Origin of the sequence: Pseudomonas sp. Snoq117.2, from assembly GCF_900110545.1 — a bacterium.
GTDB classification, from domain to species: Bacteria; Pseudomonadota; Gammaproteobacteria; order Pseudomonadales; family Pseudomonadaceae; genus Chryseomonas; species Chryseomonas benzopyrenica.
Genome location: NZ_FOED01000003.1, coordinates 446,131 through 498,382, shown reverse-complemented (window position 1 = coordinate 498,382; position 52,252 = coordinate 446,131). Strand labels below are relative to the sequence as shown.

Here is a 52,252-nt window from a genome sequence, read left to right as displayed (position 1 = left end):
CGTGGCGCCAACGCTGCCACGCTGATGATTCGGCTAGCCTTCGCGCCTGGCGTGGGGCCAGAAGGCCGGCAGGAAGACCTCGCCCACCAGGATCGCCAGGGGGCCGCGCCTGAACACCGAGCGCCGGGCCCAGCAGGGCGTTGCTGCCGCCCCTGCGGGCAGCCAGGTCAGCGGATAGCGACAGGCCTCCAGCGGCCCGCGAACGAAGGCCGGCGCCTGGAACAGCCAGTGGCCGAGGGGCCGCTCGCCCAGCGCCGCCAGATCGAAATCCGCCGCTTCCAGGGCCGTGCGCGCCGCCACGCTGCGGGCGAAGACCCAGGCCTCGCCGCCACCGCGCAGCCAGACCTCGCGCACCCAGCCGGGGCTGGCCGCCGGGACCTCAAGCGCCTGGCACTCGTCCAGGCGCAGGGGCTGCCAGCCCTGGGCGATCACCTCGACGGCGAAGCGCCCGCCACTGAGGGCGGTCAGCCGTTCGGTGAGGGAACCACGGTCTGCATAGAGCCAGCCGAGCGGTGCCTCCCGGTAATCCGGCGCCTGGCTGGCCGCCACGTGGGTCAGCCAGCGCGGGGCGCCGTCACAGGCCCCAGACATTACCCAGGGTGCTCAGCAGGGAGGGCTGGGTGCCTTGCTTGCCGAGATAGCCGAGGATCACCTGGGCGAACTGGCTGGTCATGCCGCTGTTCATGCCCAGGGCGTTGAAGGTCTTGTCGACGTCCTGGCGGCTGTCGACATTGCCCAGCAGGCTGCCCAGCGGACTCTGCTTGGCGTCCTGGCCACCACCGCCGAGCAGACTGCCCAGCCCGCCCAGTTGCGCCAGGCCGCCGGTGGCGTTGGCGCCGGCCAGCTGGTCCAGTCCCGGCACGGCCTTGGCCAGTTGGCGATAGTCGTTGCCCACCAGCTGATTCTTGGCCAGGCCGAGCAGGGCGCCGGTGCCGCCCACCGCCTGCTGCGGGGTGACATTGAGCTGGGTGGTCAGCGCCTGCAGCAGGCCCTGGGCCTGGGGCGTGGCGGCCGCCGCAGCGGTGGCCTTGGCGTTGTTGTTGCCATTGGCGCTGTTGTAGGCGTTGACGGCGTCGTTGAGGTTGAAGGCGAAGACCGGGCTGGCGGCGAGCACCAGCGGCAGGGCGAGAACGGACAGACGCATGGTCGGACTCCAGCAGCTTGCGTGAAAGGTCAGAGAATAACCCGACAGCGATGACCACCGCCTGAACGACGTCCCTGCAGGGAGCGGACGCTACGGTTATCATCGCCGTTTTGCCGGGAGAACACCGATGCTCAACGGGTTGTGGCTGAGCTTCTTCATCGTCGCCGGGATCAGCGCCTTCGGCCAGTGGCTGGTGGCTGGCAACGCCGGGGTCTTCGCCGCCATGGTGGAGAGCCTGTTCGCCATGGCCAAGCTGTCGGTGGAGGTCATGGTGCTGCTGTTCGGCACTCTGACCCTCTGGCTCGGCATCCTGCGCATCGCCGAGAAGGCCGGACTGGTGGACGCCCTGGCGCGGTTGCTCGGCCCGCTGTTCGCCCGGCTGATGCCAGAGGTGCCGCGCGGTCATCCGGCACTGGGGCTGATCACCCTCAACTTCGCCGCCAACGGGCTGGGCCTGGACAACGCCGCCACCCCCATCGGCCTCAAGGCCATGCGCGCGCTGCAGGAGCTCAACCCCAGCAGCACCACCGCGAGCAATGCGCAGATCCTCTTCCTGGTGCTCAACGCCTCCTCGCTGACGCTGCTGCCGGTGACGGTGTTCATGTACCGGGCCCAGCAGGGCGCGCCGGACCCGACCCTGGTGTTCTTGCCGATCCTGCTGGCCCACACCTGCGCCAACCTGGTGGGGCTGTTCTCGGTGGCCTTCATGCAGCGGCTGAAACTCTGGGATCCGGTGGTGCTGGCCTGGATCGGCGGGGGCGCCCTGGCCTTTGGCGTCTTCGTCGCCTTTCTCTTCACCCTGACCGCCACGGCGCTGGCCGGACTGTCATCGCTGCTCGGCAACCTGACCCTGTTCGGCATCATCCTGGCGTTCATGATCCTGGGCGCCCTGCGCAAGGTGCCGGTCTACGAAGCCTTCGTCGAAGGCGCCAAGGAAGGTTTCGACGTCGCCAAGTCGCTCTTGCCCTACCTGGTGGCCATGCTCTGCGCGGTGGGGGTACTGCGCGCCTCCGGCGCCCTGGAGGCCATCCTCGAAGGCATCCGCCATGCGGTGACCTTTCTCGGCTGGGACACCCGCTTCGTCGAGGCCCTGCCCACCGCGCTGGTCAAGCCCTTCTCCGGCAGCGCCGCCCGCGCCCTGCTGATCGAGACCATGCAGACCCATGGCGTGGACAGCTTTCCGGCGCTGGTGGCGGCCACCATCCAGGGCAGTACCGAGACCACCTTCTATGTGCTGGCGGTGTACTTCGGTGCGGTGGGCATCCAGCGCGCCCGCCATGCGGTGGGCTGCGCCCTGCTGGCGGAATTCACCGGGGTCACGGCATCGATCCTGATCTGCTACTGGTTCTTTGGCTGAGCCTTGGGCTCCATGTCGACCATCCAGTCGTTTTGCACCATGCGCCGCTGACGGCGCGAGGTCAGCTGCTGGGTCTGCCAGTCCTCGGCGATCAGCGCACAATAATTGCCGTCGTGCTGGCCCAGGCGAAAGCGCCGGCGCACCCCGATGGGATCGTGATCCGAGCCATAGAAGGCCACCGCACGGATCTCCAGGCCCTCGAACACCCAGCCCTCGGGCGGCCGGTGGTTGTCCAGGGTCAGGCCGTTGTGCTCGGCGGCGCGGCGGATCAGGCCCTGGAAGGTGCCGATGTGGGTGAAGTCGCCGGTGTTGAGCGGTCCCTGGTGGGTCGCCTCGCCCAGCACCAGATCGGGATCGAAGTCATCCTGGCCGCTCTCGCGGATATCGGTGACATCGGTGTAGAGCGTCTCGCGGTTGGTCTTGAGGATCACCGTGAGCTGGTTGATGAACACCGGCTCGGCGCTCATGTTCGACAGCAGGCAAAGGGCGCCCACGCCCTTTCCAGCGCCGCGGTTGATGATCAGCCGCGGCTGGCGCTGGCGCTTGTAGTTGTTGAGCAAGAGCTGGGCATAGAGCACCCAGACGCCCAGGGTGCAGCACTGGGCGAAGAGCGTGAGGACTTGAGAGTTGTCTTTCAACCACTGGAACATGGGGGCACTTCACGGCAAGGAATGACCATCGGAAAGACCGTTCGGGTTCCAGGTTCCACCGCTTCGCTGGCCAAAGGATCGCGCTGAGAACATCGCCACAGCTCGGGCGTCCAAGCCTGAGAGGTCATCACGCCAAGGAAAATCGCCATGCTGCGTCTATCGCTACTCTGCTGTACCGCCCTGTTGAGCTCGGCTGCGCTGGCCGAACCCCTGTCCTGCGACCAGCTCAAGGCCGAGATCGAGGTCAAGATCCAGTCGGCCGGGGTGACCGCCTATACCCTCGAAGCGGTTCCCAACGCCGAGGTACGCGATCCCAACATGGTGGTGGGCAGCTGCGCCAACGGTACCCACAAGATCCTCTATCAGCGCAACGACTGATCCTCGGCCCGGAGGACGGACCGTTCATCCGCTGGATGCTTGTACAGTTGCGCTTGGCTTAGTACTGTTTGCGCATACAGTATTTAGCCAAGAGGGTAATGCCATGTCGCCGTTCGCCCGGATTCGCCAAGCTCTGTCCCTTGCCCAGCCCGCGCCGCGCTGGATGGAACGCGAGGATTTCCTGCGCATGAGTCGCCAGCTGCGCGAGCAGAAGGGTCGCCCGGTCGCGCGTCGCAGCCAGGATCGCGATCAGGATGACTGGGTCAGCGTACCCGCCTAGCGGGTCCTGGGCTGACCCGCTCGCCCTCCCTGGCGACGGGGGTCAGAAGGGCGAGCAGATGCCCCGCTGGGAGCTCACCAGTTCGCGCTGGCCGTCGTAGAGGGTGATCTCGCCCTGGCCGAAGGTGTGTTCGGCCGCCAGTCGATAGCGCCGGCCGGCCTGGAAATCCCCGTAGTCCAGTTCCAGATAGCATTGGATCTGCAGAGGTTCGTTCCAGCCGAAACGTGGTCCGAAGCCACCGCCGCCATAGAGTTCGTAGCGATAGCTCACCTTGAGGCTGTGGCTGCCGGGGGCGAGCTGGAAATAGCGGCCGTCGTCGAGACGTCTGCCATCCTGGGACTCGGCCAGCAGCGAGGCGCCTACCGCGGGTTCGCGCAGCTCCAGATCGACCCACGCCTGCTGGGGATCGGCCGGGGGCAGCGGCGTGGTGCAGCCGCCGAGCAGCAGCAGCAGAGGAAGCAGCAGGCGCAGACGCATGGATGGCGACTCGCGGCAGGGAGATCAGCCGAGTCTACACGTCGCCGCAACGACTGGCAGTGCTGCGCGCCACTTCCTGGTTGCGTTCGTCATAGAGGCGCGCCCAGGGTCGCCAACCGGTCTGGCCGGCTTCCAGGCGATAGCGCTCGCCCGCGGCGAAGGCCCTGTAGTTGAGGGTCACCAGGCAGGTGCGCGCCAGCGGATCGGCCACCTGGGCGCCGATGTTGGTGGGCTGCACCTCGAACTGGTAGCGTACCTGCAGATCGTGGTTTCCTGGCCAGACCTGGAAGTAGCGTTTGTCTTCGAGATCCTTGCGATCGGCGCGCAGGGCTTCCAGCTTGGCCTTGCCGTCGCTGTCCAGATCGATCCAGGCCTGCGCCGGATCGGGCTTGGGCAACGGCCACAGGGAACAGCCCCCCAGGAACAGCACAGGCAACAGCAGGCACAGTCTACGCATGACGGCTACAACTCCGGGCAGGGAAGGGTGCGCCACCCAGTCAGGCACCCTGCCTGCGCAACGCGCGAGCCGTTGGCTGGCGCTGCTGTCCCTCTTGATCGGACTGAGCGGTTGTACCTCGGTCGGGTACTACGCTCAGATGGTACAGGGCCAGTGGGCGCTGATCCGTGATCGCGAGCCCATTGCGACGGTCGTCGCAGATCCCGCGCGGCCCGTCGCCCTGCGCGAACGCCTCGCTGCCGCCGCGGGGGCTCGACGCTTCGCCAGTGCCGAATTGGCTCTACCGGACAACGCCAGCTATCGCGGTTTCGTCGAACTCAAGCGACCCTTCGTACTGTGGAATGTCTTCGCCACCGCCGAATTCTCCACCCGACCCACCACCCACTGCTTTCCCATCGCCGGTTGCGTGGCCTATCGCGGCTACTACCGGGAAGCCAAGGCCCGAGCTGAGGCGCAGCGGCTGCAGGCGCAGGGTCAGGACACCTACGTCGGCGGCGTGCCGGCCTATTCGACCCTGGGCTGGTTCAGCGATCCGCTGCTCAGCAGCATGCTGCGCTGGGATGACGACCAGGTGGCGGCGACCATCTTCCACGAGTTGGCGCACCAGCGCTTCTATCTGCCCGGCGATACCGCCTTCAACGAATCCTACGCCACCTTCGTCGAGGGCGAAGGTCTGCGACAATGGCGCGCCAGTCGTGGCCTGCCGCCGCCGGAGGCGGGGCGCGAGGCCCGCTATCAGCAATTTCGCGCTCTGCTGCTGACTACCCGCGACGACTTGGCCAGGCTCTATGCCCAGCCGTTGGCGCTGGTGGCCATGCGTGCGGCCAAGGCCCGGCGTTTCGCTCGATTGCGTGCTGACTATCAGCGCCTGCGCGCCACCCCGGCCTGGCGTGACGAGCGTCGCTTCGATGGCTGGATGAGCCAGCCACTCAACAACGCGCGGCTGGTGCCCTATGGCCTGTACGAACAGTGGGTGCCGGCCTTTGCCGCCCTCTATCGGCAGCACCCGGGCAACTGGCCGGCGTTCTTCCACCGGGTCCGGCTGCTGGGCGAACGCCCGGCGGTCGAACGTGAGCAGGCGCTCAAGGCGCTGCTCGACCAGGCAACACCGCAGCCCTAGCGCGGTGCCCGCCAGTTGGACCAGGCGGCGACCAGACCCAGCGCTGCCGCCAGGGCCAGTCCCAGGCGCGGGGCCAGGCCGCCATCCAGATGCAGCAGCAGCGCCAGGGCCGCGGCGCCCAGGGCCATGCCAGTCTGCCGGGCGGTAGCCTGGACGCCGCCGGTGGCACCGTTGCGACCGAGCGGGGCAGCGGTCAGCATGATCCTGTTGTTGGGCACCTGGAAGAAGCCGAAGCCGATGCCGCCGAGGATCAGGCAGGGGATCAGCAGGGCGGTCGAGCGCTCCAGCGGCATCATCGCCGCCGCCGCCAGCCCCAGGGCGATGCCCAGCCCCCCGAGCATGCACAGCCGCTGCGGCGGATGGCGGTCGGCCAGCCGCCCGGCCACCTGCGCCGAGACGGCCACGGTGAGCGGCCAAGCGAGCATCAGCAGGGCCACCTGCAAGGGCACCAGCCCGAGCTGGTGCTGCAGATAGAAGGGCAGGGCAAGAAAGCAGAGCATCTGCGCGGCAAAGGAGCAGACCGAGGCCAGCACCGAATGGCGCATGGCCGGCAGCCCCAGCAGATCCACCGGAAGCAGGGGCGCCGGCAGGCCGCGCTCGCGGCGCACCAGCAGCACCAGGCTGGCCGCGGCCAGCAACAACAGGGCCACCCCCTGCAGCGGCGCGGCGCCGAGCCGCTCCAGACCGCCGATGCCGGCGCAGAACAGCAGGGCGTTGAGCAGCACGCTGACGGGATCGAGACGGCGTTGCGCGCGGGGGCTGTCGGGCAGGTTGTGCACTAGCAGGCCGATCAGGATGGCCAGGGGTACGTTGATCGCGAACAGCCAGGGCCAGCCGCCCAGCGCCAGGATGGCCGCGCCCAGGCTGGGCGCGGCCGCCGAACCCAGGGCTACGCACAGGGCGTTGATGGCGATGCCGCGACCCAGGCGCGCGTGCGGATAGGACAGCCGCACGATGCCGGCGCTGACGCACATGATGGCGGCGGCGCCGACCCCCTGCAGCGCTCGGGCAGCCACCAGGCTGGCCAGATCCGGCGCCAGGGCACAGCCCAGGGAAGCCAGGCCGAAGATGCCGACCCCGACGGCGAATACCGGACGCAGGCCGTGGCGCTCGGCCACCGCGGCCAGCGGAAACAGCAGGGCGACCAGGCTCAGCTGGTAGGCGCTGACGATCCACACCGCCGCGGCGGCCGAGACCTCCAGGGCCTCGGCGATGCTAGGCAACGCCAGGTTGGCGATGCCGCTGTCCAGCACCGTCATGCTGATGGCCAGCAGCAGGGCGGCGACCGCCCGGTAGCGTCGGGGTCGCGGCAGGCCATCGGCGAGGGGAGCGCTGCTAGTCAATCCTCGACCTTCACATGCTGGTCGCTCTCGCCGAGCTTCCAGTAGCCGGCGGCCTTGACCCAGTCCCGCGGCAGACCCTTGGCCAGCAGCGCCTGACGCGCGGCGCGGGCCTGGGTCGCCTCACCGGCGATCCAGGCATAGCCTTCGCCCGCGGGCAACTTCAGCTGCTCCAGGGCCTGCACCAGGGCATCGGCCTCGGTTTCGCGATAGACCCAGCGGATATCGGCGGCGGCGGCGGTAGGCAGGGCGATTTCCAGGCCGGGGCGGGCCACTTCGGCGACGACCTGAACGCGGACGCTGGCGGCCAGTTGCTCCAGGCGGCGGGCGATGGCGGGCAGGGCGGTCTCGTCGCCGGCCAGCAGGTACCAGTCGAAGTCCTCGGGTGGCACCAGGGCACCCTTGGGGCCACCGATGATCAGCTCGGCACCGGGCTGCGCCTGGCGTGCCCAGGTGGTCAGCACCCCGGCTTCATGCAGATAGAAGTCGATGGCCAACTCGCCGCGCGCGGCGTCGTAGTGGCGCGGCGTGTAGTGCCGACCGACCAGCTGCTCGGGGCTAGCGGCGCGGATCGGGGTGGTGTCGGCGGGGACGAACAGCTTCACGTGCTCGTCGAAGGCCGCGCTCTGGAAATCGGCCAGGTCGCTGCCGCCAAAGGTCAGGCGCAGGAGGTCACCACCGAGCGCTTCGCGGCGAACGACGGTCGCCCAGCGGCGCTTGAAGTCGAAGCGCACGCGCTGGAACAGGTGAGGGGCACTGGCATCGCCCTCGCGGCTGTGAAAAGATGTCGCCATTGCGGAGGTACCATTCATTGAGGTTCCTCACTATATTCGAGGTAAGTAGTTGTCATGTCAACCGCCGCCGCCATTGCCGAAGCCCTGATGGATCTGAAACGGCAGATGCGCCAACAACTGGATGAGACCCTCAAGGCCTCCGGACTTTCCTTTGCCCGCTACAAGGTGCTCAAGGTGCTGGAACGCCTGGGACCCTGCCGCCCGGGCGAGGTCGCCGAACAACTGCGCCATGCGCCGCGCACCCTGACCGATGCCTTCGACGCCCTGGAGCGCGATGGCCTGGTGCGTCGCGAACCCCATCCCCAGGACAGGCGCGCCTTGTTGGTCCACCTAACCGAGCAGGGGCGTCAGGCCCTGGATCAGGCCCAGGCGCCCCGGACCCAGGCGCTGGAAGCGGTCTTCGCGCCTCTGGATGCAACTGAGCAGGCACAACTGCTGGCCTATCTGGAGCGCGTCCGTATTCGTCGTTGAGTGGCGGGCGAACTCCTTGGCGGTCGTTGCGCTCGAAAGAAGGACCCTATCGAGGAGAGCCTGCCATGAGTGACCAGCGTTCCGATGCCCACCTGGGCAAGACCCCACCCAACGAACCCGCGCTCGATGAAGCGGGACGCCCCGTGGATGTGGTGAAGAAAGACATGGAGCAGCCGGAATCGACGCCGACCGATGGCATCGACAAGGTCCTCACGCCTACCGATATCAAGACCAAGGAACAGGAAGCCGAGGCGCTCAAGCGCAAGAACGCCGAGGTCGAGCGCAAGCTGGAGCGCTGATGCTCCACGTGGAACCTCGGCTGGCCGAGGTATCCATGGCGTCCTTGCCTCGAAGCTGGCCATAGCCAAAGCCAAGGCTCCTCATAGTGCCTTTGCACTGGCTGCGAAGAGGTGAGGCGCCTAGCCTGGGCGCTGATCATCCTTCTTGGCGTCAGGAGCACCCATGGACCAGGCCACCTTCATCGAGCAACTTGCCCGCGAGGGTTTCCAGCCACCGGTACTGGTCGAGCGCGATGCCCTGGGCAGGCTGGAACCCCATGCCCACCCCTTCGAAGCCAGGGCGTTGGTAATCCAAGGTGAGCTGCGTATCCGTAGCGCCGCTGGCGAACGCCACTACGGCGTCGGTGACATCTTTCAGCTCGCCGCCCAGGAGCCGCATTCCGAGGTCTTCGGCCCCACGGGCGTGCGTTACCTGGCAGGTCGGCGACCGGCCTAGCCTTCGCTGTCGTTCTTCTCGATGTCCTTGCGTTGGCGGTTGAGGATCACGCAACCGTAGATGCCGCCGCCCAACAGCAACACGGCGAGGATGGAAAAGAGGGTCATGAAGATGGAGTCGTTCATCGTACTCTCCGAAAGCGGGGTCGGAGCAGTCTAGCGACTTGCGGACAGCTCGGCGAACAGGCTCTGGAACAGGGTGTTGCCGATGCCGGAGCGGCATCGGCAGACGCCTCAGACCCTTAGCCTTCGAGCGTGGCGTTCAGGTTGATCTTGGCGCCCTTGAGCACCTTGGACACCGGGCAACCTTCCTTCGCCTGGTTGGCGATGGTGGTGAACTGCTCCTGGGTGGCGCCGGGGATCTTGGCCTTCATGGTCAGATCGATGGTGGTGATCTCGAAGCCGTCGCCGACCTTGTCCAGGGTCACGTCGGCCTTGGTCTCGATCCGCTCGGGAGTCAGGCCGTTCTGGCCCAGCAGCATGGAGAAGGCCATGGAGAAGCAGCCGGCATGGGCCGCGCCGATCAGTTCTTCGGGATTGGTGCCCGGCGTGCCTTCGAAACGGGTGTTGAAGCCGTAGGCATTGTCCTTGAGCGCGCCGCTCTCGGTGGAGATATGGCCCTTGCCATCCTTCAGACCGCCTTGCCAGACCGCGGAAGCATATTTCTTCATGGAGCGTCTCCGGTTGTAGGTTAGGAATCCATCTAGAACCAGGCGGCAGCCGGTAAGTTCGTTGCAGTCGATCCGGGAACTGCGTGGTCAACCTCTTTCGACCATCCCTGGAGGCCCCCATGAACTATCGCACTCTCGGCCGCACCGGTCTGAAGATTTCGCCCCTTTGCCTCGGCTGCATGACCTATGGCGTGCCCGAGCGCGGCAATCATCCCTGGACCCTGCCGGAAGATCAGAGCCAGCCGCTGCTGAAGAAGGCCCTGGATCTGGGCATCAACTTCTTCGACACCGCCAACAGCTACTCCGACGGCACCAGCGAAGAGATCGTCGGCCGCTTCCTCAAGGCCAACGCCGTGCGCGAGGAGATCGTGCTGGCGACCAAGGTGTACTTCCCGTTGCGTGACAGACCCAATGTCGGCGGCCTGTCGCGCAAGGCCATCTTCGCCGCCATCGACGCCAGTCTGCAGCGCCTGGGCACCGACTATGTCGATCTCTACCAGATCCATCGCTGGGACTATCACACGCCCATCGAGGAGACCCTGGAGGCCCTGCACGACGTGGTCAAGGCCGGCAAGGCGCTGCACATCGGCGCCAGCAGCATGTACGCCTGGCAATTCGCCAAGGCGCTGCACACCGCCGAGCGCCATGGCTGGACCAGATTCGCCACCATGCAGAACCACCTCAACCTGCTCAACCGCGAAGAGGAGCGGGAGATGCTGCCGCTGTGCCGCGACGCCGGCGTTGGCGTGATCCCCTGGAGTCCGCTGGCCCGTGGCCGCCTGACCCGCGACTGGGACGCCAGCACGGCGCGTACCGAAAGCGATGCCTTCGGCAAGACCCTCTATACCGCCAGCGAGGAATCCGATCGGCAGATCGTCGCCGCCGTGGCCCGCATCGCCGAGGCCCGCGGCGTACCGCGCGCTCAGGTGGCGCTGGCCTGGCTGCTGCAGAAGCCGGGCATCGACGCGCCCATCGTCGGAGCATCCAAGCCGCAGCATCTGGAAGACGCGGTGGCGGCGCTGGAGCTGCACCTGAGCGACGAAGAGATCGCCGCTCTGGAAGCGCCCTATGTGCCGCATCCGGTGGTGGGGTTCAGCTGAGACGGGGCCTTGCCCTCATCCCAGCCCTGTCCCGGAGGGAGAGGGGGAAGAGCGGGATGGAGTGCCGGCTGAGGTTCCATGCCCGGGGCCCCAAGGATCCTTCCCCTTGGCGCCCCAAGGCTGAGGCCGGGCTAGCGCTAGCAATAAAAGACGCTTCAGGCTTATTCAAACTCACCCTGCAAAGCCGAGGACCGCTCTGCTCCCCTCTCCCTCAGGGAGAGGGGCCGGGGGTGAGGGTGCCCGACCCTAGGCGAACTGGTCGGCGATCTGCCGCTCGGCGCTGGCCAGGGCCGCGCGCTTGGCTTCGTCGCCATAGGCCAGGCCTTCGGCGCGAACGATCTGGATGTCAGTGATGCCCAGGAAGCCCAGCAGCAATTTCAGATAGTCCTCATGGGCGATGCCAGTGGGCTTGCCGGCATGGATGCCGCCCGCCGTAGCGACGATGATCGCCTTCTTGTCGCCACACAGGCCTTCCGGGCCAGCTTCGCTGTAGCGGAAGGTGGTGCCGGCCACGGTGATGCGGTCGATCCAGGCCTTGAGCTGGGTCGGAATGGTGAAGTTGTACATGGGGGCACCCAACACCAGCACGTCGGCGGCGAGGAATTCCTGCAGGGCGCGGGCATTGCGCTCGGCTTCGTCACGCTGTTCGGCGGTGCGCTGCTCGGCCGGGGTGGCGCCAGCGGCCAGACTGGCACCGGAGAAGTGCCCCAGGGAGTCGTGGGCGAGGTCATGGTAGGTGACCTCCAGACCTGGCGTAGCGGCCTTGAGGGCGACGACGACCTTGGCGCTCAGGGCGCGGGAAGCGGAGTGATCGCCGAGGATGCTGGAGTCGATGTGCAGGAGTTTCATGGCGGTGGTCCTGTAGGGTCTTGGAAGATGGGCCCAGACTACCGATAAGACGATCTCCTGATTAGACGGCTAAAATGCGATGCTTCGTCCCATGGATAGGACAATCGCCCATGCAAGACCTCAATGACCTCGCCTACTTCGCCAAGGTGGTGGAGGCCGGTGGCTTCGCCGCGGCCGGCCGCCTGCTGGGCATTCCCAAGTCGCGGCTGTCGCGGCGCATCGCCGAGCTGGAGACGCGTCTAGGCGCCCGCCTGCTGCAGCGCACCACCCGCACCCTGACCCTCACCACCCTGGGTGAGCGCTATCTGGTGCATTGCCAGGCATTGCTGCGCGAAGCGGAGAGCGCCGCCGAGACCGCCGCCAGCCTGTCCAGCGAGCCGCGTGGACCGCTACGAGTGTCCTGCCCGGTGGCCCTGGCGCAGCAGTATCTTCCCGAGGTGGTGACGCGGTTTCTTACCCGCTATCCCCAGGTGCAGCTGGACATGCTGCTGGTCAACCGGCGGGTGGACATCATCAACGAAGGGGTGGACGTCGCCATGCGCGTGCGGGACGTCGACGACGAAGAGCCAGGCTTGGTGGTGCGGCGGCTGCGCCAGGCTTCCGTGGTGTTGGTGGCGGCACCCGAACTGCTCGCCGGGCGACGGCTGGATACCCCGGAGGCCTTGCTAGGCCTGCCCTTGCTGGGCGCCCTGGAGGTGGATCGCAAGGTACACCTGCGTCTCGCAGGACCTCAGGGCGAACGTCGCGAGCTGATATTGGAAGCGCGTCTGGGCATCGATGACTTCGGCGTGCGCAAGGCCGCCGCCCTGGCCGGGCTCGGCTATACCCTGCTGCCATTGCCCTATTGTCAGGCCGAGCTGGCCGAGGGCCGCCTGCATCGCCTGCTGCCGGACTGGTCGATCCCCGGTGGCCATCTCCAGGCCGCCTATGCGCACCGCCGTGGCCAATTGCCGGCGGTGCGCGCCTGGCTGGAGCACTTGGAAGAGAATTTTCGGGATCAGCATGGCGTGCTAGTCTGATCTATAAACCCGTTTAGTCTTTATTTGGTCTGTATTTGGTTCTTCACTGTGCCATTGGTAAGCTAATGGCCACGCCATGACGTCTGTGCCATCCCTCTGGAAGGGAGCTCAGGCTTTCAGCTCAGGAGGACATCCGATGAAAACCGAAACCATCAGTTATCTGAAGCGCCACGCGGCCAATCTCGATCTTGACGAACCCATGGTCGTCACCCAGAACGGGGTACCAGCGTATGTCATCGAGTCCTACGAGGAGCGCAAACGTCGCGACGAGGCCATTGCCCTGGTCAAGCTTCTAGCCATGAGCTCGCGTGAGGACAATGAGGGGCAGTACCAGACTGCTACGCAGGTAAAAGATCGCTTGGCTGGGCGTTTCTCTGGAGATTGAATGAACCTGGCTCTACGTTTTACTGAATGCGCTGTCCTCAGCCTCGAAGATCAGGTCCATCATCTGACCGATCACAGCAACCAGCAGAATGCGCTTGCCAGGATCACCGGGCTGATCGACGCCATCGAGAGTCAGCTACCAGCAGCGCCCCTGGCTTTTCCCGTCAGCCGCCAGGCCAGTGAATTGGGCGTCCTGCATTACCGTGAATTCAATCATGACGGCTTCCGGGTCTTTTACGAGATCAAGACTACAGAGCAGGCGGTGGTGGTACTGCTCGTGCTCAGACAGAAGCAGAGCGTGGAAAAGGCGCTGATCCGCTACTGCCTGTTGCGTTAGACCACCGTCGCCCAGGCCGAGGCGAGCAACAGCGCCGCCATCCCCAGGTTGAAACCACGCCAGGCGCGCTGCGATCTCAGGCCATGCGCCGCGACCTGGCCGAGCAGTGCCCAGAGACCCAGGCAGGGTACGGACACCAGCAGGAACACCAGGGCCAGGACCAGCACCTGCCGCCAGAGGTCGGCGCCGGGCTCGGCATAGACCGTGACCACCGCCAGCGCCATGCTCCAGCTCTTGGGGTTGAGCACTTGCAGGCCGGCGGTGCCGCCGAAGCCCAGGCGGGCGCTGTCATCCTTGACCGCGGGCGCGCCGGCGCGGGCCAGTTGCCAGGCCAGCCAGCTCAGCCAGAGCACCCCGGCCCAGGCCAGGCCGCGCTGCCAGTCGGGATGTCGGGCCAGGGTCTGGCCGAGACCGAAGCCCACCACCAGGACCAGGGCCACCGCGCCCAGGCTACCGCCCAGCACCAGGGGCAGACTGGCCCGGGCGCCGTGGCGGGCACTGTGGCCGAGGATGAGCACATTGGTCGGCCCGGGGGTGATGGAGGCGACCAGGGCGAACAGCAGGAAGGGCAACAGGGACATGGGAAACTCCTGGTTTGGAGGGAGCCCCAGGGTCGCAAGCCTGCCGCTAGCGGTCTGGAAGATTCGAGCAGCGCGCCCGATAGGCCGCCGGGGTCAGGCCATAGGCGCGGCGAAACCAGCGGCCCAGGTGACTCTGGTCGGCGAAGCCCAGGGCGGCGGCGGTCTCCGCCGGCGACAGGCCGTCGGCCAGCAGGCGGCGTGCCCGCGACAACCGCAGCTGTACCAGATAGGCGTGGGGCGCCAGACCAAAGGCCGCCTTGAAGGCGCGAGTCAGGCGAAATCTGTCCACGCCAGCGGCCTGGGCCAGTTCCTCCAGACCGATGTCCTCGTGGTGATGGGCCTGCAGGAAGTCGCGGGCGCGCAAGGCCACCTGGGGCAGCCGTGGATCGCCGGCCTGGGGCGCCCGCCATTGCAGGTGCGGCAAGAGGCGCAGCAGCAGGGCGTCCAAGGCGCTCTGGCGGACGATGCGCAGCTCCGGACGACTCATGACCTCATGGGCCCAGGCCACCGCGCGGTGCAACTCGGCCTGCTCCACCAGGGTCCGGGCGAAGCCCGGTTCGCCCAGGGGCCGAGCATCACCGTGCAGGCCTTGCAGCTCGCGCGCCAGCCACTGGGGATCGAGGTAGAGCATGGAATAGGTGAAGCCCTCGGCTTCCGGCGCCTGGCCGTCGTGCAACTCGCCGGGCTCCAGCAGAAAGACCTGCCCCGGGGTGCTCAGGTGGCGCTGGCCCCGACAGTGGAATTGCTGCAGGCCCTGCTCGGTGTAGCCCACCAGATAGGCGTCGTGCCAGTGCGGATCATAGGCATGGCCCTCGAAATGGGCGCGCAGGGTCTCGATGCCGGTCTCGGCGTCCTGCTGCAGCTGGATCCAGTGATCGTCGGCCATGGCGAGAGAAGGGGCTTTTGGGCCTTTCAGTCTAATTACTGACCTGATGTCGGTCTGGAAGATTCGTGCAGCCTTAGCGCCCCAGCCGCGCGGGCAGCTCCTGTGCCAGATGGCGGATCAGTTCGGAAAGCCGACGCGGCACATGGCGCTGTTGGCGGTGCACCGCATAGATGGCTGCAGCCGGCGCCTCATGATCGGTCAGCACTGGCACCAGGGCGCCACTGGCGATCAGCTCGGCCACGTCCCATTCCGATCTCAGGATCAGTCCGTGGCCCTCCAGCGCCAAGCGCACCACCACCTCGCCATCGTTGCTGCTGAGACTGCCGCGCACCTTCTGGGCGAAATGCTGACCGTCCCGGGTGAAGCGCCAGACGGCGTAGTCGCCCGCGTCCTGGCGCAAGACCAGGCAATTGTGCCGCGCCAGGTCCGCCACGCTTTCCGGCACGCCGGCCCGGGCCAGGTAGGCGGGGGCGGCGCAGAGCAGGCGGCGGTTGTCCAGCAGGCGGTGGGCGATGACCCGAGCGTCCGGTGGCTCGCCGACACGGATATCCAGGTCGAAGGGCCCTTCCAGCAGATTCACCGGATGGCTGGAGAGGTGCAGATTGACTTCCAGCCCGGGATGGCGGTGGGCGAAGTCCGACAGCAGCGGCGCCAGGTGCCGGCGGCCGAAGCCGAAGGTGGCGTTGAGATTGAGCACCCCGCTCAGGGGCGCATCGGGCCTTCCGACGGCAGCCTCCAGGTCTTCCAGCTGGGTCAGCAGCGGTCGGGCGCCTTCCAGATAGCGCAGGCCTTCCGGCGTCAGGTCCAGCCGCCGGGTGGTCCGGCGGATCAATTGCACGCCCAGGCGGCGCTCCAGGGCAGTGAGTCGCTTGCTGACGGCCGCCAGGGACAGCCCCAACTCCCGGGCAGCGGCGGTCAGGCTGGGGTGGCCGGCCAAGCGGACAAAGAAGGCAAGGTCGTCAGCGGACAAGATTCTTGATCCCAGGTTAAGAATGGCTTTCCCTGCGACGGGATTGTACGCCTCCCGCGCGAGACTACACTGGGTCCATCCCACCCAGACTGCCGGAGAAAAGCCATGCAAGCGTCCAGGCCCCATAAGATCGCGGTCATCGCCGGTGACGGCATCGGCAAGGAAGTCATGCCCGAAGGCATCCGCGTGCTGGACGCCGCCGCCCAGCGCTTCGGCATCGCCCTGCAGTGGGATCACTTCGACTTCGCCAGCGCCGAGTACTACCAGGCCCACGGCAAGATGTTGCCGGACGACTGGTTCGAGACGCTCAAGGACTACGATGCCCTCTATTTCGGCGCCGTCGGCTGGCCGGACGTGGTGCCCGACCACATCTCCCTCTGGGGCTCGCTGCTGCAATTCCGCCGCCGCTTCGACCAGTACGTCAACCTGCGGCCCTGCCGGCTGATGCCCGGGGTCAAGGCGCCCCTGGCTAATCGCCAGCCGGGCGACATCGACTTCTATGTGGTGCGCGAGAACACCGAGGGCGAGTACTCCAGTGTCGGCGGCATCATGTTCGAAGGCACCGAACGCGAGGTGGTGATCCAGGAAACGATCATGACCCGCCACGGCACCGACCGCATCCTCAAGTTCGCCTTCGATCTGGCCCAGCAGCGGCCACGCAAGAAGCTGACCTCGGCCACCAAGTCCAATGGCATCGCCATCACCATGCCCTGGTGGGACAAGCGCGTGGAGGAGATGGGCAAGGCCTATCCGGACGTGGCGGTGGACAAGTTCCACATCGACATCCTCACCGCCAACTTCGTCCTGCACCCGGACTGGTTCGACGTGGTGGTGGCCAGCAACCTGTTCGGCGACATCCTCTCCGACCTGGGCCCGGCCTGCACCGGCACCATCGGTATCGCGCCTTCGGCCAACATCAACCCGGAACGCAATTTCCCCAGTCTGTTCGAGCCGGTGCACGGCTCGGCGCCGGACATCGCCGGCCGCGGCATCGCCAATCCCATCGGCCAGATCTGGTGTGGCGCCATGATGCTGGAGCATCTCGGCCATGCCGACGCCGGCGCTGCCGTGGTGGCGGCCATCGAGGCCGTGCTGCGCCAGGGTCCCGAACAGGCGCCCCTGACCCGCGACCTCGGCGGCCAGGGCAACACTGAGAGCCTGGGTCAGGCCATCGCCGCGGCTCTGGCCTGAGATGGACGGCCTCTTTGCGGGCTTCGAACAGCGGCGGCTGAACGTCGGCGGCGTCGAGATCAATTACCGCGTCGGCGGTCAGGGGCCTGCGCTGCTGCTGCTCCACGGCCATCCCCAGACCCATGTGATGTGGCATAAGGTGGCGCCGCGGCTGGCCGAGCGCTTTACCCTGGTGGCCGCCGATCTGCGCGGCTATGGCGACAGCGCCAAGCCCGACGCGGGCACGGAGGCCTACAGCAAGCGCACCCTGGCGGGGGATAACGTCGCGCTGATGCGCCTGCTGGGTCACGACCGCTTCGCCGTACTGGCCCACGACCGCGGCGCCCGGGTCGCCCATCGCCTGGCGCTGGATCATCCCGCGGCGGTGGAGCGGCTGATGCTGCTGGACATCGCGCCGACCCTGGCCATGTATCGGCAGACCGACGAGGCCTTCGCCCGGGCCTATTGGCACTGGTTCTTCCTGATCCGCCCGGCGCCGTTGCCCGAGCGGTTGATCGAAGCCGATCCGGAAGGCTATCTCAAGGGCGTGATGGGTACGCGCAGTGCCGGCCTGGCCCCCTTTCCACCGGAAGTGCTGGCCGAATACCTGCGCTGCCTGAGCCTGCCTGGCACCGCCCGGGGCATCTGCGAGGACTACCGCGCCAGTGCCGGGATCGACCTGGAGCACGACCAGGCCGACCTGGATGCCGGGCGCCGGCTGGAGCTGCCACTCCGCGTGCTCTGGGGCGCCGAAGGCACTGTCGGGCTCTGCTTCGATCCACTGGCCGAATGGCGTCAGGTGGCCACCCAGGTCAGTGGTTGCGCCTTGCCGGGTGGCCATTACCTGGCGGAGGAATTACCGGATCTGGTCGTGGCAGAAGCGCTGGCCTTCTTTGGTTGAGTCGATGATCGCAAAGGAGTGTTGCGTCATCTGGCTGTAACAAAGTGTGACGTCATCGAGGTCGAGTCGGTCTATTCGTGAAATTTTCGTGAAAAGAGACCTCGATGAACGCTCCCCTCTTCACCGCCTCCTGGCAGTGGCGTCGCCTGGCGATGTGCCAGGCTCTGGCCCTGGGCCTGCTGCTGCTCTGGCTCATTCCCACCGTTCGTACCCAGTTGCTGGCGTTCGATGCCGGGCTATTTCACGCCCTCAATGCCCCTCTGGCGCATTCCACCGGCTGGCTCTATCTCTGGACCTTCTTCAGCTTGCGGCCAGTGGATGCCCTGGTCGGCTTGGTACTGCTGGCCTTGCTGGTTCGCGGCGGCTGGGCCTATCCGACCCATCAGGTACGGCCGGCGCTGGCGACCTTCATCGGCCTGCTGGTGATCCTGCTGATCGTGCGGACCTTGCTGACCAAGGGCATCGAAGCCTGGGGCCTGCAGCATTCCAGCCCGTCCGACGTGCTCCCGGGCGCCTATCTGCTCAGCGATCGCTTTCCCGGGCTGGAGCACGGCTGGGAATTGAAGGACAGGTCCGGCGCCAGCTTTCCCGGCGACCACGCCTCGGTGCTGCTGCTCTGGGCGCTGTTCATGGCGCACTTCACCCGCGGCGGACGCCGCCTGGTGGTGGCTGCGCTGGCGGTGCTGTTCATGCTGCCGCGGCTGGTGGCCGGCGCCCACTGGGGCTCGGATGATTACATCGGCGGGCTGGCCCTGGCCTTGGGTGTGATCAGCCTGGGCCTGCACACGCCACTGGCCGCCGCCTTTGCCCGCCAGGGCGAGCGCCTGCTGACACCCCCTTTGCGGGGCCTGGGACGGCTGCCGCTGCTGGGCCGGCTGAGTCTGCTGCGGTCCTAGCGTTCGCTAGGCACGCGTCGGGGCCAGGGCCGGCAGCAATTGCTGGTCGATGGCCTGGCGCACCGCCGGCAGCAGCGCCGCGCTGCCGGACAGCAATTCCTGGATCAGCTGGCGCAGGGCCTGGGCACGCTCCTGGTTGAGCCCGGTCACGGCCTGCCGACAGGCTTCGTCCGCAGTTGCCGCGGGCGTCACGTTGAAACCCAGCGCACGCAGGCGGTCGCGGAAGTCGTCCTGGTCGATCAAGTCGGCGATCATCATGGCACTGCCCTCTCAGGTGGAATGCCTGGATTCTCCCATTGGCGTCGCAGAGGGCAAGCCGGGCTGGCGTCGCCGCATAGCCCGATGTCGTTTTTGGAAAGCGCCTCGCCGGCCAGCCAGGCAATGTAGGTTTATTACGACGCCCTGCCTGGACAATCTGCCGCAGGGTCAAAACCGACGTTCGCCGTTAGAATGCGCCCTATCCACGATATTTTGCGGTTGTTCGCTTCCAGAGCGAGCAATCCACGGTTACACACTGAGGCCCATCAGGGCGTTTGAACCTCTTCCGTCTCCAGCGGTTGAGGTTTTTTTTTGTCTTTTGACAGGTTGGCCGCGGGTACCAAGCCCAGTTCGCCGCCGAGAAAGCGCTCCAGGGCACAGCGCAGGGCTTCGGCGCGCCGGCCCTGGGCGCGCAGTGCACCGTGCAGCAGGCCGGCGCCCTCCCACAGCCGACAGGAGTTACCCGCCGCGCGCAGGGCGGCAGCATAGGCGCGGCCGTGGTCAGCCAGAGGATCGCGCCGCGCCACGGCGACCAGGGCGGGTGCAAGCCCGCTGAAAGCGTCAGCCTGCAGCGGCAAGGCGAGGGGATCCCGGCGATCTTCCGGGCGGGGCAGATAGGCATCCAGACAAGCCCGCCAGTCGGTCGCGCTCAGCAGCGGTGCCTGGGCCTGATGGCGCTCGCTGGGCAGCACCCGATCCGTCAGCGCGGGATAGATCAGTACCTGGGCCCGCGGCTGGGCACGACCTTGTTGGCGCAGCGCCAGGCACAGGGCCGCGGCGAGATTGCCGCCGGCACTGTCACCGGCCACCGCCAGCCGGCGCTCGTCCAACCCCAGTGCCTGAGCCTCACGTTGCAGCCAGTCCCAGGCCCGCCGGGCATCGTCCAGGGCCGCAGGATAGGGATGCTCCGGTGCCAGGCGATAGTCCACCAGCAGTACCGCCAGCCCCAGTTGCCGCACCAGGCGCGCCGCGAGAAAGCCGTGGGAATCCATATCGCCGAGCATCCAGCCTCCGCCGTGCAGATAGAGCAGGGCGGGGTGGTTGGCGCGGGCGTTCAGTGGCGCCACCAGCCGCAGCGGTACCCCATCGGCACGGTGATCGCTGATTGCCAGCCCCTGGTACTCCGCTGGCGCCAGGGCCGCGCAGAGCCGGGCATAGGCCTGGCGCTGGGCGGTGATGTCCGGATCCTGGGTGGCGAAGGCCTGGCTGGCCGCGACGAAGGCGGCCATGTCCGCGGACAGCGGTGGTGTTCTCATCGCCGGGATGGGGGCAGGCCGATGACCCGCCCGACGTGCTCCGGCCAGGGCTCGTCCCGCTGCGCCGCCAGCCGGGTCGCCAGCCAGTCGTGCATCCGCGGCGCGAAGGGCGCGGAACGGGGGCCGTCCAGGTGGACGTGCAGGAGCAGCTGCTCGGAGGCGGCCAGCAGCTCAGCCTGCCCCTGGTGATGGAGGCCGAAATGCAGGTGCAGGCGCTTGGCGTCCAGGGCCAGGAACCTCACCCGCACCTCCAATTGGGCGTCCGCCTTCACCTCGTGGAGGAAATTCAGGTGGCATTCCAGGGTGAACAAGGAGTGCCCGCTGGCCGCACGACCGGCGGCGTCCAGGCCCATGGCGTCCATCAGGGCGTCGGTGGCATGGCTGAAGATCAGCAGGTAGTAGGCGTCGCGCAGGTGGCCGTTGTAGTCGACCCACTCGGAGGCGACCGAAGTACGGTGGATGATCATGACCGCTCCTAATCCAAGATGCCGTGGCGCGCCTTGCATCCGGCAATGGCCGCCTGCACCGCCAGCAGGCAGTCGTCGCGATAGCGCTCCAGCGCCGCCAGTTCCAGGTCGCCCTGCTGGGCCTGGGTGCCCTCGACCACGGCGTCGATCAGGTCGTCGGTCAGCTCCGGAGCGTCCAGATAGGTCCAGGGCAGCTTCAGCGCCGGGCCGAATTGCTGCATGAAGTGGCGCATGCCCGCCGGCCCGCCGGCCAGGGTGTAGGTAAGGAAGGTGCCCATGAACGACCAGCGCAGGCCGGCGCCGTAGCGGATGGCGTCGTCGATCTCGCCGGTGGTGGCGACCCCGTCGTTGACCAGGTGCAGGGCCTCGCGCCACAGGGCTTCGAGCAGGCGGTCGGCAATGAAGCCAGGCACCTCCTTGCGCACCCGCAGCGGCCGCATACCCAGCTCGCGATAGAAGGCCTCGGCGCGCGCCAGGTTGGCCGTCGAGGTCTGGCTGCCGCCCACCACCTCCACCAGCGGCAGCAGATAGACCGGATTGAACGGGTGGCCCACCAGGCAGCGCTCGGGGTGCAGGGCTTCGGCATAGAAATCGCTGGGCAGCAGCCCCGAGGTGCTGGAGCAGATCAGGGCGTCGGGTCGCGCCGCACGACTGACCCGGGCATGCAGTTCGCGCTTGAGCTCCAGGCGTTCGGGGGCGCTTTCCTGGATGACGTCGGCGCTGGCGACCGCGGCGTCCAGATCGGTATGGAACGTCAGGCGGTCCAGGCTGGCACCGGGCGCCAGGCCCTGGGCCTCCAGCGCCGGCCAGGCATTGGCCAGGCGGGTGCGCAGGGCGGCTTCGGCGCCGGGCGCCGGATCCCAGGCGCGCACCTCCAGGCCCCGGGCCAGGGCCCGGGCGATCCAGCCGGCGCCGATCACGCCGGTCCCAAGGGCGGCGAAGACGGCGCTCATCGGGCACCTCCCAGCTGCATCTTCGTCCGGCCCTCGGCGGGGCTCAGGGCGCGCCCGCCCAGGCGTTCGATGATCTGGATGACCCGCTCCACCAGGCTGCCGTTGGTGGCGTGGACGCCCCGGTCCAGCCAGAGATTGTCTTCCAGGCCGACGCGCACGTTGCCGCCCAGCAGCATGGCCTGGGCGGCCATGGGCATCTGCATGCGGCCGATGCCGAAACCTGCCCAGCAGGCGCCCGGCGGCAGGTTGTCGACCATGGCCTTCATGGTGGCGGTGTCGGCCGGGGCGCCCCAGGGAATGCCCAGGCACAGCTGGAACAGCGGGTCCTGCAGCAGGCCTTCCTTGAGCAACTGCTTGGCGAACCAGAGATGGCCGGTGTCGAAGATCTCCAGTTCCGCCTTCACTCCCAGTTCGGTGATGCGCCTGGCCCCCGCGCGCAGTTGCGCGGGGGTGGAGACATAGATGAAGTCGCCGTCGCCGAAGTTGAGGGTGCCGCAATCCAGGGTACAGATGTCCGGGCGCAACTCTTCGATGTGCAGCAGGCGGGTGAGGGGACCGACCAGGTCCGAGCCGGGGCCGAAGTCGGTGGGTGTCTCGCCTGGCCCTATCTCCAGGTCACCGCCCATGCCGGCTGTGAGGTTGACGATGATGTCGACGTCCGCCTCGCGGATGCGCTCGACCACCTCGCGATAGAGGGCCACGTCGCGGCTGGGCTTGCCGGTGGCGGGGTCGCGCACATGGGCGTGCACCACGGTGGCGCCGGCGCGGGCGGCCTCCAGGGCGGCTGCGGCGATCTCTGCCGGGGTGACGGGAACATGGGGATTGCGGCCTACGGTATCACCGGCGCCGGTCAGGGCGCAGGTGACGATGACATCGGTGTTCATGGGGTCTGTCCTTGGGCGATCAGAGCTTGAGAGCAGCGGCGGGCTGGCCAGCGCGGGTGGTCACGCCCTGGAGGAAGGCGTCGAGGCGTTGCGGGTTTTTCTTGAGCCAGGCACGGGCGGCGTCCTTGGGTGCGGTGCGTTCCAGGATTGGGGCCATCACGGCGCTGACCTCGGCACTGTCCATGTGCAGATTGGCGAGCAGGCGCTGGACGTTGGGGCAGCGCTGTGGATAGTCGGCGGTGGTCACCACCGAGACCGTGGCCTGGCCTTCGTTGGGGCCGAAGACGTCTTCGCTGCCGGTCAGGTAGTGCATCTTGATCTGTAGATTCATGGGGTGCGGCTTCCAGCCGAAAAAGACGATCCATTCCTTGCGTTTCTCGGCCCGGCGCACGGCGGTGAGCATGCCCGCCTCACTGGACTCCACCAGCTGGAAGTCCTTGAGGCCGAAGCGGTCGGTCTTGATCATCTCGGCGGTGCCACGGTTGGCGCCGCTGCCCGGCTCGATGCCGTAGATCTTGCCGCCGAGCCTGTCCTTGAAGCGGGCGATGTCGGCAAAGGTCTTCAGGCCCCCCTCGTAGACGTACTCGGGCACCGCGAAGGTGGACTGGGCATCGGCCAGCAGCGGCGGGGTCAGCACCTTGACCTGGCCCTTGTCGACGAAGGGCTGCACCACCGGCTGCATGGTCGGCTGCCAGTAGCCGAGGAACACATCCAGATTCTTGTCGCCCATGGCCGCCATGATGATCTGCTGGGAGGCGGTGGTCGGCTTGACCCCGTAGCCGAGGCCTTCGAGCATGACCTCGGCTAGGGCACTGGTGGCGACCACGTCGGTCCAGCCGACGATGCCCATCCGTACGGTCTGGCAGCTGTCGGGATCGGCGGCGCGGGCGCTGCCGAGGGTGGCGGCCAGCAGGCCGCAGACGAGGAGGGTGGTGCTGAGGGTCTTGTTGGGCATGGCGAACTCCCTGGAGCGGCGGGCGGGGATGACTGCCGGTTGCCTTCTACCCTAGGCGCCTCGCCTGCCAGGCATGCGTAGCCCGACGACCTGAATTTGCACCCTGGCGACCTTCTTGCTTGCACAAGTCAATCGTTACCGGGGACGCCCCACCCATGCCGCAGTCCTTTGCCTTTCTCCTGCTGCCCGGCTTTTCCGCCCTGGGCTTCATCGCCACCCTGGAGCCCTTACGGGTGGCCAATCGATTCCGTCCGGGCAGCTATGACTGGCGCATCCTCGGACGTGACGGGGCGGCGGTGACTGCCAGCAACGGCATGTCGGTCAATGTCGACGGCGGCCTGGACGCCTTGGAAGCGGGCACCACCCTGTTCGTGGTGGCCGGTTTCGAGCCCCTGGCCCATTACGACGACGGCCTCGCCCGCTGGCTGCGCCAGGTCGCCCGCCACGGCCATCCCCTGGGCGGCATCGACACCGGTGCCCTGGTGCTGGCCCGCGCTGGGCTGCTGGAAGGCCACCGGGTCACCCTGCACTGGGAGGCGGTGGCGGCCTTTCGCGAAGCCTGGCCGCAGCTTGAGGTAACCGGCGAGCTGTTCGAGATCGACCGCGGCCGCATCACCTGCGCCGGCGGCACGGCCAGCCTCGATCTGCTGCTGGAGCTGATCGGCCGCAGCCACGGCAGCGAGCTGGCGGTGCAGGTCTCCGAGCAATTCGTGCTCGGGCGCATCCGCCCGCCGCGCGAGCACCAGCGGCTGCAGGTGGCGCAGCGCTACGGCATCGCCAATCGGAAGCTGATCCGGGTGGTGGAGCGGATGGAGCGCCACACCGAGACGCCCCTGGGCACCCTGGAGCTGGCCGCCGGCATCCAGGTGACCCGTCGCCAGCTGGAGCGGCTGTTCCGCCTCCATCTGCAGACGACCCCCTCCACCTTCTATCTGCAACTGCGCCTGGACCAGGCGCGCCAGCTGCTGCAGCAGGGCGAGGCCAGCGTGCTGGACGTGGCCCTGGCCTGCGGTTTCGAATCCGCGTCCTATTTCTCCCGCTGCTACCGCCAGCGCTTCGGCCTGAGTCCGCGGGAGGATCGGCCTCGCCGCGAGGGCCGGCTGTCGGCGGGCGAGCTCGCCGCGGTCGCTGACCGGTAGCGCGACCCTGGCCTGACGCTTCTGGTGATACCCCTGTCGTTTTTGCATCCGGTCGGCCAGGACCCCGGGGCTATGCTGGCCTCGAATCGCCGGCACCCGTTCCGGCGCGAGACCAACGCCGGAGCCTGTCATGAATGCCACCGAACTCCACGCCGACAGCATCGTCATCGACGGGCTGATCATCGCCAAGTGGAACCGCGAACTCTTCGAAGACATGCGCAAGGGTGGCCTGACCGCCGCCAACTGCACCGTCTCGGTATGGGAGGGCTTCCAGGCGACGGTCAACAACATCGCGGCGAGCCAGAAGCTGATCCGCGAGTGCAGCGACCTGGTGGTCCAGGTGCGCACCACCGCCGAGATCCGCCAGGCCAAGGCCCAAGGCAAGACCGGCATCCTGTTCGGCTTCCAGAACGCCCATGCCTTCGAAGACCAGATCGGCTACGTCGAGATCTTCAAGCAGCTCGGCGTGGGCATCGTGCAGATGTGCTACAACACCCAGAACCTGGTGGGCACCGGTTGCTACGAGCGTGACGGCGGCCTGTCCGGCTTCGGTCGCGAGATCGTCGCCGAGATGAACCGCGTCGGCATCATGTGCGACCTCTCCCACGTCGGCTCCAAGACCAGCGAGGAAGTCATCCTCGAATCCAAGAAGCCGGTCTGCTACTCCCACTGCCTGCCGTCCGGCCTCAAGGAGCATCCGCGCAACAAGTCGGACGAAGAGCTCAAGTTCATCGCCGATCACGGCGGCTTCGTCGGCGTGACCATGTTCGCTCCCTTCCTGGCCAAGGGCATCGACTCGACCATCGACGACTACGCCGAAGCCATCAAGTACGTGATGAACCTGGTGGGCGAAGACTCCATCGGCATCGGCACCGACTTCACCCAGGGTCACGGCCATGACTTCTTCGAGTGGCTGACCCACGACAAGGGCTACGCCCGTCGCCTGACCAACTTCGGCAAGATCGTCAACCCGCTGGGCATCCGCACCGTGGGCGAATTCCCCAACCTGACCGAGACCCTGCTCAAGCGCGGCATGCCCGAGCGCACCGTGCGCAAGGTCATGGGCGAGAACTGGATGCGCATCCTCGGCGAAGTCTGGGGCGAGTAGTGAATACCTCTGGAGCCTACTGCGCACACCGCTAGCGGCGTCGCGTCCTCGCGCCAGGTTCGCCGTACCTCGGTACTGCTCTCACCTGGCACAGCGGGGCTCCTTGCCAGCGGCGCGCTCGCTACGGCTCCACAGGCATTCACCCACACCTTTTTTTAGATACGTATTAGCGAATCGGAGCTCCACACATGGCCAGCCACGCCCCCGAAATGCCCATCCAGGTCGACGACGAAACCGGCGTCTGGACCACCGACGCCCTGCCGATGCTGTACGTACCCCGGCACTTCTTCGTCAACAACCACATGGGCATCGAAGAAGTCCTGGGCGCCGACAAGTACGCCGAGATCCTCTACAAGGCCGGCTACAAGTCCGCCTGGCACTGGTGCGAGAAGGAAGCCGAGTGCCATGGCATCCACGGCGCCGCGGTGTTCGAGCACTACATGAAGCGCCTGTCGCAGCGCGGTTGGGGCCTGTTCGAGACCCAGAAGCTCGACCTGGACACCGGCTACGCCGAGGTCAAGCTCAAGCATTCCGCTTTCGTCTACGTCTACGGCAAGGTCAATCGCAAGGTGGACTACATGTTCACCGGCTGGTTCTCCGGCGCCATCGACCAGATCCTGGCCGCCAAGGGCAGTGCCATCCGCACCGTCACCGTCCAGGAATACAGCGGTTCCGAAGAAGGCCACGACGACGGCCTGTTCGTCACCCGGCCGAAATAACGCCCCGCCCCCAGGTGGCCAGCGACCCGCTCGCCGCCACCCCAGCGACACCCCCCAGAGCAAGAGCGCGGCTCAAGACCGCGCACCAGCCGATCGAGGAGAAGGTCATGGCCTTCGAAGCAATGTTCCAGCCGATCCAGATCGGCAAGCTCACCATCCGCAACCGCGTGCTGTCCACGGCTCACGCCGAGGTCTACGCCACCGACGGCGGCATGACCACCGACAGATACGTCAAGTATTACGAAGAGAAGGCCAAGGGCGGCATCGGCCTGGCCATCTGCGGGGGTTCCTCGGTGGTCGCCATCGACAGCCCGCAGCACTGGTGGAGTTCGGTCAATCTCTCCACCGACCGCATCATTCCGCACTTCCAGAATCTGGCCGACGCCATGCACAAGCACGGCGCCAAGATCATGATCCAGATCACCCACATGGGGCGCCGTTCGCGCTGGGACGGCGGCCACTGGCCGACCCTGATGTCGCCGTCGGGCATCCGCGAGCCCGTGCACCGGGCCACGTGCAAGACCATCGAGCCGGAAGAGATCTGGCGGGTGATCGGCAACTTCGCCCAGGCCGCGCGCCGGGCCAAGGCCGGCGGCCTGGACGGCGTCGAGCTGTCCGCCGTGCACCAGCACATGATCGACCAGTTCTGGTCGCCGCGGGTCAACAAGCGCACCGACGAATGGGGTGGCAGCTTCGAGAACCGCATGAGATTCGGCATGGAGGTGCTCAAGGCCGTGCGCGCCGAGGTCGGTGACGACTTCTGCGTCGGCATGCGCATCACCGGCGACGAATTCCACCCGGACGGCCTGTCCCACGACGACATGAAGCAGATCGCCAAGTACTACAGCGACACCGGCATGCTCGACTTCATCGGTGTGGTCGGCTCGGGTTGCGACACCCACAACACCCTGGCCAACGTCATCCCCAACATGACCTATCCGCCGGAGCCCTTCCTGCACCTGGCGGCGGGCATCAAGGAAGTGGTCAACGTGCCGGTGCTGCACGCCCAGAACATCAAGGACCCGAACCAGGCCACCCGCATCCTGGAGGGCGGCTATGTCGACATGGTCGGCATGACCCGTGCGCACATGGCCGACCCGCACCTGATCACCAAGATCAAGATGGGCCAGATCGACCAGATCCGTCAGTGCGTCGGCGCCAACTACTGCATCGACCGCCAGTACAACGGCCTGGACGTGCTGTGCATCCAGAACGCCGCCACCAGCCGCGAATACATGGGCCTGCCGCACATCATCGAGAAGTCCACCGGACCCAAGCGCAAGGTGGTCGTCGTTGGCGGCGGTCCCGCCGGCATGGAGGCCGCCCGCGTCTCGGCCGAGCGCGGCCATGACGTCACCCTGTTCGAGAAGCAGGAGCAGCTCGGTGGCCAGATCACCCTGGCCTCCCGCGCCCCGCAGCGCGACCAGATCGCCGGCATCACCCGCTGGTACCAGCTGGAGCTGACGCGCCTGGGCATCGACCTGCGCCTGGGCACCGCTGCCGATCCGGCGACCATCCTCGACCTGCGGCCGGATATCGTCATCCTGGCCAACGGCGGCCATCCCTTCCTGGAGCAGGTCGATCACTGGCATGCCGCCGAGGGCCTGGTCGTCAGCAGCTGGGACATCCTCTCGGGCAAGGTCGAGCCGGGCAAGAATGTGCTGGTGTACGACACCATCTGCGAATTCACCGGCATGTCCGTGGCCGACTACCTGGCCGACAAGGGCGCCCAGGTGGAAATCGTCACCGACGACATCAAGCCGGGCGTGGCCATTGGCGGGACCACCTTCCCGACCTACTACCGCAGCCTCTATCCCAAGGAAGTGATCATGACCGGCGACCTGATGCTGGAAAAGGTCTACGCCGAGGGCGACAAGAAGATCGCGGTACTGGAGAACGAATACACCGGCGCCCGCGAGGAGCGCGTGGTCGACCAGGTCGTCATTGAGAACGGCGTACGGCCGGACGAGGGGCTCTACTACGCCCTCAAGGAAGACTCGCGCAACAAGGGCCAGATGGACATCGAGGCGCTGTTCGCCATCGAGCCGCAGCCGGCGCTCGGCGAGACCGGCAATGGCTACCTGCTCTACCGGATCGGCGACTGCGTGGCCCAGCGCAACACCCACGCCGCCATCTACGATGCCCTGCGCCTGTGCAAGGACTTCTAAGACGGCCTAATCGCTGCTCGAAAATTCGCGGCCATGGGCCGCTCCTACAGGCTCCGAACGTACCTCGTAGGAGCGGCCCATGGCCGCGATAGCTCACCTTCTGCGGCCCCCGGCGCTTCGCTACCCCGGCCGCGCCTGCGGGGCCCGCCCTGTGAGGATAGATCGATGTTGAACACCATCCTCCCCATCCTGCTCTTCGCCGCCCTGGCCCTCACCGTGATCGGCGCCGTGCGGCGTTTCAGTCTCTGGCGACAAGGGCGTCCGGCCGAGGTCGACTGGCTCGGCGGGCTGTTGAAGATGCCGCGGCGCTACCTGGTGGATCTGCACCACGTGGTCGACCGCGACAAGTACATCTCCAAGACCCACGTGGCCACTGCTGGCGGCTTCGTCCTGGCGGCCCTGCTGGCCATCCTGGTGCACGGCTTCGGCCTGCACAGCCGCATCCTCGGCTGGGCGCTGCTGGCGGCCACCGCCTGCATGTTCACCGGCGCCCTGTTCGTCGCCAAGCGCCGTCGCGATCCGCCGGCGCGGCTGTCCAAGGGCCCCTGGATGCGTCTGCCCAAGAGCCTGCTGGCCTTTGCCGCAAGCTTCTTCATCGCCACCCTGCCGGTCGCCGGTATCCTGCCGGAAGGCTTTGGCGGCTGGATTCTGGCCGCGGTCCTGGCGGTCGGCGTGGCCTGGGGCGTATCCGAGATGTTCCTCGGCATGACCTGGGGCGGCCCCATCAAGCACGCCTTCGCCGGTGCCCTGCACCTGGCCTGGCACCGCCGCGCCGAGCGCTTCAGCACGCCGCACAATGCCAGCGCCGCCCGCTCCAGCGGCCTCAAGGCCCTGAACCTGCACGATCCCAAGGCGCCGCTGGGCGTGGAAAAGCCCGCCGACTTCACCTGGAACCAGCTGCTCGGTTTCGACGCCTGCGTCCAGTGCGGCCGTTGCGAAGCCATGTGCCCGGCCTTCGCCGCCGGCCAGCCGCTCAACCCCAAGAAGCTGATCCAGGACATGGTGGTCGGCCTCAAGGGTGGCAGCGATGCCCGTTATTTCGGCTCGCCCTATCCGGGCAAGCCGGTCGGTGAACATGCCGGCGGCCCGCACCTGCCCATCGTCGCGCGTCAGGGCAAGGCCCTGGTGGACGCCGAGACCCTCTGGTCCTGCACCACCTGCCGTGCCTGCGTCGAGGAATGCCCGATGATGATCGAGCACGTCGATGCCATCGTCGACATGCGCCGTCACCTGACCCTGGAGCGCGGCGAGACGCCGAACAAGGGCGCCGAGGTGCTGGAGAATCTCATCGCCACCGACAACCCCGGCGGCTTCGCTCCCGGTGGTCGCCTGAACTGGGCCGCCGACCTGGACCTGCCGCTGATGAAGGACAAGGGCCAGGCCGAGGTGCTGTTCTGGGTCGGCGACGGCGCCTTCGACATGCGCAACCAGCGCACCCTGCGCGCCTTCGTCAAGGTGCTCAAGGCGGCCAAGGTGGACTTCGCCGTGCTCGGCCTGGAAGAACGCGACAGCGGCGACGTGGCCCGCCGTCTGGGTGACGAGGCCACCTTCCAGCAACTGGCCAAGCGCAACATCGAGACCCTGAGCCAGTATCGCTTCCAGACCATCGTCTCCTGCGATCCCCACAGCTTCCACATGCTCAAGAACGAATACGGCGATCTGGGTGGCCACTACCAGGTGCAGCACCACAGCACCTTCATCGAGACCCTGCTCAGCCGTGGCTCCCTGCATCTCGGGCAGCATGCCCTGGCCGAGCAGGGCGCCACCATCACCTATCACGATCCCTGCTACCTGGGCCGCTACAACGGCGAGTACGAGGCGCCGCGCGCGGTACTCAAGGCGCTGGGCATCGCGGTCAAGGAGATGGAGCGTTCCGGCTTCCGTTCGCGTTGCTGCGGCGGTGGCGGTGGTGCGCCCATCACCGACATCCCCGGCAAGCAGCGGATTCCCGACATGCGCATGGCCGACATCCAGGAAACCGGCGCCGAGCTGGTGGCCGTGGGCTGCCCCCAGTGCACCCTGATGCTGGAAGGCGTGGTCGCCCCGCGTCCGGAGATCAAGGACATCGCCGAGCTGGTGGCCGAAGCCATCGTCGAGGCGCCGGTGGACAGCAAGCCTACGGCTGCGCGTCGGCCGGTGGCGGAGGCCTTGTCGTGAGTGCGGTGTGTGGCCCCCTCACCCCAGCCCTCTCCCCGTGGGGAGAGGGGATGATCAGGTGTGCCAGACAAGTCCCGGTGTTCACCGCTTTTACCCCCTCTCCCCTCAGGGGAGAGGGCTGGGGTGAGGGGCCCACCGCGCACCTAACCTGCCATTTTCAAACGGAGCGCCCAGCATGAGCATCATTCGTCGCGATCCGCGCCGCGAGTGGATCGCGCGCAACCGTCTGCATCCGCTGCACGCAAGTATCGCCAGCAGCGCCGATGCCGAAAGCCGCTGGATGGGCCCCAATGGCCTGGTCCGCAAGAATCCCCACGCCGCTGCCGCCGGCTTCGTCGGCCCCCAGGGCGTCAAGCGTATCGACCGCAGTGGCGCCCAGCAGGGTGGCGGTCGTCGTGGCGCTGCCCAGGCAGTGGAAGAACAGCTGCCCCTGCACCGGATCGGCGAGCCGGCCTTCTACATCGCCGTGGTGCCGGACCTGGTCAGCGGTCGCCTGACCGCCCACGACCGCGACCTGCTGGGCCTGGCCCGGCAGCTGGCCGGAGCCGAGGGCGCGGTGCTGGCGGTGGTCTTTGGTGAGGTCAAGGAAACCGCCTTCGACACCGCCGGGGTGGATCGCCTGCTGCATCTGGAGGGCGAGCAATTCCAGGGCTATGCCCCCGAACAGCGGGTGCTGGCGCTGCGTGCGGTCAACAACGAACTGCAGCCACGTCACTGGCTGCTGCCCGACAGCCGCAGCGGTGGCGGCGAACTGGGCCGGCGTCTGGGCGCCGCCTTGCACGAGCGGCCGGCCACCCGTGTCTGGCAGGTCAAGGACGGCCTGGTCATCGGCCGTGCCGGAGCCGGTCGCCAGGATCTGCAGCAGCCGCTGCCGCGCCTGGTCCTGGCCCTGCCGGAGTGTGCGGAGCCGGTTGGCGAGACCCGGCACGAAGTCCTGCCCGTGCAGCTGGAAGGCAATATCGCCCGCCACCTGCCACGCATCGAGGATCTCGGCCCGGTCGCTGTGGATCCCATGCAGATTCCCCTGGGCGAAGCCGAATTCATTCTTTCCGGTGGTAACGGTATCCGCGACTGGGAGCTGTTCCATAGCACCGCCGCGCTGCTGGGTGCCACCGAAGGCGCCTCGCGGGTGGCGGTGGACGACGGCCATATGCCGCGCAACCGCCAAGTCGGCGCCACCGGCACCTGGGTCACCGCGCGGGTCTATCTGGCCGTGGGCATCTCCGGCGCCGTGCAGCACCTGCAGGGCATCGCCAGTTGCGACAAGGTCATCGCCATCAATACCAATCCGGGCTGCGACATGGTCAAGCGTGCCGATCTGTCGGTGATCGGCAACGGTGACGCCATCCTGGCCGCCCTGGCGCGGCTGGTCGAACAACAGCGGGCAGGGGAGTTGCAGGATGTCGCCTGAGCAGAAGCTGCCGTCGCTGGACGGCGTCAAGGTCGTGGCCCTGGTGTCCGTTGGCGCCCATCCCACCTCCGGGCGGGCCCGGCGGGCGGAACAGGATGCCCGCGCAGTGGAACTCGGCCTGCGCCTGGTGGGTGACAAGCTGCGCGTGCTGCACGCCGGCGATCCCGCCGAAGAGGCCCTGCGCGGCTATCTGGGCATGGGCGTGCCGGCCCTGCACGTACTGGAACAACCGGCGGGTGCCGATGCCCTGCCAGCCCTCGGTGAGACCCTGCGCGAGGTCGGTGCCGGCCTGGTACTGACCGGTAGCCAGGCGGAGACGGGCGAGGGCTCGGGTTTGCTTCCCTATCTGCTGGCCGAGACCCTCGGCTGGCCGCTGGTGGTCGGCCTCGCTGCGGTGGAAGCCGTGGAAGGTGGCCAGGCCACGGTGCTCCAGGCCCTGCCACGGGGTCAGCGGCGGCGGCTGCGGGTACGGCTGCCCTTTGTCGCCAGTGTCGACAGCGCCGCTCCGGCGCCGCGGCAAAGCGCCTTCGGCCCGGCCCGGCGTGGCGAGCTGCAGGTGGAGACCATCGAGGTGGTGCAGGACAGTCTGTTCGAAAACGGCGAATTGCAACCGGCCAAGGCGCGCCCCAAGCGCCTCAAGGTGATCAAGGCCAAGACCGCCGCCGACCGCTTCAGGGCCGCCACGGCCAAGGCCTCCGGCGATGGCGGCCAGGTCCTCAAGGACCTGACCCCGGAAGCGGCAGCGGCCGCCATCTTCAAGGTATTGCGCGAAGAAGGCGTGGTGCGCTGAAGCCCTATCCCCTCTCCCTCTGGGAGAGGGGATAGGGTGAGGGCACCTTCGGCACCCCATCCGCAGGTGGAAAAGGCTGCGCCGTTTTCCACGCTACGAGGTCGCCGTGCCAAAACCACGCTCCAAACCGTCCCCTCTCCCTCAGGGAGAGGGCCGGGGTGAGGGTACCCTTGGCACCCAATCCTCAGGTGGAAAAGGCCGTGCCGTCTGCCACGCCACGGTGCTGCAGAACCCGTAGGTTGGGCTGAGCCTGCGAAGCCCAACGATCCCAACCTCCAGGGCCCGTCAGTGCGCCTCATCCCAATTGCCACCCACCCCCGACTCCACCAGCAGCGGTACGTCCAGCTCGCCGGCGCCGCTCATCAGCGGTAGCAGGCCTTCGCGCAGACGCTCCACCTGGTCCTCACGCACCTCCAGCACCAATTCGTCGTGTACCTGCAGGATCACCCGGGCATCCAGCTCCGGGGTCGACTGCAGCCAGCCATCCACGGCGATCATGGCGCGCTTGATGATGTCCGCCGCGGTGCCCTGCATGGGCGCGTTGATCGCCGCCCGCTCGGCGGCGCGACGCAGGCCCTGGTTCTTGGAGTGGATGTCCGGCAGGTACAGCCGGCGGCCATAGAGGGTCTCCACATAGCCCTGGTCCACCACCTGGGCGCGGGTGCGCTCCATGTAGGCCAGCACGCCGGGATAGCGCTGGAAATAGCGATCGATATAGGCCTGGGCCTCGGCCCGGCCAACGCCGATCTGCTTGGCCAGGCCAAAGGCGCTCATGCCATAGATCAGGCCGAAGTTGATGGCCTTGGCGCGGCGGCGATCCTCGTTGCTGACCTCTTCCAGCGGCACGCCCATCACCTCGGCGGCAGTAGCGCGGTGCACGTCCAGGTCGTTCTGGAAGGCGTGCAGCAGGCCTTCGTCCTGGGCCAGGTGGGCCATGATGCGCAGTTCGATCTGCGAATAGTCCGCCGCCAGCAGGCGATAGCCTTGGGGCGCGACGAAGGCCTGGCGGATGCGTCGGCCCTCGGCGGTGCGGATCGGGATGTTCTGCAGATTCGGGTCGCTGGAAGACAGCCGGCCGGTCGCCGTCACCGCCTGGTGGTAGCTGGTGTGGATGCGTCCGGTACGCGGATTGATCTGCTGCGGCAGCTTGTCGGTGTAGGTGCTCTTGAGCTTGCTCATCTGCCGGTACTGCATCAGCACCTTGGGCAGCGGGAAGTCCTGGTCGGCCAGTTCCTGCAGGACCGCCTCGGCGGTAGAAGGTTGGCCGGAGGCGGTCTTGCTGACCACCGGCAGGCCCAGCTTGACGAAGAGGATCTCGCCCAGCTGCTTGGGCGAACCCAGGTTGAATTCCTGGCCGGCCAGCTCATAGGCTTCCTTTTCCAGGGCGATCATCTTTTCGCCCAGCTCGCGGCTCTGCACCCCGAGCAGCGCCGAATCCACCAGGGCGCCGTTGCGCTCGATGCGCGCCAGTGCCGGCACCAGCGGCATCTCGATGTCGCGCAGCACCGACGCCAGGCCCGGTACGGCTTCCAGCTTGGGCCAGAGCGTCTCGTGCAGGCGCAGGGTGACGTCGGCATCCTCGGCGGCATAGGGCCCGGCCTGCTCGATGGCGATCTGGTCGAAAGTCAGCTGCTTGGCGCCCTTACCGGCGATGTCCTCGAACCGGATGGTGCTGTGGCCCAGGTACTTGAGCGCCAGGCTGTCCATGTCGTGACGGGTGGCGGTGGCATCCAGCACATAGGATTCGAGCATGGTGTCGAAGGCGATGCCCTGGATCGTGATGCCATAGCGGGTCAGCACATTGAGGTCATACTTGCCGTGCTGCATGACCTTGAGCTTCTTGGGGTCCTCCAGCAGCGGCTTGAGCGCCGCCAGCACCGGCTCCAGTGCGAGCTGGGTCGGCGCGCCCATGTAGCTGTGGGCCAGGGGCACATAGGCGGCCTGGCCCGGCGCCACGGCGAAGGACAGCCCTACCAGCTCGGCGCGCTGGGCGTCGATGCTGGTGGTCTCGGTGTCGAAGGCGAAGCAGTCGGCGGCCTGCAGCCGCGCCAGCCAGGCGTCGAAATCGGCCTGTTCCAGCACGGTGTCATAGTGGGTTTCCACCTGGGTGGTGGCGGCATCCTCGGCCAGCGGCAGGGGCGCACCCTGGCGTTTGGTGTCGCGGATCAGGTCATCCAGCCAGGACTTGAACTCCAACTCCTGGTAGAGCGCCATCAGGGCTTCCACGTGGGGCTCACCGACTTTGAGCTCGTCGAAGGTCAGCTCCAGCGGCACGTCCAGCTTGATGGTGGCCAGCTGGTAGGACAGGTAGGCCTGCTCGCGATGCTGGTCCAGCTTGGCGGCCAGCGACTTGGCGCCGCGCAGGGGCAGGGCGGCCACGGCGTCGAGGTTGGCGTAGAGGGTATCCAGGCCACCACCAATGCCATTGAGCAGCCCGGCGGCGGTCTTCTCGCCCACCCCGGGTACCCCGGGAATGTTGTCGATCTTGTCGCCCATCAGCGCCAGGTAGTCGATGATCAGCTCGGGGCCCACGCCGAACTTGGTCCTGACCCCTTCCACGTCCAGCACGCTGCCGCTCATGGTGTTGACCAGGGTGACATAGGGGCAGACCAGCTGGGCCATGTCCTTGTCGCCGGTGGAGATCACCACCGGGCGCTCGGCGCTGGCGCAATGGCGGGCGAGGGTGCCGATGACGTCGTCGGCTTCCACCCCTTCGATGGCCAGCAGCGGCAGGCCCAGGGCGCGGATACAGGCGTGCAGCGGCTCGACCTGGCCGCGCAGGTCGTCGGGCATGGCCGGGCGCTGGGCCTTGTAGTCGGCGAAGAGCGCGTCGCGGAAGGTCGGGCCCTTGGCGTCGAAGACCACCGCGAAGAGGCTGTCCGGATACTGGCGGCGCAACGAGAGCAGCATGTTGAGCACGCCCTTCACCGCGCCGGTCGGCTTGCCGGTGGAGGTCATCAGCGGCGGCAGGGCATGGAAGGCGCGATAGAGATAGGAGGAACCGTCCACCAGGACGAGAGGGGCGTGGCTCATGGTCTGGACCTTTGTCGTGGCGTGTGCGGCGTCTGTCCGGCCAGTCTCGACGACAACTGGGCCGGGTTCTAGAATCGACCACTCGCTCCGTTCAAAAGGTCAAAGGTTACCATGGGTGCTCGTCGCTTCCTCTTCGCCGCGTTGCTGCTGGCGCCGCTGGTGCAGGCCGCGGAACCGCTGCCACCGGGGGAAAAGCCCCTGCCTGACGAGATCAAGGTGATCCGCTACCAGGCCGGCGACCAGACCATCGAGGAGACGAGCATCCGCGGCGTACTGCAGTCCACCCGGGTCATCCCCAAGCACGGCGCACCCTACGAGCTGGTGCCCGCCGATGGCAGCAGCACCGCCGCCAACGACAAGCCGACCCTGCACGTCCCCAGCTGGCGACTGTTCAGCTGGTAGGCGCAGGGCGCCTGGACCGGTAAACTGCGCGCCGCTCGCACATTCTCCCGCCAGGCCCCGTCATGTCCGTCTTCACGCCCCTCGATCGTCCTACCCTCGAAGCCTTTCTTGCGCCCTATGGCCTGGGCCGACTGCGGGATTTCCGGGGCATCGCCGAGGGCTCGGAAAACACTAATTACTTCATCAGCCTGGAAGGCGGCGAATTCGTCCTGACCCTGGTGGAGCGCGGTCCGGTGGCGGAGATGCCGTTCTTCATCGAGCTGCTCGACGTCCTCCACGACGCCGACCTGCCGGTGCCCTATGCGGTACGCACCCAGGATGGCCAGGCCCTGCGCCAGCTGGCTGGCAAGCCGGCGCTGCTGCAACCGCGCCTGGCCGGTCGCCACGAGCGTGCGCCCAATCCCCATCACTGCAGCGAAGTCGGCCACCTGCTGGGCCATCTGCACCGGGCCACTGCCGGCGAGCGGCGCATCGAGCGCACCAGTGACCGTGGTCTGGCCTGGATGCTGGCCGAAGGCGAGCGCCTGGCGCCAAGCCTGGACGCCACGGCCCGGCCGCTGCTGGAGCGCACCCTGGGAGAGATCCGCACCCTGCTGGCTGAGCAGCCGCCGTTGCCCGAGGCCAATCTGCACGGCGATCTGTTCCGCGACAACGTGATGTTCGATGGTCCGCAGCTGTCCGGCGTCATCGACTTCTACAACGCCAGTTCCGGCTGGATGCTCTATGACCTCGCCATCACGGTGAACGATTGGTGCTCCACCGAAGAAGGTGCGCTGGACCTGCCGCGCGCCCGGGCGCTGCTGGCGGCCTATGCCGCTGACCGCCATTTCACGCCGCGTGAAGCCGAATTGTGGCCGGTGCTCCTGCGCGTCGCCTGCGTGCGCTTCTGGCTGTCACGACTGATCGCCGCCCAGGCCTTTGCCGGCCAGGACGTGCTGATTCATGACCCGGCCGAATTCCAGCAGCGCCTGGCGGCGCGCCAGCAGACCCCGCTGGAATTGCCGCTGACCCTGTAGCCACGGTTCCACGTGGAACCTCTGCGCTGAGCTACAGCTGCAACCGCCGCTCGATGGCGGGCTGCGGCTGTCCCTGCCGCTTCCAGCTCAGCCTTGCGTCGATCAGACTGCCGGGCGCGGCGCCCAGGCGCGTGGTGACCGGGCAGCCGTCACCCCTGGCCTCGCCGGCCTGACGGGTGCGGGCGACACCACCCGGCCCATGCAATTCGATGATGAGTTCGTAGCTCAGAGACGTGTCTTCGCTGGTAAAGCACAGCTGTACCTGAGCGCCCGCCGGTTGCGGCTGCACCTCCAGGCGGGCGCTGGCCGCGGCGCCGCCTGCCAGGGGCAGGAGGGTCGCGAGCAGCCAGGCGACACGCGTCACCGCTGGTTGATGGTGGCGCTGTTGCCGAAGCCGCTCTGCGAGATCTGCGCGCTGTCGTTGTAGCCGTTGAAGTTGGCCGAGGTCTGCAGGATGCTCGCGCGGTTGCTGTCGCCGACCTGGCTGACGCTGGCCGTGCTGATGGCGCTGGTGACGTCGAGGCGCGCCTCGTTGCCATTGCCGCTCTGGACGATGCTGGTCTGGTTGCTGTCACCCTGGACGGTGACGCTGGCCAGGTTGTCGTCGCCGGTGGAGCTACCGCTGAAGCGATTGCCGCGACCGGCCTGGTCGACGTTCAGGGCGTTGCGATTGCCGTCCTGGGTGAAGCTCAATTCGTTGAACTTCCCGGAGGAGAGCACCGTGGCGACATTGGCTTGGCCACGCTGGGTCAGCTCCACGGTATCGACCGAGTAGCCCTGCTGGGTCAGCTCGATGCGGTTATCGGTGCCGGACTGATTGAGGGTAGCGGTAACGGCATCGCCGCTCTGGTCGACCCGCACCTGGTTGTTGTCACCGTTCTGCTCCAGGGTCAGTTGGGCGCTGGAGGCCGACTGGACCAGGGTGCCGCTGTTGCTGCCCATGGAGGTGAGGGTGGCCTGGTTGCCGAAGCCGTCCTGGGTCAGGGTGTGGACGTTGCTGCCGCCCTCCTGGCGCAGGCTCGCCACGTTGCCCTGGGCATAGCCATAGATGTCGCCGCCCTGGGTGATGGTGGCACTGCTGGCGCCGGTCTGGACCACCTTGATCTCGTTGCTTTCGCCCTGCAGCTGATAGAGCGCCGCGCTGTTGCCGGCGCCGCTCTGGTCCAGGGTGATGGTACCGCTGTTGCCATTCTGCTGGACGGTGGCGGTGCTGTTCTGGGCAAGGGCGTTGGCGGCCACGAGGGCCAGCGTCAGGGCGGCCAGGGGCCTGAGTAGAAACATCTGTCTGATCTCCATGAGTGCCATCAGCGGTACTGGCGTACCACCGTGTTCTGGTTGCTTCCGTACTGGACGATGCGGCTGGACAGGCCCGAGCCGTGCTGTTCGATGCGGGCGTTGCCCTGGGCGCCGAGTTGCAGGATGTCGGCCTGGTTGCCGCTGCCGACCTGCTCGATGCGCGCGACGTTGCCGTAGCCACCCTGGAGGATGACTGCGCTCAGCTCCGTGCCATCCTGGAGGATGCTGGCTTCCTGGGTGGCGCCACTCTGGGCGATTTGAGCGCGCAGTGCGGTGCCACGCTGGTCGATGAGCGCCTGGTTGCCTACGCCGACCTGGCGGATGGCGGCGTCGCGCCCGGCTGCGGGCGCCTGCCCCAGGTCGCCGGTCTCCATCAGATCAGCGGCCGAGGCCAGGGCATCCAGGCCGAGGGCAAGGGCAAGGACCATGGCCAGGCCGCGGGTTGGGCTGCGCATCTCTGTCACCGTCATTGCCTAAGATTCTCCGCCTGGCATTGTCCGGAGCCGCCTGGCCCATCGCTATCGCTCCAGGGAGCGAATCCCGCGGGGCCGGCGGCTTAATCCCTAGCGCCGAGTCGGCTCCAGATACTTGGTCAGCGCTGGATCGCGCGGATCGCGACCGTCGGCCACCAGCCACAGCCGCCGCTCCACGCCCTGGGCGACCAGATGGGCGACCGCCGCCTCGATGGCGGAGAGCACGCACAGCTGCGCCGGCTCGTTGGTGGTGTAGCCGGACTCGGCTTCGAGCAGCTTCTTGAATTCGATGAACTTGAAGACCCCGGCCTGGCGGCCGATGGAATAGATGGTCTTGGAGGTCATGACGTTGGCCAGCACCCGGCCGCTGCGGGTGTCGATGGCGCGCAGATTGACCGTCACCTGATCCACCCGGTACTCCTCGGACAGGCCGATGCCCAGGTAGCGCGCCCCTTCGCCGCCGCTGCGCACGTTGGTGTCGTAGGCCACCACGCCGCCTTCGAGCAGCAGGTTGGCCGCCTGCAGCGAGGGCAGCGCCTGCTGCAGATTCTCCGGCAGGTCCGGCTTGTTCTGGGTGGCGCGGATGATCTTGCGCTCGGTCAGCAGGTTCTGCAGGCCCTCGCGTTCGAGCACCACGAACCAGCCGCTGGCCTGCAGGGCGTCCACCAGCATGCTGCCGGCGCCCTGGGTCACAGCGGTGGAAAAGGAACTGGCCGGATTGGGCTTGTACTGCCCGGTCTGGTCGCGGAAGCCGTAGACGGCGGCCACCAGCGGTCCCTTGGGTGGCGGCAGCGCCAGCAGGTCGTAGTAGGTGGAGGCGCGCGGCGTCAGGGTCGGAGCGGCGTTCTGTTCGGCAGGCATGGGGTCGCGTACGCAGCCGGTCAGGACGAGGGCGGCGGTCAGGGCCGCCGCCAGGGAAAAGGCGTTCATGGCAGGCATCCGTGCTCAGGGTTGGTTGAAGCCGTTGACGGAGATTTCCGAAATCTCCCCGGTCCCGCGGTCGGTGATCTGCACAGTCAGGTTGCCGGAGTCGTCGACGATGTTGACGATGAACTGGTCGGTGGACAGGGTGCCCGAGTTGCCGTCCTTGATGTCGGTCAGCACCTGGGACAGCAGCCGCGATTCCAGCTGGCTGGTGAAGCGCTCCAGGGGCGACTGGCTGCTGGCGCTGCTGCGCAGGTCGGGATCCTTGTGACGATCCTGGGCGGTGGCGTTGTTCAGCAGGTAGGTGCCATTGAGCGGATTGCCGCCGAAGGACGGATTCACCGGCGAGTAGACCAGCTCGGTCGCCAGGGCCGGGGCGACGCCCAGGGTGCAGAGCAGGGGCAGGGCCTTCCAGGCGTGCGCGTTCATAACTCGTCCTTTTCCATGTCGAAAGTGTCCTGCAGCAGGTTTTCCAGGCGGCGGCGGGTGATGCCCTCGTGGACCTGATCCGCGGCGGCGTAGGCGGCATCCTTGAGTTCGCTGTTGTTGGGCGGAATGAACTGCCGATAGAGCAGCCGCTGCTCGTACTCCACCCAGACCAGGCTGCCCCAGCGCGCCGAGGGCCGTTCGCGCACCACCAGGTTGAAGTCCAGGTCGGTGGTGTCGGTGAGGCGGTCGGCGAAGTGGCGATAGAAGTCGTGGCCGAAGCGGGAGATGGTGTTGTCCACCAGCAGTCCCTGAATGATGTCGCCCTCGGCCCGCAGCGGGCCGGCCAGCAACAGCCCGAGCAGCAGCCAGGCGGCTTTCATCCCGGTAGATCCTGCCCGGCATGGAAGCGCAACGCCGCCTCGGCGCGGTTGGCGGCGCCGGTCTTGCGCAAGAGGTTGTGCATGTGGCTCTTGACCGTGTGGGTGCTCAGGCACAGCGCCTCGCCGATGGCGGCGTTGGACAACCCGCGGCCGACCAGCCGGAGGATCTCCCGCTCGCGGCGGGTCAGGCCGTCGGCGGCGATGCTGGGGCGCTCACGGGAGCGGCGCAGCAGGTGGGCCAGGATGGCGCGGGGCAGCCAGTCCTCGCCGGCCAACAGCGCGCCGAGCCCTTGCAGCAACTGGTCGCGGCTGGCCTGGGGGGCGAACACGCCCTGGATGGCGGGAAAGCGCTCGACCCAGGGCAGGGCCTGTTCGACGCTGGCATTGAGAAAGGCCACGGTGACCGCCGGCGCCAGGCCTTCCAGCCAGCGTTCCAGTGGCGCCTCGGGCACGCTGCCGAGATCGACCAGCACCAGGCTGGTCTCGCCGGCCGCTTCCAGCTCGCGAGCGCAGCTCAGCTCGATGCCGTGGCGTTCTTCCAGAAAGGGTTTGAGCAATTCCGCCAGGAGGACGTTTCTCGTCGTCAGGCAGACCTTGCTCGCAGGTATCGCGCGCATGTCCATATGGGCTGTCTCATCATCCGTTGCGCGCACGCTGAGACAAATCGCCGGGAGCGACAAGAAAAAATTGACCGATTTCCAGCGACTTACCGGCTCTGTGGACCGCTTGGCAGATTGCCCGTCGATCAGCCGACGGCAGCTAGCTCCAAAGACTTAGCTCTCTGGATGGAGCGGGAAATCCAGGCGCTCCGAAGGCGGCAGCGCCTGGACGCTCGAGCGCGGCCTTAGCGGGTGAGGGTGACCTTGCGCAGATGGCGCGGCTGGTCCGGATCCTGCCCGCGGGCTTCGGCCAGCAGCGCAGCCATGCGATAGAAACTCTGGATCGCCAGCAGGCCGTCCAGGTCCGGATGGCCGGCGACGGCGAGGGGCAGATCGCGCTCGGCGACCTCGTCCGGGGCGGCCAGCAGCACCCGGGCGCCGCGGCCGCGCAAGTCCCGCGCCAGTTGCAGCAAGCCGGCCTGCTCGGGGCCGCGCAGGGCAAAGATCAGCAGCGGATAGCCGCGCTCCACCAGCGCCAGGGGACCGTGCTGCAATTCGGCGCCGCTGAAGGCCTCGCCCTGCAGCGCCGAGGTTTCCTTGAGCTTGAGCGCGGCTTCCTGGGCGATGGCGAATCCGGGTCCGCGACCGACCACCATGCAGCGTTCGGCGTCGCGTAGCACCGGCAGCGCCGGCGCCCAGCTCAGCTCGGCCGCGCGATCCAGCGCCTCGGGCAAGGCGGCGCCGGCGGCGAGCAGGGTTTCGTCCTGCTGCCAGTAGGCGATCAGCCGAGCCGCGGCGGCCAGGGTGGCGATGAAACTCTTGGTGGCGGCGACGCTGTGTTCGGGACCGGCCTGCACGCCGATGGCATGGCGGCAGGCCAGGGCCAGGGGTGAGTCGATCTCGTTGACCAGGGCCGCGGTGCGGGCGCCGTAGCGATCCAGCGCCGAGAGGGTCTCGATCAGATCGGGACTGCGTCCGGATTGGGAAAAGCCCAGGGCGAGCTGGCCTTCGACGCGTAGCGGCGCCTGGCGCAGGGTCACCAGCGAAGGCGGCAGCGACAGCACCGGCAGCCCCAGGTGGGCCATGGCCAGGTAGGCGAAATAGCTGGCCGCATGGTCCGAACTGCCACGCGCCACGGTCAGCGCCAGCTGCGGCGGCTGGGCTCTGAGGTCGTCGGCCAGAGCCGCCAGGGCCTGGTCGATGGTCGCCAGTTGGCGAGCGACCGCCGCACCGCTAGCGGCGGCTTCTGCGAGCATGAGCGAGGTCAAGAGGGTCTCCTTGCGCGAACGCCTGTTACACGACGTCTGTTGCATGACGCCTGAGTCCCTTACTCTGCCACTCCCGGTCAGGCGCGACCAGCCGACCTTGGCCTAGTCGCCTTCGTCCGCCGCACCGCCGGTGAATTGCAGGTCATGCTTGCGCAGCTTGTCGGACAGCGTCTTGCGCGGCAGGCCCAGGGCTTCGGCCAGGCTGCGCAGGGAGGCGTGGGGCCGGGCCAGTTCGCGCTGAATGAGTTCGCGCTCGAAGGCCTCGACCTGCTCGCCCAGCCCGGCGGCCAGGGCGGCCGTGGCGGGCGCTGCCGCGACGGGTGTCGGGCTCATGGGCGCCAGGGGCGCATAGGCGCTGTTGTCCAGGGCCAGGTCCAGGCCCAGGGCGAAGCGCTCGGCGGCGTTCTGCAGTTCGCGCACGTTGCCCGGCCAGCTGTGGGCGATCAGCGCCGCGCGCTGCTCGGCATCGGCCTCGCGCACCGGCGTGCCATGGCGCTCGGCGGCGGCCAGGGCGAAGTGGCGGAACAGCGGCAGGATGTCCTCGCTGCGCTCGCGCAGGGCGGGGATGCGCAGGGTGGCGACATTGAGCCGGTAATAGAGGTCGGCACGGAAGCGGCCCTGGTCCGCAGCCTGGCGCAGGTCTTCCTTGGTGGCGGCGACCACCCGGATATCCAGCGGGATCTGCTGGTTGGAGCCGAGGCGCTCGACCTTGCGCTCCTGCAACAGGCGCAGCAGCTTGACCTGCACATCCAGGCTCATGCTCTCGATCTCGTCGAGAAAGAGGGTGCCACCGCTGGCGTATTCGAACTTGCCGATGCGTCTCTTCTGGGCGCCGGTGAAGGCGCCCTGTTCATGGCCGAAGAGTTCGCTTTCCACCACGGATTCGGCGAGGGCACCGGCGTTGATGGCGACGAAGGGGCCATCACGGCGATTCGACAGGTCGTGCAGGGCACGGGCCACCACCTCCTTGCCGGCACCGGTCTCGCCGTGGATCAGCACATCGGCCTGGGTCGCGGCGAGGGCGCCGATCTGGTCACGCAGCCGGGCCATGCCCGGGGTCTGGCCGATCAGCCGGGTCTGCAGTTCATGGCGCTCGGCAAGGGCCAGGCGCAGGCTGCGGTTCTCCAGCACCAGATGGCGGGCGCTCAGGGCACGGCGCACGCTGTCGATCAGGGCGTCGTTGGCGAAGGGCTTTTCCAGGAAGTCGTAGGCCCCGGCGCGCATGGCCTGCACCGCCAGGGGCACGTCGCCGTGGCCGGTGATCAGCACCACCGGCAACTCGGCGTCGCGCTGGTGCAACTGGGCCAGCAGCTCCAGGCCGTCGATGCCAGGCATGCGGATATCGCTGACCACCACCCCGGGCCAATCGCGCACGGCCGCCAGCTCCAGGTCCCGGGCATCGGCCAGGGTCGTCACCTTGAAGCCGGCCAGGTCCAGGGTCTGGCTCAGTGCCAGGCGCAGGTGGGCGTCGTCGTCGATCAGCAGGATCTGGCTGGCGGGATCGAAGGGGGGCAGGGCGTTCATGACTAGGACCTAAGGTAGAGGGGCTAAGGTGTTCAACCGCGGACTTCTTCCTGGGGCACCGAGGCGACCCCCGGCTTGCCATGCAACAGGTAAAGGCGCACCTCGGCACCGCCATCGCCATGGTTGGACAGGTGCAGATGGCCACCCAGGGTACGCAACAGGTTATCGCAGATCGCCAGGCCCAGGCCGAGGCCCTGGGCGGTGGCCTTGGTGGTGAAGAAGGGCTCGTGGGCGCGGGCCAGGGCCTCGCTGGAAAAGCCCGGACCGTTGTCTCTCAGGATCAGCGTCACGCCGCGCTCGTCTATGCTGGTGGTCAGCCACAGCCGGCGGGTGCTGGTCTTTTCCGCCAGGGCGTCGAGGGCATTGCTCAGCAGATTGCTGATGATCTGCCGCAGGCGGGTTTCGCCGGCCTGCACCCACAGCGGCGCATCGGGCAGGTCGCGGATCAGCTCCACCTGCATGGCCCGGCGCCGCGCGGCGACCAGCGCCAGGGCGTCTTCCAGGGCGCCCTGCAGGACCACGCTCTCCGGCGCGCGGCGGGCGCCGCGGGCATAGGCCTTGAGGTGGGCGATGATGTTGGCCATCCGCGTGGTCAGCTCGCCGATCAGCTTGAGATTGCCGCGGGCGTCGTCCAGGCGATCGTGGTCGAGCAGCACGACGGCGTTTTCCGTGTAGCTGCGAATGGCCGCCAGTGGCTGGTTGAGTTCGTGGCTGATGCTGGCCGACATGGTCCCCAACGCCGACAGCTTGCCCGCCTGCACGGCTTCGTCCTGGGCGCGCATGAGTTCGCGCTGGGCCTGTTCGCGGTCATGGACCTCCTGTTGCAGCCGGGCGTTGAGCGTCTGCAGGTCGCGGGTGCGCTCCTCCACGCTCAGCTCCAGGTCACGCTTGGCGCGGGCATCGAGTGCCAGGCGCTCGATGAAGTGGCGCCGCCTCAGGGTCATGACCACCAGCAACAGCAGCAGCGCCAGCAGGGTCGCCGCGCCGACGTAGAGCGCACTGCGCACCTGGCGCTCGACCATCTCCCGTGGTGCCAGGATCCGGGCGGTCCAGCCCACCTCGTCGAGGTTGCGGGTCTGGGTCAGCCAGTCGCCAGGCACCAGGGTCAGGGGGGCGGGATTGGTGGTGGGGTAGGGCCGGTTGGCATTGACCTGCTCGCGCTGGCGCTCGTCCAGCGGATGGGTGGCGCGAAAGCGCCAGGCATCGTGTGAGGTAAGGATGACCACGCCCAGGTCATCGGTCACCAGCAGTTGTTCGGGGGCGTTGCCCCAGAGCCGTTCTGCGCTGTCCAGATCGACCTTGACTACTACCACGCCAATGGCGCGCCCGCCGTCGCGCACGGCGGCGGCGAAATAGTAGCCGCGCTTGCTGGAGGTGGTGCCGAGGCCGAAGAAGCGCCCCGGCTGGCCTTGCATGGCCGCCTTGTAATAGGGCCGGAAGGAAAAGTCGCGACCGACGAAGCTGTCTGGCTGGCGATAGTTGGAACTGGACAGGCAGGTGCCGTCATCCTGCATCAGGTAGATGACATCGGCCCCGGTCCGCTGGCGGATGTCTTCCAGCATCTGGCTGGCGGCGTCCTGGGCGCTGCCGTCGCCTTGTCCTTCCAGGGCATGGCGCAGCACCGGCAGATCGCCCAGCAGGTCCGGCAGCACCTCGTAGCGCCGCAGGGTGCCCAGCAGGTTGGCGACATAGAGGTCCAGCGTCTGGCCGTTCTGCTCGGCCAGTTGCGCCTCGTAATAGTGCTGGGCCGCATAGCGCAGCGGAATCAGCAGTAGCGTCAGACCCAGGGCCAAGAGCAGCAGACTGCTCCAGCGGGGGCGCTTGGGAAGGTGAGGACTCTTGGGCATGCGCGGCTACGATGAGGGGGCGTTCCGGCATTATGCCCAAGCCGGGCCCTCGGCGAAGAGATCGCCAGACTGTTAACGCCTTGGCAGTCGACTGAAATATCTTGTTACCGATAGCCCTGGCTGTGGAAAGGGACACGGTTTTACCAGGCGAAAGGCGGCTAACTGAGGCTGCAATCAGCCACCGAAGGAGTGACTTCCATGAAAAGCACCACCCTCTGCCTGACCCTCGCCGGCCTCCTGGCCACCTCCGCCGCCTTCGCCCAGACGGCGCCGGCCGATCCGGCAGCGCCGCCTGCCGCGACGAGCAACAGCCCGGCTAAGACCGGCAAGCAGGCCACCACCCATCACAAGAAGGTGGCGCACAAGAAGGTCCACAAGGCCAGCACCAGCGGCAGCTGACCCGCGGCGCGGCACCTCCCCGCGGGGGAGGTGCCTAAAGAGGAGTGAATCCGCCCAGAGGAGTCCTCCCATGCGCAAGTCCCTGTTGCTTCCCACTTTGATCCTGGGTCTTGGCCTGTCCGGTGCCGTCCTGGCCCAGACCAGTCCGACCAATCCCCCGGCCACCCCCGCGCGGCCCGATTCCACCAGCAGCCATGGCATGGAAAAGGCGCCCAGCACCGGTGTCGGTGCGGCTGATAATGGCTCCAGCAGCGGGTCGGGCAGTGATACCGGCACCGACCACGTGAAGAAGCCGAAGACCCAGCACAAGGATCACTAAGGCATCCCGCCCATTCCCTCGGGGAATGATCCAATGAGCAAAGATCGCTTGAGCAGCCCGCGTGGGCATGTCGAAATCGGCTTCTAGCTTGAGCCAGGAGCCGCTCCCATGACCGCCGCGTCGCTGCTTTCCCCGGACTTGATCCGCACCCGCTTTTCCCAGGCCATGTCGGCGATGTACCGCCAGGAGGTGCCCCAGTACGGCACCCTGCTAGAATTGGTCGCCGAGGTGAACGCCGGACAGCCGGGCTTCGCCGGAGACTCTGCGGAGCGCCTGGATCTGGAGCGCCACGGTGCCATCCGCGTCGGCACCGCCGCCGAACTGGCAACCCTGCGCCGCCTGTTCGCCGTGATGGGCATGCAGCCGGTCGGCTACTACGACCTCAGCGTGGCCGGGGTGCCGGTGCATTCCACCGCCTTCCGCCCGATAGAGCCAGCCGCCCTGCAGGTCAATCCGTTTCGCGTCTTCACCTCACTGCTGCGCCTGGAGCTGATCGAAGACGCCGAGCTGCGCCAGCTGGCCGAAAAGGTCCTGCACGAGCGCCGCATCTTCACCCCGGGCGCGCTGGAGCTGATCGAGCGCGCCGAAGCCCAGGGCGGGCTGACGGATGCCGAGGCCGCTGCCTTCGTCCAGGAAGCCCTGGAGACCTTTCGCTGGCACCGCGAGGCCAATGTCGACGCCAGCCTCTACCAGCGCCTGCACGATGCCCACCGCCTGATCGCTGACGTGGTCTGCTTCAAGGGTCCGCACATCAACCACCTGACCCCGCGCACCCTCGACATCGACGCGGTCCAGACGCAGATGCCCGCCCGTGGCATCGCGCCCAAGGAAACCATCGAAGGCCCGCCCCGCCGCCAGTGCCCCATCCTGCTGCGGCAGACCAGCTTCAAGGCGCTGGAAGAACCCATCCTCTTTCAGGGCGAGGTCCAGGGTTCGCACACGGCGCGCTTCGGCGAGATCGAGCAGCGCGGCATCGCCCTCACGCCGGCCGGTCGCCAGCGCTACGATGAACTGCTGCAGGAGGTCCGCCAGCGCAGCAAGGCGGCCGGCAGTGACTATGCGACGGTACTGGCCGAGGTGTTCCAGGCACTGCCCGACAGCTGGGATGAACTGCGCCGCCAGGGGCTGGGCTGGTTCCGCTATCGCGTGGCGCCCGGCAGCCAACCGGCGACCGATAGCCGCGATCCCGAGGCCCTGATCGCGGCCGGCCAGCTCCTCGCCGATCCCATCACCTACGAAGACTTCCTGCCGGTCAGCGCCGCGGGCATCTTCCAGTCCAATCTGGGTGCCGACAGCCAGCAGGAATACCAGAGCGGCGGCAATCGCGCCGCCTTCGAAGCCGCCCTGGGTGCGCCAGTGCTCGACGAGATGGCGCTGTACGAACGCCAGCAGCGCGAATCCCTGGATACCGCCCTGGCTGCCCTCGGCCGCCCCGCCTAGAATGTCGGCTCCCGCGTCGGCGCCCCCCGGCCCCGACGCCCGCCCCCGGCAGGCAGCCACGATGTTCACCAAACTTGATCCGACCGACTGGCAGCTCATCCACCTGCTGCAACAGAATGCCCGTGCCTCCAACGCCACCCTGGCCCGCCAGCTGGGCCTGGCGCGCACCACCGTGGTCACCCGCCTGGCGCGCCTGGAGCGCGACGGCATCATCCAGGGCTACGGCCTGCGCCTGGGCTCGGAACTGGAACAGGCCGCCGTACGCGCCTACTGCGCCATCAGCGTTCTGCCGCGCAGCACCGCCGGTGTCATCCGCGCCCTGGAAAAGATGGTCGAGGTCGAGGAGGTCTCCTCGGTCAGCGGCCAGTTCGACTACCTGGCCTTCCTGCGCTGCACCACCCACGAAAAGCTGGACGAACTGCTCGACCGCATCGGCAACCTCGACGGGGTCAAGCAGACGCAGACGTCGATCATCCTGAATCGGAAGATTGACCGGCGCAGTGGCACTTAACAACCTTTTCAGGGAATGATTAGCGGTTTGGATATCGGTAGTTCGTAGAAGGTCTGGTTTGTTGTCAACTCATGTAGGCGTACCACGACAGTTCACTGCTGGTATCTGCGGTGTTTGTCCTGTAGGCATCTAGCGCCTGGTGGGCGCTAGATTATGGTGCCCAAGGCCACCTGTTTGAATTGTGAAGCTTGCGCGCCGATTAGCGCCCGATTCAACAGGCGGCTTGGTCCATGACCGCCTGTGCGGCCTGAAAGGTCAGGTCGCCCAGAATCCCGGCCTGCGCTTCCTGTCCGCTAATCATGAAAAGCAGGTTCGTCCATAGCGTTTCATAGCTACAGAGCCAGGCGAGCAGGTCTGCATCCAAGACGTGGCTGTACATTAGGGCAGTGGCGGCGCTGTGGAGGCGATAGGGCTGTTCAGGCGGGTAGTAATAGCGGTAGGACCGACGCAGCGGACCCTGCCAGGGGTACCACGGTGTACCATCGTCATACTCTACAGAGAGATCGACCACCAACTTGCCAAGGTCCTGCAGGAGCGCTGCATAGGCAACGCCTGCCGTCCAGGCTTCAGCTTGCGCTGCCTGCTCCTCGGGCGGCGCACCGATTGGTAGCAGGCAAGCCTGACGCAGACGCAGCGCATAGCAGACCCGGTACAGGGCGTGGTCGAGCATGCCGCCTGCATAGCGGTACGGCCCGTCCAGGGATACCGGAAAGGCCTGGACCAACTCGGCGTAGCGCTGCAGTGGCGTCCGGTACAAGCGATCAAATTGCTCACGGGATACCGCGGTTCGCTGCCAGATCTGGTCCATCAACGTCTGGCGTTCGGGGCGTTCCAGTAATTCCGCGCCGGGTAGAGGGTGATACAAGCCATCACTCGCTAAGGCTGGGATATCAGAGGCCGACGATACGGCCGCATGGAAGTGGCGACGCCAACGCATAAACATGGTGAGCGCTCCTGGGGTGTGATAGATCTGAGCCGCTTGCTTGCGAAGTCTGTTTGACGTAATGGCAGGTCCAATGGCCATCAGCGCATCCCCTGCCGAACGGCGTCCGTCCCTCTGGCGCCAGCGCCGCGCGCATCCTGGGTACCGCTCGCCAGTGCCTGAAGGGCCGCGCCGACGCGCACGCCAACCCAGGTCAACGCGGTCATCCAGAACGTTGGAAAGGCGATAAACATCGTAGCCATGACGAAATTCAGTAGGAGGTCGCCGAAGGCGTTGTTCAAGCCAATCAGCGGATCGAAATTTCGGTGGGGACGTCCGGCGCCAAAGCCCCAACCATAGAGAGCATCTAAGATGGTGCTGTCGAGCCAGCGTGCCAGTTGAAACCAGAACTCCACAAAGAAGAGCGCGAACTGCACGGTGCTGAGCGTCATCGTGGTCTTGAGGTCGTAGGTGCCTATGACCAGCAGCAAGGGAAGGCCAATCACCAGCGCCATTTTCAGCAGCGACAGCACCATCGGCAGTGCCTGACGCACGACGTCCATGGCGGGAAAGAACCCCAGGGATCCCAAGGCTAATCCCGTGTCGCCAGCCAAGCGTGCGGCCATGTTGGGCAGAGACATATCCACCTGACCACCATAGTCGGTATAGACCTGACCCTGATTGAGCTTCTGCTGCCGCGGCGCGACGACGGCGCGTATGACCGCATCGTCTACGGTCTGCCGGGAGACAAAGCCTGCCCACTGCGCCAGACGGTTCAGCAGGCCGGCATCAACCTGGGTCAGCAATCGCTCGCGCAGCCCGCGTCCTGGATCGGACCACCATTGGCGACAGGTGGGATAGCCCGCACCATTCGCCCCCGGTGCCAGGCCTGCATCACGGCTCGCTTCGTAAGGCCAGGCGGTGCGTGGGGTACGCGCCCGGTCAGTGTCGTAAAAGCCGGGTGAGTTGAGAAAATAACGAGAGCCGATCCAGGTGACGTCATAACGCTGATTCGCAGCCAGGCCAGAGCGCTGCATGAACAGCCGGGCGCGCGAGGGGCCGTAGCACTCACGCGTGAAGTCGGCTACCTCCTGTGCGAGCAGTGGATCGGCAATGCGGGTGGCATCAAGCTCCATACGGATCTGTCGCAAATCCGTACCGCAGGGAATGGCCGCGATGGCCGCGCCGGTGACGGCCTTGGACAGCGCATGCACAAAGAACCACCAGACCGGTATTAGAGCCTGCTGTCCATTGAGCTGGGTATAGCTTAGGGCCCAGCCGGTCTTGGCAGGGGCTGCAACATCGACCTGGCATTGGCGAGAGCGGGTCATATCAAACTGAAGGGTGTTCAGCGATACCGGGATCATAGGAATCGCTGCAAAGGCGATGACGCCGATCGCCAGGAGCATGCGGCTTTCGATGCGTCGGGTAGAGAGCAGGCTCTGCTGACTTTCATCGCCGCTGACGGTACGGGCATGCAGCCATTCCTGGACCACGATCAGTAGAAAGGGCAGCGCAAAGAGACCGCTGGCCAGCAAGAGATTCCAGATGCCGTTATGGATAAGCCAACCGACCAGGGTGAGGTAGTACTCAAGGTAATCCGTGGTGTAGAGCGTCATGACATGAGTGTCCTCACTACACGGCGTGGGCCCAAAGGCGCCATTCCGCAACCGCCAGCGTCGACAGGGCGAGGCCTTCCAGCAGGTACAGCCGTACCACGCCGCGCGATGTCCCTTCGCGGGCGCGTACCCGTTGGTGCAGCCCATACCAGCCCCACACCGTGAGGCCATACAGGCACAACCGCCACAGCAACAGGATCGTCGCGTGCGCCTCCAGCCAAGCGGTCCAGGCCTGTAGCCGGTCTAGGGAGGGTTGGCCGAATTGCGGTGCCAGGAGGAACACCACCAGGAGCACCAGCGCGGCCAGTAAGCGACGCCGCAGGCATTGTTTGCGGACCGCACGCCAAATGAGTCGCCTCATGGCGCATCCTCCTGAGGGGCCTGAATCACATCCAGGCGGCGGGGCGCGGCATCACCCTGGAAGATGCCGCTTGAGCGAGCGGCGCGTTCGCGCTGGCGATCTACCACGCGCGATGCCGCATTGGTCGTCAACGTCCTGCGCAGCTCCAGCTCGGTCTTCAAATTACCGACCTCCTGGGTCAGGGTTTCCTGCTCAGTACGAAGGGTGCGCGTGGCGATCTCATTTGCGGCGACGTTGGGCTCCTTAAGGCCGGTCAGCA

At 67.1% G+C, this 52,252-nt stretch carries 61 protein-coding genes (1 of these 61 cut by a window edge); 27 read left to right on the top strand and 34 right to left on the bottom strand.

What is annotated here, in order from left to right:
* Positions 1–33: 33 nt before the first annotated feature.
* Together BMZ43_RS11705 and BMZ43_RS11700 are read right to left on the bottom strand one after the other, a co-directional pair.
* Positions 34–591, bottom strand: a complete 558-nt coding sequence (locus BMZ43_RS11705) for a chorismate--pyruvate lyase family protein (RefSeq protein ID WP_093253668.1) — start codon at positions 589–591, stop codon at positions 34–36.
* Complete coding sequence (locus tag BMZ43_RS11700) at positions 575–1,144, bottom strand: DUF2780 domain-containing protein (RefSeq protein WP_017641554.1); 570 nt, start codon at positions 1,142–1,144, stop codon at positions 575–577. The genes BMZ43_RS11705 and BMZ43_RS11700 overlap by 17 nt, the downstream gene beginning before the upstream one ends.
* A gap of 127 nt (positions 1,145–1,271) precedes the next feature.
* Here BMZ43_RS11700 and BMZ43_RS11695 point away from each other — a divergent pair, with 127 nt between their 5' ends.
* Entirely contained in the window at positions 1,272–2,501 is a 1,230-nt protein-coding gene (locus tag BMZ43_RS11695; protein WP_017641555.1) for a nucleoside recognition domain-containing protein, read from the top strand.
* Here the strand turns inward: BMZ43_RS11695 and BMZ43_RS11690 are convergent.
* Positions 2,483–3,151, bottom strand: a complete 669-nt coding sequence (locus BMZ43_RS11690; RefSeq protein ID WP_017641556.1) for a hypothetical protein — start codon at positions 3,149–3,151, stop codon at positions 2,483–2,485. The genes BMZ43_RS11695 and BMZ43_RS11690 overlap by 19 nt on opposite strands.
* Before the next feature lie 147 nt (positions 3,152–3,298).
* On the opposite strand from BMZ43_RS11690, the gene BMZ43_RS11685 reads away from it, so the two are divergent.
* Both BMZ43_RS11685 and BMZ43_RS26525 read left to right on the top strand, forming a co-directional pair.
* Positions 3,299–3,529 carry a DUF1161 domain-containing protein gene (locus BMZ43_RS11685; RefSeq protein WP_093253662.1) on the top strand — a complete coding sequence of 77 codons (231 nt, stop codon included), beginning with the start codon at positions 3,299–3,301 and terminating at the stop codon, positions 3,527–3,529.
* 103 nt (positions 3,530–3,632) lie between these two features.
* Positions 3,633–3,809 (top strand): hypothetical protein, encoded by a 177-nt coding sequence (locus BMZ43_RS26525; RefSeq protein ID WP_017641558.1) that lies wholly within the window; start codon positions 3,633–3,635, stop codon positions 3,807–3,809.
* 42 nt (positions 3,810–3,851) lie between these two features.
* On the opposite strand, the gene BMZ43_RS11680 is transcribed toward BMZ43_RS26525, so the two are convergent.
* Entirely contained in the window at positions 3,852–4,286 is a 435-nt protein-coding gene (locus BMZ43_RS11680) for a PA0061/PA0062 family lipoprotein (RefSeq protein ID WP_093253658.1), read from the bottom strand.
* Positions 4,287–4,320: 34 nt separating this feature from the next.
* The gene (locus BMZ43_RS11675) at positions 4,321–4,743 is read right to left on the bottom strand and encodes a PA0061/PA0062 family lipoprotein (RefSeq protein ID WP_093253652.1); all 423 of its coding nucleotides are present in this window, start codon (positions 4,741–4,743) and stop codon (positions 4,321–4,323) included.
* On the opposite strand from BMZ43_RS11675, the gene BMZ43_RS11670 reads away from it, so the two are divergent.
* Complete coding sequence (locus BMZ43_RS11670) at positions 4,742–5,863, top strand: aminopeptidase (protein WP_256562929.1); 1,122 nt, start codon at positions 4,742–4,744, stop codon at positions 5,861–5,863. The two genes, BMZ43_RS11675 and BMZ43_RS11670, sit on opposite strands and share 2 nt — an antisense overlap.
* Here the strand turns inward: BMZ43_RS11670 and BMZ43_RS11665 are convergent.
* A complete protein-coding gene (locus BMZ43_RS11665; protein ID WP_093253643.1) occupies positions 5,860–7,206 on the bottom strand; it encodes an MFS transporter in 1,347 nt (448 codons plus the stop codon). The two genes, BMZ43_RS11670 and BMZ43_RS11665, sit on opposite strands and share 4 nt — an antisense overlap.
* Positions 7,203–7,997 (bottom strand): siderophore-interacting protein, encoded by a 795-nt coding sequence (locus BMZ43_RS11660; protein WP_093253778.1) that lies wholly within the window; start codon positions 7,995–7,997, stop codon positions 7,203–7,205. Before BMZ43_RS11660 ends, BMZ43_RS11665 begins: the two co-directional genes overlap by 4 nt.
* 54 nt (positions 7,998–8,051) lie before the next feature.
* On the opposite strand from BMZ43_RS11660, the gene BMZ43_RS11655 reads away from it, so the two are divergent.
* The 3 genes from BMZ43_RS11655 to BMZ43_RS11645 all read left to right on the top strand — a co-directional run bounded on the left by BMZ43_RS11655 (position 8,052) and on the right by BMZ43_RS11645 (position 9,203).
* Positions 8,052–8,468: a MarR family winged helix-turn-helix transcriptional regulator gene (locus BMZ43_RS11655; RefSeq protein WP_093253638.1), complete on the top strand. Its 417-nt coding sequence runs from the start codon at positions 8,052–8,054 to the stop codon at positions 8,466–8,468.
* 65 nt (positions 8,469–8,533) lie between these two features.
* Positions 8,534–8,767 (top strand): hypothetical protein, encoded by a 234-nt coding sequence (locus tag BMZ43_RS11650; protein ID WP_064309094.1) that lies wholly within the window; start codon positions 8,534–8,536, stop codon positions 8,765–8,767.
* A gap of 163 nt (positions 8,768–8,930) precedes the next feature.
* Positions 8,931–9,203, top strand: a complete 273-nt coding sequence (locus BMZ43_RS11645; protein ID WP_093253635.1) for a cupin domain-containing protein — start codon at positions 8,931–8,933, stop codon at positions 9,201–9,203.
* Here the strand turns inward: BMZ43_RS11645 and BMZ43_RS26900 are convergent.
* Positions 9,200–9,328 carry a hypothetical protein gene (locus BMZ43_RS26900; protein WP_017641567.1) on the bottom strand — a complete coding sequence of 43 codons (129 nt, stop codon included), beginning with the start codon at positions 9,326–9,328 and terminating at the stop codon, positions 9,200–9,202. The genes BMZ43_RS11645 and BMZ43_RS26900 overlap by 4 nt on opposite strands.
* Positions 9,329–9,444: 116 nt before the next feature.
* Positions 9,445–9,873 (bottom strand): OsmC family protein, encoded by a 429-nt coding sequence (locus tag BMZ43_RS11640; RefSeq protein ID WP_017641568.1) that lies wholly within the window; start codon positions 9,871–9,873, stop codon positions 9,445–9,447.
* A gap of 119 nt (positions 9,874–9,992) precedes the next feature.
* On the opposite strand from BMZ43_RS11640, the gene BMZ43_RS11635 reads away from it, so the two are divergent.
* On the top strand, positions 9,993–10,973 hold the full coding sequence (locus BMZ43_RS11635; RefSeq protein WP_093253631.1) for an aldo/keto reductase: 981 nt from the start codon (positions 9,993–9,995) through the stop codon (positions 10,971–10,973).
* A 246-nt stretch (positions 10,974–11,219) separates the two neighbouring features.
* Here the strand turns inward: BMZ43_RS11635 and BMZ43_RS11630 are convergent, their stop codons facing one another.
* The gene (locus BMZ43_RS11630; RefSeq protein WP_093253626.1) at positions 11,220–11,822 is read right to left on the bottom strand and encodes an FMN-dependent NADH-azoreductase; all 603 of its coding nucleotides are present in this window, start codon (positions 11,820–11,822) and stop codon (positions 11,220–11,222) included.
* A gap of 110 nt (positions 11,823–11,932) precedes the next feature.
* On the opposite strand from BMZ43_RS11630, the gene BMZ43_RS11625 reads away from it, so the two are divergent.
* The 3 genes from BMZ43_RS11625 (at position 11,933) to BMZ43_RS11615 (ending at position 13,562) form a co-directional block, all read left to right on the top strand.
* A complete protein-coding gene (locus BMZ43_RS11625) occupies positions 11,933–12,841 on the top strand; it encodes a LysR substrate-binding domain-containing protein (RefSeq protein ID WP_093253619.1) in 909 nt (302 codons plus the stop codon).
* A gap of 136 nt (positions 12,842–12,977) precedes the next feature.
* Positions 12,978–13,226 carry a type II toxin-antitoxin system Phd/YefM family antitoxin gene (locus tag BMZ43_RS11620; protein WP_064309100.1) on the top strand — a complete coding sequence of 83 codons (249 nt, stop codon included), beginning with the start codon at positions 12,978–12,980 and terminating at the stop codon, positions 13,224–13,226.
* The gene (locus tag BMZ43_RS11615; protein ID WP_064309101.1) at positions 13,227–13,562 is read left to right on the top strand and encodes a type II toxin-antitoxin system RelE/ParE family toxin; all 336 of its coding nucleotides are present in this window, start codon (positions 13,227–13,229) and stop codon (positions 13,560–13,562) included.
* Here the strand turns inward: BMZ43_RS11615 and BMZ43_RS11610 are convergent.
* The 3 genes from BMZ43_RS11610 to BMZ43_RS11600 form a co-directional block, all read right to left on the bottom strand.
* A complete protein-coding gene (locus BMZ43_RS11610) occupies positions 13,559–14,143 on the bottom strand; it encodes a LysE family translocator (protein ID WP_093253615.1) in 585 nt (194 codons plus the stop codon). The two genes, BMZ43_RS11615 and BMZ43_RS11610, sit on opposite strands and share 4 nt — an antisense overlap.
* Before the next feature lie 46 nt (positions 14,144–14,189).
* Positions 14,190–15,029, bottom strand: coding sequence for an AraC family transcriptional regulator (locus BMZ43_RS11605; RefSeq protein WP_093253613.1), 840 nt, complete (start codon positions 15,027–15,029; stop codon positions 14,190–14,192).
* Positions 15,030–15,102: 73 nt separating this feature from the next.
* Positions 15,103–15,999 (bottom strand): LysR family transcriptional regulator, encoded by an 897-nt coding sequence (locus BMZ43_RS11600; RefSeq protein ID WP_093253609.1) that lies wholly within the window; start codon positions 15,997–15,999, stop codon positions 15,103–15,105.
* A 105-nt stretch (positions 16,000–16,104) separates the two neighbouring features.
* On the opposite strand from BMZ43_RS11600, the gene BMZ43_RS11595 reads away from it, so the two are divergent.
* The 3 genes from BMZ43_RS11595 to BMZ43_RS11585 all read left to right on the top strand — a co-directional run bounded on the left by BMZ43_RS11595 (position 16,105) and on the right by BMZ43_RS11585 (position 18,966).
* Positions 16,105–17,190 (top strand): tartrate dehydrogenase, encoded by a 1,086-nt coding sequence (locus BMZ43_RS11595; RefSeq protein WP_093253605.1) that lies wholly within the window; start codon positions 16,105–16,107, stop codon positions 17,188–17,190.
* Between the two features lies 1 nt (position 17,191).
* On the top strand, positions 17,192–18,070 hold the full coding sequence (locus tag BMZ43_RS11590) for an alpha/beta fold hydrolase (RefSeq protein ID WP_093253596.1): 879 nt from the start codon (positions 17,192–17,194) through the stop codon (positions 18,068–18,070).
* A 104-nt stretch (positions 18,071–18,174) separates the two neighbouring features.
* Positions 18,175–18,966, top strand: coding sequence for a phosphatase PAP2 family protein (locus BMZ43_RS11585; protein WP_093253592.1), 792 nt, complete (start codon positions 18,175–18,177; stop codon positions 18,964–18,966).
* A 6-nt stretch (positions 18,967–18,972) separates the two neighbouring features.
* Here BMZ43_RS11585 and BMZ43_RS11580 read toward each other — a convergent pair whose 3' ends face one another.
* From BMZ43_RS11580 to choX, 6 genes are all read right to left on the bottom strand, one after another.
* A complete protein-coding gene (locus BMZ43_RS11580; protein WP_093253588.1) occupies positions 18,973–19,224 on the bottom strand; it encodes a hypothetical protein in 252 nt (83 codons plus the stop codon).
* A gap of 266 nt (positions 19,225–19,490) precedes the next feature.
* Positions 19,491–20,480 carry an alpha/beta hydrolase gene (locus tag BMZ43_RS11575; protein WP_143075255.1) on the bottom strand — a complete coding sequence of 330 codons (990 nt, stop codon included), beginning with the start codon at positions 20,478–20,480 and terminating at the stop codon, positions 19,491–19,493.
* A complete protein-coding gene (locus BMZ43_RS11570; RefSeq protein WP_017641582.1) occupies positions 20,477–20,947 on the bottom strand; it encodes a thioesterase family protein in 471 nt (156 codons plus the stop codon). Before BMZ43_RS11570 ends, BMZ43_RS11575 begins: the two co-directional genes overlap by 4 nt.
* Positions 20,948–20,955: 8 nt before the next feature.
* Complete coding sequence (locus BMZ43_RS11565; protein ID WP_017641583.1) at positions 20,956–21,900, bottom strand: L-carnitine dehydrogenase; 945 nt, start codon at positions 21,898–21,900, stop codon at positions 20,956–20,958.
* Positions 21,897–22,784 (bottom strand): 3-dehydrocarnitine:acetyl-CoA trimethylamine transferase CdhC, encoded by an 888-nt coding sequence (locus BMZ43_RS11560; protein WP_017641584.1) that lies wholly within the window; start codon positions 22,782–22,784, stop codon positions 21,897–21,899. The genes BMZ43_RS11565 and BMZ43_RS11560 overlap by 4 nt, the downstream gene beginning before the upstream one ends.
* Before the next feature lie 19 nt (positions 22,785–22,803).
* Complete coding sequence (gene choX / locus BMZ43_RS11555) at positions 22,804–23,739, bottom strand: choline ABC transporter substrate-binding protein (RefSeq protein ID WP_017641585.1); 936 nt, start codon at positions 23,737–23,739, stop codon at positions 22,804–22,806.
* A gap of 155 nt (positions 23,740–23,894) precedes the next feature.
* Between choX and BMZ43_RS11550 the strand changes: the two genes are divergently transcribed.
* The 7 genes from BMZ43_RS11550 (at position 23,895) to BMZ43_RS11520 (ending at position 33,231) form a co-directional block, all read left to right on the top strand.
* Positions 23,895–24,878 carry a GlxA family transcriptional regulator gene (locus tag BMZ43_RS11550; RefSeq protein WP_017641586.1) on the top strand — a complete coding sequence of 328 codons (984 nt, stop codon included), beginning with the start codon at positions 23,895–23,897 and terminating at the stop codon, positions 24,876–24,878.
* A gap of 130 nt (positions 24,879–25,008) precedes the next feature.
* A complete protein-coding gene (locus tag BMZ43_RS11545) occupies positions 25,009–25,986 on the top strand; it encodes a dipeptidase (RefSeq protein WP_093253581.1) in 978 nt (325 codons plus the stop codon).
* A 188-nt stretch (positions 25,987–26,174) separates the two neighbouring features.
* Entirely contained in the window at positions 26,175–26,705 is a 531-nt protein-coding gene (locus tag BMZ43_RS11540) for a DUF5943 domain-containing protein (RefSeq protein ID WP_007160248.1), read from the top strand.
* 107 nt (positions 26,706–26,812) lie between these two features.
* Positions 26,813–28,873, top strand: a complete 2,061-nt coding sequence (gene dgcA, locus BMZ43_RS11535) for a dimethylglycine demethylation protein DgcA (protein ID WP_093253577.1) — start codon at positions 26,813–26,815, stop codon at positions 28,871–28,873.
* 165 nt (positions 28,874–29,038) lie between these two features.
* Complete coding sequence (gene dgcB, locus BMZ43_RS11530) at positions 29,039–31,030, top strand: dimethylglycine demethylation protein DgcB (RefSeq protein WP_093253572.1); 1,992 nt, start codon at positions 29,039–29,041, stop codon at positions 31,028–31,030.
* Between the two features lie 175 nt (positions 31,031–31,205).
* Positions 31,206–32,441 (top strand): electron transfer flavoprotein subunit alpha, encoded by a 1,236-nt coding sequence (locus BMZ43_RS11525; protein ID WP_093253566.1) that lies wholly within the window; start codon positions 31,206–31,208, stop codon positions 32,439–32,441.
* Positions 32,431–33,231 carry an electron transfer flavoprotein subunit beta gene (locus BMZ43_RS11520; RefSeq protein WP_093253563.1) on the top strand — a complete coding sequence of 267 codons (801 nt, stop codon included), beginning with the start codon at positions 32,431–32,433 and terminating at the stop codon, positions 33,229–33,231. Before BMZ43_RS11525 ends, BMZ43_RS11520 begins: the two co-directional genes overlap by 11 nt.
* Before the next feature lie 285 nt (positions 33,232–33,516).
* On the opposite strand, the gene polA is transcribed toward BMZ43_RS11520, so the two are convergent.
* Positions 33,517–36,264, bottom strand: a complete 2,748-nt coding sequence (polA, locus tag BMZ43_RS11515) for a DNA polymerase I (RefSeq protein ID WP_093253558.1) — start codon at positions 36,262–36,264, stop codon at positions 33,517–33,519.
* A gap of 111 nt (positions 36,265–36,375) precedes the next feature.
* Between polA and BMZ43_RS11510 the strand changes: the two genes are divergently transcribed.
* Both BMZ43_RS11510 and BMZ43_RS11505 read left to right on the top strand, forming a co-directional pair.
* The gene (locus tag BMZ43_RS11510) at positions 36,376–36,666 is read left to right on the top strand and encodes a DUF2782 domain-containing protein (protein WP_064309119.1); all 291 of its coding nucleotides are present in this window, start codon (positions 36,376–36,378) and stop codon (positions 36,664–36,666) included.
* 62 nt (positions 36,667–36,728) lie between these two features.
* A complete protein-coding gene (locus BMZ43_RS11505) occupies positions 36,729–37,682 on the top strand; it encodes a homoserine kinase (protein WP_093253553.1) in 954 nt (317 codons plus the stop codon).
* A gap of 31 nt (positions 37,683–37,713) precedes the next feature.
* Here the strand turns inward: BMZ43_RS11505 and BMZ43_RS11500 are convergent, their stop codons facing one another.
* The 10 genes from BMZ43_RS11500 to BMZ43_RS11455 all read right to left on the bottom strand — a co-directional run bounded on the left by BMZ43_RS11500 (position 37,714) and on the right by BMZ43_RS11455 (position 46,422).
* Positions 37,714–38,046 carry a hypothetical protein gene (locus BMZ43_RS11500; RefSeq protein ID WP_093253548.1) on the bottom strand — a complete coding sequence of 111 codons (333 nt, stop codon included), beginning with the start codon at positions 38,044–38,046 and terminating at the stop codon, positions 37,714–37,716.
* Positions 38,043–38,963: a hypothetical protein gene (locus BMZ43_RS11495; RefSeq protein ID WP_256562926.1), complete on the bottom strand. Its 921-nt coding sequence runs from the start codon at positions 38,961–38,963 to the stop codon at positions 38,043–38,045. Before BMZ43_RS11495 ends, BMZ43_RS11500 begins: the two co-directional genes overlap by 4 nt.
* Positions 38,964–38,986: 23 nt before the next feature.
* Complete coding sequence (locus tag BMZ43_RS11490) at positions 38,987–39,433, bottom strand: curli fiber surface-exposed nucleator CsgB (protein WP_256562925.1); 447 nt, start codon at positions 39,431–39,433, stop codon at positions 38,987–38,989.
* A 108-nt stretch (positions 39,434–39,541) separates the two neighbouring features.
* Entirely contained in the window at positions 39,542–40,381 is an 840-nt protein-coding gene (locus BMZ43_RS11485; RefSeq protein ID WP_017641598.1) for a CsgG/HfaB family protein, read from the bottom strand.
* Between the two features lie 15 nt (positions 40,382–40,396).
* Positions 40,397–40,804, bottom strand: coding sequence for a curli assembly protein CsgF (locus BMZ43_RS11480; RefSeq protein WP_017641599.1), 408 nt, complete (start codon positions 40,802–40,804; stop codon positions 40,397–40,399).
* Positions 40,801–41,184 carry a curli production assembly/transport protein CsgE gene (csgE, locus tag BMZ43_RS11475; protein WP_017641600.1) on the bottom strand — a complete coding sequence of 128 codons (384 nt, stop codon included), beginning with the start codon at positions 41,182–41,184 and terminating at the stop codon, positions 40,801–40,803. Before csgE ends, BMZ43_RS11480 begins: the two co-directional genes overlap by 4 nt.
* Positions 41,181–41,801 (bottom strand): helix-turn-helix transcriptional regulator, encoded by a 621-nt coding sequence (locus BMZ43_RS11470; protein ID WP_256204541.1) that lies wholly within the window; start codon positions 41,799–41,801, stop codon positions 41,181–41,183. Before BMZ43_RS11470 ends, csgE begins: the two co-directional genes overlap by 4 nt.
* 227 nt (positions 41,802–42,028) lie before the next feature.
* The gene (locus BMZ43_RS11465) at positions 42,029–43,039 is read right to left on the bottom strand and encodes an SIS domain-containing protein (protein WP_037064193.1); all 1,011 of its coding nucleotides are present in this window, start codon (positions 43,037–43,039) and stop codon (positions 42,029–42,031) included.
* Positions 43,040–43,153: 114 nt separating this feature from the next.
* Entirely contained in the window at positions 43,154–44,575 is a 1,422-nt protein-coding gene (locus BMZ43_RS11460) for a sigma-54-dependent transcriptional regulator (RefSeq protein WP_093253534.1), read from the bottom strand.
* Between the two features lie 32 nt (positions 44,576–44,607).
* Positions 44,608–46,422: a sensor histidine kinase gene (locus BMZ43_RS11455; protein ID WP_093253530.1), complete on the bottom strand. Its 1,815-nt coding sequence runs from the start codon at positions 46,420–46,422 to the stop codon at positions 44,608–44,610.
* Positions 46,423–46,620: 198 nt separating this feature from the next.
* Between BMZ43_RS11455 and BMZ43_RS11450 the strand changes: the two genes are divergently transcribed.
* From BMZ43_RS11450 to BMZ43_RS11435, 4 genes are all read left to right on the top strand, one after another.
* Positions 46,621–46,821 (top strand): hypothetical protein, encoded by a 201-nt coding sequence (locus BMZ43_RS11450; protein WP_093253527.1) that lies wholly within the window; start codon positions 46,621–46,623, stop codon positions 46,819–46,821.
* A gap of 70 nt (positions 46,822–46,891) precedes the next feature.
* Positions 46,892–47,140: a hypothetical protein gene (locus BMZ43_RS11445; RefSeq protein WP_093253524.1), complete on the top strand. Its 249-nt coding sequence runs from the start codon at positions 46,892–46,894 to the stop codon at positions 47,138–47,140.
* 108 nt (positions 47,141–47,248) lie between these two features.
* Positions 47,249–48,580: a 2-oxoadipate dioxygenase/decarboxylase HglS gene (locus BMZ43_RS11440; protein WP_093253519.1), complete on the top strand. Its 1,332-nt coding sequence runs from the start codon at positions 47,249–47,251 to the stop codon at positions 48,578–48,580.
* A 61-nt stretch (positions 48,581–48,641) separates the two neighbouring features.
* The gene (locus tag BMZ43_RS11435; protein WP_093253514.1) at positions 48,642–49,091 is read left to right on the top strand and encodes an Lrp/AsnC family transcriptional regulator; all 450 of its coding nucleotides are present in this window, start codon (positions 48,642–48,644) and stop codon (positions 49,089–49,091) included.
* A gap of 211 nt (positions 49,092–49,302) precedes the next feature.
* Here BMZ43_RS11435 and BMZ43_RS11430 read toward each other — a convergent pair whose 3' ends face one another.
* From BMZ43_RS11430 to BMZ43_RS11415, 4 genes are all read right to left on the bottom strand, one after another.
* Entirely contained in the window at positions 49,303–50,034 is a 732-nt protein-coding gene (locus BMZ43_RS11430; RefSeq protein WP_256562924.1) for a TraI domain-containing protein, read from the bottom strand.
* Positions 50,035–50,114: 80 nt separating this feature from the next.
* Positions 50,115–51,632: a conjugal transfer protein TraG N-terminal domain-containing protein gene (locus BMZ43_RS11425; protein WP_093253510.1), complete on the bottom strand. Its 1,518-nt coding sequence runs from the start codon at positions 51,630–51,632 to the stop codon at positions 50,115–50,117.
* 16 nt (positions 51,633–51,648) lie between these two features.
* On the bottom strand, positions 51,649–51,993 hold the full coding sequence (locus BMZ43_RS11420; protein ID WP_093253506.1) for a hypothetical protein: 345 nt from the start codon (positions 51,991–51,993) through the stop codon (positions 51,649–51,651).
* Positions 51,990–52,252, bottom strand: the 3' end of a protein-coding gene (locus BMZ43_RS11415) for an integrating conjugative element protein (RefSeq protein WP_371913871.1). It continues 1,126 nt past the right edge of the window; only the last 263 of its 1,389 coding nucleotides appear in the window; its start codon lies beyond the right edge, outside the window; it ends in the stop codon at positions 51,990–51,992. The genes BMZ43_RS11420 and BMZ43_RS11415 overlap by 4 nt, the downstream gene beginning before the upstream one ends.

Bases quoted from the DNA above. Each gene is read 5' to 3' on its own strand.
- BMZ43_RS11705 (WP_093253668.1), bottom strand. From the start codon at position 591: ATGTCTGGGGCCTGTGACGGCGCCCCGCGCTGGCTGACCCACGTGGCG.
- BMZ43_RS11700 (WP_017641554.1), bottom strand. From the start codon at position 1,144: ATGCGTCTGTCCGTTCTCGCCCTGCCGCTGGTGCTCGCCGCCAGCCCG.
- BMZ43_RS11695 (WP_017641555.1), top strand. From the start codon at position 1,272: ATGCTCAACGGGTTGTGGCTGAGCTTCTTCATCGTCGCCGGGATCAGC.
- BMZ43_RS11690 (WP_017641556.1), bottom strand. From the start codon at position 3,151: ATGTTCCAGTGGTTGAAAGACAACTCTCAAGTCCTCACGCTCTTCGCC.
- BMZ43_RS11685 (WP_093253662.1), top strand. From the start codon at position 3,299: ATGCTGCGTCTATCGCTACTCTGCTGTACCGCCCTGTTGAGCTCGGCT.
- BMZ43_RS26525 (WP_017641558.1), top strand. From the start codon at position 3,633: ATGTCGCCGTTCGCCCGGATTCGCCAAGCTCTGTCCCTTGCCCAGCCC.
- BMZ43_RS11680 (WP_093253658.1), bottom strand. From the start codon at position 4,286: ATGCGTCTGCGCCTGCTGCTTCCTCTGCTGCTGCTGCTCGGCGGCTGC.
- BMZ43_RS11670 (WP_256562929.1), top strand. From the start codon at position 4,742: ATGACGGCTACAACTCCGGGCAGGGAAGGGTGCGCCACCCAGTCAGGC.
- BMZ43_RS11675 (WP_093253652.1), bottom strand. From the start codon at position 4,743: ATGCGTAGACTGTGCCTGCTGTTGCCTGTGCTGTTCCTGGGGGGCTGT.
- BMZ43_RS11660 (WP_093253778.1), bottom strand. From the start codon at position 7,997: ATGGCGACATCTTTTCACAGCCGCGAGGGCGATGCCAGTGCCCCTCAC.
- BMZ43_RS11655 (WP_093253638.1), top strand. From the start codon at position 8,052: ATGTCAACCGCCGCCGCCATTGCCGAAGCCCTGATGGATCTGAAACGG.
- BMZ43_RS11650 (WP_064309094.1), top strand. From the start codon at position 8,534: ATGAGTGACCAGCGTTCCGATGCCCACCTGGGCAAGACCCCACCCAAC.
- BMZ43_RS11645 (WP_093253635.1), top strand. From the start codon at position 8,931: ATGGACCAGGCCACCTTCATCGAGCAACTTGCCCGCGAGGGTTTCCAG.
- BMZ43_RS26900 (WP_017641567.1), bottom strand. From the start codon at position 9,328: ATGAACGACTCCATCTTCATGACCCTCTTTTCCATCCTCGCCGTGTTG.
- BMZ43_RS11640 (WP_017641568.1), bottom strand. From the start codon at position 9,873: ATGAAGAAATATGCTTCCGCGGTCTGGCAAGGCGGTCTGAAGGATGGC.
- BMZ43_RS11635 (WP_093253631.1), top strand. From the start codon at position 9,993: ATGAACTATCGCACTCTCGGCCGCACCGGTCTGAAGATTTCGCCCCTT.
- BMZ43_RS11630 (WP_093253626.1), bottom strand. From the start codon at position 11,822: ATGAAACTCCTGCACATCGACTCCAGCATCCTCGGCGATCACTCCGCT.
- BMZ43_RS11625 (WP_093253619.1), top strand. From the start codon at position 11,933: ATGCAAGACCTCAATGACCTCGCCTACTTCGCCAAGGTGGTGGAGGCC.
- BMZ43_RS11620 (WP_064309100.1), top strand. From the start codon at position 12,978: ATGAAAACCGAAACCATCAGTTATCTGAAGCGCCACGCGGCCAATCTC.
- BMZ43_RS11615 (WP_064309101.1), top strand. From the start codon at position 13,227: ATGAACCTGGCTCTACGTTTTACTGAATGCGCTGTCCTCAGCCTCGAA.
- BMZ43_RS11610 (WP_093253615.1), bottom strand. From the start codon at position 14,143: ATGTCCCTGTTGCCCTTCCTGCTGTTCGCCCTGGTCGCCTCCATCACC.
- BMZ43_RS11605 (WP_093253613.1), bottom strand. From the start codon at position 15,029: ATGGCCGACGATCACTGGATCCAGCTGCAGCAGGACGCCGAGACCGGC.
- BMZ43_RS11595 (WP_093253605.1), top strand. From the start codon at position 16,105: ATGCAAGCGTCCAGGCCCCATAAGATCGCGGTCATCGCCGGTGACGGC.
- BMZ43_RS11590 (WP_093253596.1), top strand. From the start codon at position 17,192: ATGGACGGCCTCTTTGCGGGCTTCGAACAGCGGCGGCTGAACGTCGGC.
- BMZ43_RS11585 (WP_093253592.1), top strand. From the start codon at position 18,175: ATGAACGCTCCCCTCTTCACCGCCTCCTGGCAGTGGCGTCGCCTGGCG.
- BMZ43_RS11580 (WP_093253588.1), bottom strand. From the start codon at position 19,224: ATGATGATCGCCGACTTGATCGACCAGGACGACTTCCGCGACCGCCTG.
- BMZ43_RS11575 (WP_143075255.1), bottom strand. From the start codon at position 20,480: ATGAGAACACCACCGCTGTCCGCGGACATGGCCGCCTTCGTCGCGGCC.
- BMZ43_RS11570 (WP_017641582.1), bottom strand. From the start codon at position 20,947: ATGATCATCCACCGTACTTCGGTCGCCTCCGAGTGGGTCGACTACAAC.
- BMZ43_RS11565 (WP_017641583.1), bottom strand. From the start codon at position 21,900: ATGAGCGCCGTCTTCGCCGCCCTTGGGACCGGCGTGATCGGCGCCGGC.
- BMZ43_RS11560 (WP_017641584.1), bottom strand. From the start codon at position 22,784: ATGAACACCGATGTCATCGTCACCTGCGCCCTGACCGGCGCCGGTGAT.
- choX (WP_017641585.1), bottom strand. From the start codon at position 23,739: ATGCCCAACAAGACCCTCAGCACCACCCTCCTCGTCTGCGGCCTGCTG.
- BMZ43_RS11550 (WP_017641586.1), top strand. From the start codon at position 23,895: ATGCCGCAGTCCTTTGCCTTTCTCCTGCTGCCCGGCTTTTCCGCCCTG.
- BMZ43_RS11545 (WP_093253581.1), top strand. From the start codon at position 25,009: ATGAATGCCACCGAACTCCACGCCGACAGCATCGTCATCGACGGGCTG.
- BMZ43_RS11540 (WP_007160248.1), top strand. From the start codon at position 26,175: ATGGCCAGCCACGCCCCCGAAATGCCCATCCAGGTCGACGACGAAACC.
- dgcA (WP_093253577.1), top strand. From the start codon at position 26,813: ATGGCCTTCGAAGCAATGTTCCAGCCGATCCAGATCGGCAAGCTCACC.
- dgcB (WP_093253572.1), top strand. From the start codon at position 29,039: ATGTTGAACACCATCCTCCCCATCCTGCTCTTCGCCGCCCTGGCCCTC.
- BMZ43_RS11525 (WP_093253566.1), top strand. From the start codon at position 31,206: ATGAGCATCATTCGTCGCGATCCGCGCCGCGAGTGGATCGCGCGCAAC.
- BMZ43_RS11520 (WP_093253563.1), top strand. From the start codon at position 32,431: ATGTCGCCTGAGCAGAAGCTGCCGTCGCTGGACGGCGTCAAGGTCGTG.
- polA (WP_093253558.1), bottom strand. From the start codon at position 36,264: ATGAGCCACGCCCCTCTCGTCCTGGTGGACGGTTCCTCCTATCTCTAT.
- BMZ43_RS11510 (WP_064309119.1), top strand. From the start codon at position 36,376: ATGGGTGCTCGTCGCTTCCTCTTCGCCGCGTTGCTGCTGGCGCCGCTG.
- BMZ43_RS11505 (WP_093253553.1), top strand. From the start codon at position 36,729: ATGTCCGTCTTCACGCCCCTCGATCGTCCTACCCTCGAAGCCTTTCTT.
- BMZ43_RS11495 (WP_256562926.1), bottom strand. From the start codon at position 38,963: ATGTTTCTACTCAGGCCCCTGGCCGCCCTGACGCTGGCCCTCGTGGCC.
- BMZ43_RS11490 (WP_256562925.1), bottom strand. From the start codon at position 39,433: ATGCGCAGCCCAACCCGCGGCCTGGCCATGGTCCTTGCCCTTGCCCTC.
- BMZ43_RS11485 (WP_017641598.1), bottom strand. From the start codon at position 40,381: ATGAACGCCTTTTCCCTGGCGGCGGCCCTGACCGCCGCCCTCGTCCTG.
- BMZ43_RS11480 (WP_017641599.1), bottom strand. From the start codon at position 40,804: ATGAACGCGCACGCCTGGAAGGCCCTGCCCCTGCTCTGCACCCTGGGC.
- csgE (WP_017641600.1), bottom strand. From the start codon at position 41,184: ATGAAAGCCGCCTGGCTGCTGCTCGGGCTGTTGCTGGCCGGCCCGCTG.
- BMZ43_RS11470 (WP_256204541.1), bottom strand. From the start codon at position 41,801: ATGCGCGCGATACCTGCGAGCAAGGTCTGCCTGACGACGAGAAACGTC.
- BMZ43_RS11465 (WP_037064193.1), bottom strand. From the start codon at position 43,039: ATGCTCGCAGAAGCCGCCGCTAGCGGTGCGGCGGTCGCTCGCCAACTG.
- BMZ43_RS11460 (WP_093253534.1), bottom strand. From the start codon at position 44,575: ATGAACGCCCTGCCCCCCTTCGATCCCGCCAGCCAGATCCTGCTGATC.
- BMZ43_RS11455 (WP_093253530.1), bottom strand. From the start codon at position 46,422: ATGCCCAAGAGTCCTCACCTTCCCAAGCGCCCCCGCTGGAGCAGTCTG.
- BMZ43_RS11450 (WP_093253527.1), top strand. From the start codon at position 46,621: ATGAAAAGCACCACCCTCTGCCTGACCCTCGCCGGCCTCCTGGCCACC.
- BMZ43_RS11445 (WP_093253524.1), top strand. From the start codon at position 46,892: ATGCGCAAGTCCCTGTTGCTTCCCACTTTGATCCTGGGTCTTGGCCTG.
- BMZ43_RS11440 (WP_093253519.1), top strand. From the start codon at position 47,249: ATGACCGCCGCGTCGCTGCTTTCCCCGGACTTGATCCGCACCCGCTTT.
- BMZ43_RS11435 (WP_093253514.1), top strand. From the start codon at position 48,642: ATGTTCACCAAACTTGATCCGACCGACTGGCAGCTCATCCACCTGCTG.
- BMZ43_RS11430 (WP_256562924.1), bottom strand. From the start codon at position 50,034: ATGTTTATGCGTTGGCGTCGCCACTTCCATGCGGCCGTATCGTCGGCC.
- BMZ43_RS11425 (WP_093253510.1), bottom strand. From the start codon at position 51,632: ATGACGCTCTACACCACGGATTACCTTGAGTACTACCTCACCCTGGTC.
- BMZ43_RS11420 (WP_093253506.1), bottom strand. From the start codon at position 51,993: ATGAGGCGACTCATTTGGCGTGCGGTCCGCAAACAATGCCTGCGGCGT.